Here is a 40,927-nt window from a genome sequence, read left to right on the forward strand (position 1 = left end):
GTTTAGTGAGTTTAACATTCCAGCTGTTATTTACGGACCAGGTACATTAGAAGAAGCTCATTCAATAAATGAGAAAGTTGAAGTTGAGCAGTTAATTGAATTTACAAAAGTAATAACAGCGTTCATATATGAATKGTGTCATACAAAAAAATAGATTAGTATRTTGAAATTGTRCAGGTATGTACTTGTACGCTTTTTTAGTGAACTATTTCAGAGTTGAACATAAACAACTGAAATAGTTCTTTATTTTTCTATGTTTTTCGTTTTATTTCAATTAATTTCTCTTTAGCTAATTCAACGGCAATCGCATCATCTAAATAGCCGATTGGAAAAAGATAATCGGGGATAATGTCTGTTGATAAAATGAAATATAGTAAGGCACCCCCAATAATTGCACGCTCTTCGGTTGAAATGGTTTCTGTACAAAATTGTTGGTACATATTTGTTAATTGCTCAATGAAAGGACCAGCACTATCAATTTGTTCTATTTTACTTTTGAAACTCTCGTGAATACGTTTTTCGCCTTCAGTAGTTTGAGCATAGCGCTCGTAATTTTCAAGTTCTTGTTTTACACGAGTTGTTGTGTATTCGAAGTCGAATAGGTTAGAGGATTGTAATGTTTGTTGAATTGTATCGAGAGATGTGTACATATCTGCTTTTTCCTTATTTATGTGTGGAGAGTTAGGGTACATTTCATCAAGTAATAATTGCGGTGGAACTTGTAGACAGTTTGCGAATTTTTGTAAATGGTTTTGCTTCGGTTGTTGTTTGCCATTAATTATTCTTGAAATTGTTGCAGGATCAATATTTGTAAGTGTTCCTAGTTGACGCATAGATAGAGCGCGCTCCTTTAACAGTTTCTTTATTAATTTACCGAGCCGCTCATTTGGATTTTCATTGGGCATAATGTAGGCACTCCTTTTCTATTGTCTATCGTTGAAAAAATGTTGAGCATTTATTACAAGTATATGAAACAGACAGGCACAGTTGCTCAACATTTTCATAATATGCAACGAAAAGTGAGAAAAGGGGTGACTGTACGATGAGTACGGCAGGTTTATTTTCAATTTTTTTAATCGGGATTGCGTCTAATTTAGATAATGCAGGTGTTGGGATTGCATATGGCATTCGTAAAATTCGAATTTCGTGGCTTAACAATTTTATCATCGCATTTTTTGGATTTTTATTTACTTTACTAGCTGGATTTTTTGGGAATTGGATCGCATTATTTATTTCAGAGTTCACAGCAAACATTATTGGAGCARTCGTTTTAGGAATAATCGGGGTGTTTATTTTATGTCAGCCTTTCTTGAGTCAAAAAGATACCGTAGAATCTAAAGATAGTAGTGTACTTATGGGGGTTTTACGTAATCCAGAAAAAGCAGATTTTGATGGTTCTAAAACAATTAGTTTTTCTGAAGCAATTGTTTTAGGAGTTGCATTGTCCATAAACAATATTGCAGGTGGATTTGATGCTGGAGTAACAAATTTAAATCTTTGGCTTACGGCATGTATTTCTGGAGTTTTTAGTTTTATTTGTATTAGTGGTTTTACGTATGTTGGTAAAAGATTTTTAGCTGAATACTTAGGGAAATGGGCAACTATAATTGCAGGTGTGTTATTAATTCTTATTGGAATTGATCAATTGTTGTAAGAAGAATAGAATACAATGTTCGAGTATTTCCTTGGAAATTTGGTAAGGGATTGCATATATCGACATACTTTTCTTCATACTAATACTGATTTCTTTTAAAGAAAGGGGGATCCGTATGGGACGTGGGAAAGCATTTGATCATAAGAAAAAAGGGCATGATCATCAACCGCCTAAAGGTGCTCATATTCATAAAGATGTAAATGAGCATACATTAGAAGAGGAAGAATTACCTGTTAATATTGAAACGTATAAAAATAGTTTAAAAAAACATTAAAAGCACCTACATAGGTGCTTTTTTAACGTATATCTTCAATTAATTGTTCCGATTCTTCATGCATACTGTACTCACTTAAAACTTGAATACAAAGCCATTTCAGTTCTTCAATACTATGCTCAAGTTCTTCGGGAAGTACATGGTAAATGTCTTCAAGTCCCATTCCGAAATGAATAAGTTCTAATACTTGATCATCGATGTTCCGATCCATTAATAGTTCAAGCACTTCTAAATTGAATATGTATCGGTGAGATTCATCGAGTGAAACAACTTTTAGTTTCAAACTTTCTACAATACTCAATATAAAAAGAAGAATTGTTTTTTCGAGAACAGGTTGTTTCTCCATTTGAAATATGAGTTTCATCTTTTACACCTCCACATACAGCGCTAGGTTGTACTATATTATTCAGGAGGGGGGAGCAAATATGCATAATAAAGAGAACTTTTATTACTGTTTTTTTGAATTGTGTTGATGCCTAGTAGAACGGATTTTTTGTGAAATAAAAAATCCTGCCAATATAGCAGGATAACTTCTAAATTAAAACATACTCCAACCTTCTTGGGCAGAAAGTAATTCAAGAATTTTAAAACCAGCGATACTATTTCCGTTTGCATCTAAAGCTGGTCCGAAAATACCGATTCCCATTTCGCCTTTTACGCAGCCGAAAATGCCGCCCGCTACACCACTTTTTGCAGGGATTCCAACACGAATTGCAAATTCACCAGATTCATTATACATCCCGCAAGTAACCATAAATGTTTTACAAATTTTCGTAATATGTTTAGGGATGATCTGTTTCTTTTTATAAGGATCATATCCATCCATTGCAAAGATTAAACCAATACGTGCTAGGTCGATACAGTTAACCTCAATTGCACATTGACGCGTATATAAATCCATAAGTTCTTCAATATCGTTATCGATGATGCCATTTTGTTTCATATAGTAACAAAGWGAACGGTTTAAGTAAGCTGTTTCTAATTCAGAAGTGGCAACTTTAGAAGAATAACTAATAGTAGGATTGTCTGTTATATCACGCACAAATTGAAGAATGCGTTCCATCTTCTCCTCGTTATCATTACCAGCTAGCATACTTGTAATAGCTAATGCACCCGCATTAATCATTGGATTAAGAGGCTTGGAAGAACTTGTTGTTTCAAGCTTAATAATAGAATTAAATGGGTCACCAGTTGGTTCCATTCCAACTTTAGAAAATACATATTCTTCACCACGGTCTAAAAGGGCAAGAGCAAGTGTAATTACTTTAGAAATACTTTGAAGAGTAAATAGTGTTTGTGAGTTACCAGCATGGATATATTCTGTTTCTTTATGGAAAATGGCAATCCCTAGATCATTTGGATTTGCATTTCCTAGTTCGGGGATATAAGTAGCAAGTTTTCCTTTTTTCGTATATGGTTTTACTTGTTCTAACAACTGCTGTAAGTTGTTTGTTTCAATGCACTGCATAGTACCAACGCTCCTATTTCGAATTAACTAAGTTTACTTTTCCCGATATGCTCGGAAATAAATAATAACATGAAAAAGTGGAATGATAAAACGAAAGTTGAATGTCCTATAGTGAGTCTTCAGTTTCGATTATTCCATGTTATAAAAGGAAAATTTTCCTTTTATATAACAGTTTGGAAATAGGAGATTTATCCATAAAAAGTTCGGAAATAAAAACTACACATCTATACAACTATATGTTATTATGGTTATGTAAATAGAAAGCGTTTTCTAAGGCGTACTTATAATGATAACGATTTCATAAATTTGATAGGGGGAATTAAAATGTTGCAGTTTTTACAACGTATTGGTAAAGCGTTAATGCTTCCAATCGCAGTGCTACCAGCAGCAGGATTATTGCTTCGTTTAGGACAAGAAGATGTATTTAATATTCCTGTTATGGCACAGGCCGGTGCAGCAATTTTTGATAATTTAGCACTTATTTTTGCAATTGGTGTTGCAATAGGTTTGTCTATTGATGGTAGTGGAGCAGCAGGACTTGCTGGGGCAATTGGATATCTTGTTTTACAAAATACAACGAACGCTCTAAGTAAGGCATATTCAGCAGCAGAGCTGAATGATAAATTRAAAAGTGTYCARGATTTAGTCGGTTCAGCAGATCCAACTAAATTAGCAGATACAATGACAAAAGTTTCAAAAGCAGCGGCGTTAACGCCAAAAATAAATATGGCCATACTCGGTGGTATTATTGCTGGGGTTGTTGCTGGATTACTATACAACAAATTCCATAAGATTAAACTACCAGAATGGTTAGGATTCTTTGCTGGAAAACGTTTCGTACCAATCATTACTTCAATTGTAATGCTTCTTTTAGGATTAGTATTCGGTCAAATTTGGCCAACAATTCAAAGTGGTATTGATTCAGTAGCACACGGTATCGTAAACTTAGGTTCAGTTGGTGCTGGTTTATTCGGATTATTAAACCGTTTATTAATTCCAATCGGTTTACACCACGTAATGAATACATACTTCTGGTTTGTACTTGGTGACTTTACAAACGCAGCTGGTGATATCGTTCATGGTGATATTGCACGCTTCTTCGCAAAAGATCCATCAGCAGGTATGTTTATGACTGGTTTCTTCCCAATCATGATGTTCGGTTTACCGGCAGCATGTTTCGCAATGATTGCGGCTGCGAAACCAGAAAAACGTAAAATGGTTACAGGTATGTTAGGTGGCCTAGCATTAACTTCATTCTTAACTGGTATTACAGAACCAATTGAATTCTCATTCATGTTCTTATCTCCAGTACTATATGGTATTCATGCAGTATTAACAGGTCTTTCTTTATTCATTACAACAACACTTGGCATTCATGATGGTTTCTCATTTAGTGCCGGTGCAATCGATTACGTTTTAAACTTCGGTATTGCAACAAAACCAGTGTTACTAGCAGGAATCGGTTTAATTTACGCAGCAATTTACTTCGTAGTATTCTACTTCTTAATTAAGAAGTTCGACTTAAAAACTCCTGGTCGTGAAGATGAAGATGAGTTAGCTGAAGAGGGTGATGCACCAGTTGCAGGTTCAATTGGTGAAACTTACGTAGCAGCTTTAGGCGGAAAAGAAAACTTARCAGTTATTGATAACTGTGCAACGCGTTTACGCTTACAAGTGAAAGATGCAGGTTTAGTAAATGAACCAGCATTAAAACGCGCAGGTGCAAAAGGCGTTATGAAATTAAGTAACACAAGTGTACAAGTTATCGTAGGTACAAATGTTGAATCTGTTGCCGATGATATGAAAAAACACGTGTAAATAGTTAGATAAGAGGATATCCAAAAAGATTGATAACAACAGTCTTTTACAGGATATCCTCTTTTTTTGTTAATTTTTTAAAGGGAATCTTACTTTTATAAATTTTCTTTTTCTTTTTTGAACATATAGGTTGGTAATATGTTCGGTGYGTGATACAGTAGTGATGACATAAAATGGAGTGTCCATAATCTGCGGAAATGATTTGAAATAAGTCTTGTGTAGATGAATTAAATTATCGGTAAATAAGGGGAAAAAGGTAATCATGGATCAGGAAAAAAATACTGTTAATGGGAAAGCAAATCGGTCGATTGTATACATAAAAAGAACAATCATTCTAGCCCTACTACTGTCACTTGTATATTTCATGTATACAAAAATTGTTGCGCATAATAAAAAAGAGGAAACTTTAAAAGCAGCAGCAGAAATGAAGAAGCAAGAAGAGCTAAAAAAGATAGAAGAAGTGAAAAGGCAAGAAGCTGAAAAACAAAGAAAACAAAAAGAACAGGAAGAACAGATAAAACAGGCGCAAGTTATAGAGAAACCTGCTGAGGGACCGCCTCAAGAAATTAATGAAAACGCTCAATTGGATCAATATTTACAGAGCATGGGATTTAGTGGGACAGCTGTTATTGTGAAGAATGGGAAAGTTCTTGTGAATAAAGGATACGGCATGGCTAATAAAGAGAAGCAAGTGCCGAATAATTCAGAGACGACCTTTTATATTGGTTCTATTTCAAAAGCATTTGTGGCGACTGCTATTATGCAACTCAAAGATCAAAATAAGTTACAAGTAGAGGATACAGTTGCAAAGTATATTCCAGACTTTCCTCAAGGTAATAGCATTCAGTTAAAACATCTATTAACACATACATCAGGCATTCCGGAATATGAGCAGGGAAAAGAGGATATTTCTCGTGAAGAACTGATAAAGCGGATAGGAAATCAAAAGCGTATCGGGATTCCAGGAGAGAAATGGAAGTATTCCGATTCGAACTACTCYATACTTGCTTACATTGCTGAGAAGGTAAGTGGACAGTCGCTCGAAGAATATATAAAACAACATATTTTTGCGACTGCGGGTATGAAACAATCTGGTTTCGGTACAGCGTTGGAACAAACAAGATTCCCATCAACGGGTTATAAAATAGTGAATAACAATATGACAACACCTAATATTCCAAGCATGTCACAACTATATGGTTGTGGTGATATATATACGAGCGCGCATGATTTATATTTATTTAATGAAGCACTCTTTTCTGGAAAATTAATTTCAAAAGAGAGTTATAATCAAATGTTTACAGCCGTGAAAAAGGATTATGGATTTGGCTGGTATGTAGATCCAGGAAGCTATTCAAATCACGGTGTAATGCCAGGTTGGAATTGCTTAAATGGTTTTAGTAAAAATGGTAGTGTATATGTGGTTTTATTATCTAACATTCAAAATAACATTGAATCATTTGGTAAAGTGAATAACGACATTTATACGATGTTGCGGAATATTGAAGTGTAAGAGGCTTTTCACAAAACTTTGCGAGATTTATTCAAAGAAATTCTAAGCAAGCTACGGAAGAGTTTATAGAATCAAGTCAATTTCAATCTATTATTTGTAACATTTTAAAAGAATGCAATACATCACCTTTTAAGGAAATTGCAAAGCAATATTTAGGTAAAAACGTAGAAATTACTGTGACAGTTGGACAATTAACAGGTGTTATTGTAGCAGTTGGTGACGATTTCTTAACGCTGCAAGAAGGAATAGGAACTGAAGTTTTATTACCATTTACAAGTATTATATCAATGAAAGAAGTGTAAGAAAGGAGACTTATATATGTTATTTACTGATGAATTGCGTAACCATGTTGGTGAATTAGTGCAAGTTGTGACAGCTGTTGAAATTGTTGCAGGTATTCTTTTATCTGTTACGGACGGGGCAGTAAGTGTTCGTACATCTCCTTCTTATGGACCACCTGAAGATGTACTTGTGCGTATTCCTATTATTGCTTATGTTCGCTTGGAAGGATAAGAGTGATACAAGTATGAGAATATCAGTTGTTATTCCAGCGCATAATGAAGCAAGTACTTTATCACAAGTTTTAGTAGAAGTGGAGAAGCTGAAGCCGTATGAAATTATTGTAGTAGATAATGGATCGACAGATGGAACGAATGAAGTCGCATTACAGCATAGTTGCCATGTAATTTATTATAAACATTCTCTTGGTAATGATGTAGGAAGGGCAATTGGAGCTAGAGAAGCAAAAGGTGAAATTGTATTGTTTTTAGATGGTGACATCGTTATTGAGAGTAAAGAGCTACAACGTTTCGTGAAAGGAGTTCAGCAAGGGCATCAAATTGTTGTGAATAATTTAACATGGTCTGTTTATTTAAAGATGAGACCACACTATACGACAGTTGGAAAATTCATGTTGAATCGTTATTTGAATAAAAAAGAGCTTGTTGTTGGTTCTTTAATCGCAATTCCACATGCGATGAATCGGGATGTTATTGAGAATCTTGGGTGGTGGAATTTAGCAGATCCAGCACTATTTCAAGCGATGGCGATGTCTAGAGGAGTAGATATTGCCGATATGGCTTCGGTCGATGTAATTCACACGAATAAGGTTCGTCCTGTGCATACGGGTACATCACCTGGTTCTCCTTATCCGAAGGCGACTAGTCGTATTATGGGTGATCATTTGTGTGCTTTGCAATACGTAATCGAAACATATGGTAAACGTGGCGGTTTTTCGGAGGGAAACAGGGATAGAGAGTTTATAGGGAAGTATAAACCAGTTTTATTACAAAAGGAAAAAGCGAAATACAGTGCTATTATACCCGTATCAGAAGAAAAAATGACTATAAGATCTGTCATACAGGAAGTGAAAAAGGCAGGTGTAGATGAAATTATAGTTGTTGCGAATGGAGCAGATGCCGAGACAATTAAACAAGCAAAGCTAGAGAATGTTATTGTAGTTGAATTCGCGAAGGCACTTGGACATAATGTAGCACGAGCGATAGGGGCTATGCATGCTACGGCAGATATTTGTTTATTTGTTGATGGTGATTTTGCTATTCCGGCAAAAAAGCTAATTCCATTTTTGCATGCTATTGAAGACGGAAATGATGTGGCGTTAAATGATTTGCAATGTTTGTTAGATATGTTTCACCCGGCAGATCCAATTAGTATGGGGAAATATTTCGTGAATTTGGTAGCGAAACGACCAGATTTATGGAACAACTCATTAACGGCAGTGCCACATGCTATGCATAAAAAGGTAATAGAGAAAATTGGATATGATTCCCTTATCATTCCACCACTAGCTCAAATGAAAGCTATTTTAGAAGAATGCTCTATTACAGCAGTGGAATTTGTAGATGTTATAAAAACAAATCGAGTACGTCCAGAGCAACATGGGTTTGTAAATGGAAGAATTCCTGCATTTGATCGTATTTTCGGAGATCAGCTTGAGGCGATTGCTTATTTATTACAACATACGAATGGGCGCGGGAGTTTTACAGACGGAGAAAGGGATAGAGATATAATACTACAATTGAGAAGGGAAGAAGAGAATATAGATGRATGCYAGTAGTAAARTAACYATTATTGGATTAGGRTATGTYGGCCTTCCTTTRGCGGTCCTTTTTGCAGAAAGAGGACATGCTGTACTTGGATTAGATAAAGATACTAGRAARATAGAATCAATAATAAAAGGAGAAAGTTATATTCCTGATGTTTCTTCTAACGTATTACAAAATTTATTGAACGAGAGAAAATTAATAGTAAATACACCAGATAAAGGTGTTGTGGAGTTSCAAAATAGTGAGTATGTTATTGTGACTGTGCCAACGCCAATTAATGAGAATAAAGAACCCGATTTAAGTGCACTCGTTTCAGCCTCCCATTATATACAACAACACCTTCAAGAAGGACAAACCTTCATTTTTGAAAGCTCCACATATCCAGGTACACTGGAGGAAGTTATCATTCCTATTATTTCTCAAACAGGTAAAAAGGTAGGAGAAGATTATTATATTGGGTATTCTCCAGAGCGAATTGATCCAGCGAATAGCCAGTATTCAGTTGAAACAATTCCAAAAGTTATTAGTGGACAAACCGAGCAGTGTAAACAAAAAGTACAGGATTTGTATAGCACTATATTTGATGTAGTCGTTCCAGTTAGCTCTCCGAAAGTGGCCGAGATGTGTAAGTTATTTGAAAATATTCAGCGCTTAGTTAATATTTCATTAGTAAATGAGTTAAATATACTTTGTGAAAGTTTGAATATTAATTTTTATGAGGTGCTTGAAGCGGCATCTACAAAACCGTTTGGATTTACTCCGTATTGGCCAGGACCAGGAATAGGAGGACACTGTATTCCGGTAGATCCTTTATATTTTCAATGGAGAATAAGAAAGGCTGGAGCAATTAGTCAATTAATTGAGGCAGCACATGTAATTAATGAAGAAATGCCAGCGAAAATAATCGGGAAAGTAAAAGGTGTGGTGCAATCACCCGCAACGGTTTTAATAGTAGGGATTGCATATAAGAAAGATGTAAATGATTTGAGAGAATCACCGGCGTTGCCAATTATTCAATTATTAATAAAAGAAGGATACAAGATAGAATATCATGATCCGTATATTTCTACAGCGAAAATTGGAGATACACTATATCACTCTGTTCCATTAGATGAACAAAGAATTAAACAAGCAGATTGTATTTTAATTGTAACGGATCACTCTAGTATCGATTGGAATCTTTTTAAAGGGATTGAGCGATTAATAGATACACGTGGAATCGTAAAGAAGGTGAGTGTATGAGTGAAAAATGTTTAATTACAGGTGGAGCAGGATTTATTGGTTCGCATTTAGCTGAAGAGTTGGTGAAAAGAGGTTATGAAGTTACTATTGTGGATAACTTCTATAAAGGAAAAAATAAATATCATAATGAGTTAATGAAAGAGCTCCGGGTTATTCCAATAAGCGTTTTAGATAAAAATTCAATTTATGAATTAGTGAATCAACATGATGTGGTGTTTCATTTAGCTGCAATTTTGGGAGTCAAAACTACAATGGAAAAAAGTGTAGAGCTTATTGAAACAAATTTCGATGGAACGAGAAATATTTTACAAGCAGCGTTAAAAGGGAAGAAGAAAGTAGTATTTGCATCTACTTCTGAAGTATATGGAAAGGGAGAGCCGCCATTCTCTGAAGAAGGAGATCGTTTATACGGTGCAACTTCCAAAATACGTTGGAGTTATGCAATTTGTAAAACGTTAGAGGAAACATTATGTTTAGGGTACGCATTAGAAGGTTTACCTGTAACGATTGTTCGTTATTTTAATATTTATGGTCCAAGAGCGAAAGATGGTCCGTACGCAGGAGTAATTCCACGATTTATTCGTGCGGCTTTGCAAGGTGACGATATTCTCGTGTATGGAGATGGAAAGCAGACACGCTGCTTTACGTATGTAAGTGATGTATTCCCGTATGTAATGAAGTGGATACGATTTCAGATGTGGTTCAATCGGTAAAACCATTGAATCCAGTAGAGATTATTGTAGTAGCAAATGGTTGTAATGATGGTACAGAAGCGATTGCTGAGAGCTTAGGATGTACAGTAATCCAGCATAAAGAGTCACTTGGTAACGACGTTGGACGCGCAGTTGGTGCAAAACATGCGATAGGTGATGTATTACTGTTTGTAGATGGAGATTTTGCTATTCAAACTTCAAAATTACAATTATTCCTTAATCCGATTTTACATGATCAGGCGGACATCGTTTTAAATAATTTGGACGCATTATTTTTAAAGAAACAAAAACCGCACTCCGTGACAGTATGGCGCCAAATATTAAATGCAATGTTAGAGCGTGAAGAATTAAAAATTGATTCTTTATTATCTGTACCTCATGCGCTGACGAAGGAAGTTGTGCAAAGTATTGGAGACGAATGTTTTGTTAATCCTATTGTGGCTCATCTACGCCTAGCACAAAGTAAATGGAGAATTAGTCGTCATTGTGCAATTGACGTTATTACGCCAAATAAATTTCGTCCATTCGAGCATGCTGCATATGGCACGGATCTTTCTCAATCTGAAAAACGAATGATAGGTGATCATATAGAAGCTGTAGCAGAGCGGATATTAGGCAGCGATGGGCGCGGAGGATATTATGATGGAAATAGGAAAAGAGAGTGTGTCTATCATACTCTAAATTTTGAAGATTTTTATCAAGGATGGGGCATTACATCTAATTTGTATAAAGGAGAGCAATTATCGGTAATTATTCCTGTGCAAAATGAAGAGAAAACAATTGGAAACGTTATAGAAGAGCTTCGCAAAATTGAACCTTTTGAAATCATCGTTGTTGTAAATGGTTCGTCCGATAAAACGGCAACAATTGCAAAAGACAAGGGAGCAACAACAATTGTGTATAAAGAAGCACTTGGAAACGATGTGGGGCGTTCGCTTGGAACTTATTTTGCAAAAGGAGAAATTGTTTTATTTATAGACGGTGATTTTGTTATTCCAGCTAGTGAGCTATATCCCTTTGCAAAAGCTATTGCAGATGGAACGGATGTCGCATTAAATGATTTAAATCATTATTTAGATTTGAGAGTACCACTTCATCTTGTAACAGCATTTAAATATGCATTAAATTTAGCTTGTGATAGAAAAGATTTAGGAGTAGGCTCTCTTATTGCTGTACCTAATGCGTTTAGTCGTACTTGTTTGAAGGAAATAGGGTATAAATCATTATTGTCACCTTGTGTAGCACAAGTGAAAGCTRTWCTTTCAGGWTTYGAAATCGCWTGTGTAAGTCGTGTYGAKGTTGATAAGATGAACCGTATTCGTCCCAGTGAACATTTYGCAAAAATAGGTCATCCTCCAGCTGTCCTTCGAATTATWGGTGATCATATAGAAGGRTTAGAGCAATTAATTGCATTAACAAACAGTCGTGGTGGATTTTACGATGGAAATAGAAAAAGAGATGTTTTATAGTGGTAACAAAAAAAGTGTACAACGTATGTACACTTTTTTGCTCTGTTATAAAAACTATAACAGATTAGGAGATAAGAGTATTACAGCTCTACAATGGGTATCGTTCTTATATTGCAAAATAGGACTCGTATATAAGAATACTAAAAAAATACAATTAAAGAAAGGGTTAATTMTAAAGAGTTTTATATGARGTTAACACTATGTATRYAGTRGTTTGCTCAAYRTTTCACAAACATGTCACAACTATTTCGTYCACTTTCGAAAAAAAGTAGTATTCTAAGTGTGTAAGCTGTTATATAAAAAATCTTAGTCCTGTACTAATCAAAAATGGAGGAGATTAGGATGACTCAAGTATTAGAAAATGTAAAAAACGCGTGGGAAAACTTTAAAGGTGAAAAATGGAAAGCAGAGATTGATGTTCGCGATTTCATTTTAAATAATGTAAACGTTTACGAGGGAGAAGACTCTTTCTTAGTGGAAGCAACTGAAGAAACGAAAAAACTTTGGGATCAAGTAATGGATTTAACAACAAAGGAACGTGAAAACGGTGGCGTTCTTGATATGGATACAAAAATTGTTTCTTCTATTACATCACATGAACCGGGATATTTAAATAAAGATATTGAAAAAGTGGTCGGTTTCCAAACTGATAAACCATTTAAACGTTCTTTACAACCATATGGTGGTATTCGTATGGCGGAACAAGCTTGTGAAGCGTATGGATATGAAATGGATAAAGAACTTAGCAAGATTTTCAGAGACTGGCGTAAAACTCATAATCAAGGTGTATTTGATGCATACACACCAGAAATGAAAGCGGCTCGTAAATCAGGTGTTATTACTGGCCTTCCAGATGCATATGGACGTGGACGTATTATCGGTGACTATCGCCGCGTAGCACTATATGGTATAGATCATTTAATTGAAGCGAAAAAAGCTGATTATAATTTAACTGGCGGTGTAATGAGCGAAGATACAATGCGTTTACGCGAAGAATTATCTGAGCAAATGCGTGCACTTCAAGAGTTAAAACAGATGGCTGCTTCTCATGGATTCGATATTTCTAAGCCAGCTACAAATGCACAAGAGGCTTTCCAATGGTTATACTTTGCTTATCTTGCAGCAATTAAAGAGCAAAACGGGGCAGCAATGAGCCTTGGACGTACCTCTACATTCTTAGATGTTTACATTGAAAGAGATTTAGCAAATGGTACTTTAACAGAAGAAGAAGCACAAGAAATTGTTGACCATTTCATTATGAAATTACGTCTTGTGAAATTTGCAAGAACACCTGATTATAATGAACTATTCTCTGGAGATCCAACTTGGGTAACTGAATCTATCGGTGGTATGGCGTTAGACGGTCGTCCGTTAGTAACAAAAAACTCATTCCGTTTCTTGCATACATTAGATAATTTAGGACCAGCACCAGAACCAAACTTAACAGTTCTTTGGTCTAAACAATTACCAGAGAACTTTAAAAACTACTGTGCGAAAATGTCTATTAAAACATCAGCAATTCAATACGAAAATGATGACATTATGCGTCCTGACTACGGTGATGACTACGGTATTGCTTGTTGTGTATCAGCAATGAGAATCGGTAAACAAATGCAGTTCTTCGGAGCACGTGCAAACTTAGCGAAAGCATTACTATATGCGGTTAACGGTGGTAAAGATGAAAAGTCAAAAGCACAAGTTGGTCCTGAATACGCACCAATTACTTCTGAAGTATTAGATTATGAAGAAGTTATGCGTAAATTCGATATGACAATGGAATGGTTAGCTGGTCTATACTTAAATACATTAAATGTAATTCACTATATGCACGATAAATATAGCTATGAACGTATTGAAATGGCACTTCATGATACAAATGTTCTTCGTACAATGGCAACAGGTATCGCTGGATTATCTGTAGTAGCAGATTCTTTAAGTGCAATTAAATATGCACAAGTAAAACCAATTCRTGATGAAAATGGTATTGCAGTTGATTTCGAAATTGAGGGAGATTTCCCTAAATACGGTAACAATGATGATCGTGTAGATGAAATTGCAGTAAATCTTGTGAAAACATTTATGAACAAGCTTCGCAAGCATAAAACATACCGTAATTCTGTTCATACAATGTCAATCTTAACAATCACATCTAACGTTGTATACGGTAAGAAAACTGGTAACACTCCAGATGGACGTCGTACTGGAGAACCATTTGCACCGGGCGCAAACCCAATGCATGGCCGTGATACAAAAGGTGCATTAGCATCATTATTATCTGTAGCTAAATTACCATATGAAGATGCACAAGATGGTATTTCAAATACATTCTCTATTATTCCAAAAGCACTTGGTAAAGAAGATGATGTACAAGTACGCAACTTAGTATCTATGCTTGATGGATATGCAATAAAAGAAGGACACCACTTAAATATTAACGTATTTAACCGTGAAACATTAATGGATGCAATGGAGCATCCTGAAAAATATCCACAATTAACAATTCGTGTATCTGGTTACGCTGTTAACTTTATTAAATTAACTCGTGAACAACAAATTGATGTAATAAACCGTACAATGCATGAAAGCATGTAAGGGAAAAAAGTATCCCTCCGCTTTTAATATATAGCGGAGGGAGGCTGTTTCAATAAAGGAGGAAGAGTAACATGGTAAAAGGAAGAATACATTCTGTAGAGTCTTGTGGTACTGTTGATGGCCCAGGGATTCGTTATGTCATATTTACACAAGGGTGTTTATTACGTTGTCAATATTGTCATAATGCTGATACATGGGAAATCGGTAAAGGTAAAGAAATAACAGTTGAAGAAGTGATGCAGGATGTGACATGTTACCTTCCATTTATTGAAGCTTCTGGAGGCGGTATAACAGTTAGCGGTGGAGAGCCACTATTACAGCTAGACTTCTTAATTGAGTTGTTTAAAAAGTGCAAAGAAGCTGGTATCCATACAACAATCGATTCTTCTGGCGGTTGTTATTCTGAAGAACCAGAATTCCAAAATAAGCTAGATATTTTAATGGAGTATACAGATTTAGTTTTATTGGATTTGAAGCATATTGATTCAAAGAAACATCGTAAATTAACAGGGAAACCAAATGAACACATTTTACAATTTGCTCGTTATTTATCGGATAGAAAGAAACCAATTTGGGTAAGACATGTATTGGTTCCCGGTGTTACCGATGGTGAAGAAGATTTGCAAAAATTATCAAACTTAATTCAAAGTCTATCTAATGTTAAGAAAGTGGAAGTGCTGCCATATCATAAGCTCGGTGTTTATAAATGGGAGGCACTTGGACACAAGTATCCACTTGCGGATGTGAATCCACCGACAGAAGAAAATGTTGAACATGCAAAACATATTTTACAAGCAGTCTAACCTAAACATTTGGTTAGGCTTTTTGTTTCTTCATAATAAAATCTAGAGTATATATTTAGAAAAGAGTATACTGAAAAGGGAATATCCATATTTTTGTAAAGAATAAGCGGAGAAATTTACATAATTGTAAAGGGAAATCAAAATAGTAAAAAGAATTAAGAAGTAAAAGAGTGAGTATTATGGAATATAGAACATTTGTAAGTTATTGCGAAAGCTCTTATAGGAAAGTATAATGTAAAGATATGAGCACAGATAGGATTAAGGGGTCAATCTTATATGCTTTGCATATCCACGACAGATACATAGCTAACAGGAAAGTATTAGAATCCGAGTATGTAGTTTTTAAGGAAAATGTTTTTCCTATTGTCGTATATGCAATATGGAGAAACAAAAAGCTAGGAGTGGATTTGTTTGATAAAAAACCCCAAGGTTTTAATATTAACTGCACATTACGGTAACGGTCATGTGCAAGTGGCAAAAACATTAGAACAAACATTTCGCCAAAAAGGAATCGAAGATGTAATTGTATGCGACTTGTTTGGAGAATCACATCCAGTTATAACCGATATTACAAAATATTTATATTTAAAAAGCTATACGGTAGGAAAAGAATTATATCGTTTGTTTTATTATGGTGTAGAGAAAATTTAYGATAAAAAAATAGCATCTTGGTATGCGAATTTTGGGAGAAAGCGTTTGAAGACGCTATTACAGGTGGAGAAACCGGATATTGTTATTAATACCTTTCCAATCATCGCTGTACCAGAATTGAAAAAGCAAATAGGTATTTCTATTCCTGTTTATAACGTATTAACGGATTTTTGCGTGCATAAAATATGGATCCATCGAGAAGTAGATCGTTATTTTGTAGCAACCGATCATGTGAAAAAAGTGATGGTTGATATCGGTGTACCTGCAGAACAAATTGTTGAAACAGGGATTCCGATTCGTAGCAGTTTTGAGCTAAAGATAAATCCAGCAATTATATATAATAAATATCAGTTATGTAAGGATAAAAAGATGTTACTAATTGTAGCAGGTGCTCATGGTGTGCTAGGGAGTGTAAAAGAGCTATGCCAGTCATTTATGTCAGTACCAAACTTACAAGTAGTTGTCGTTTGTGGGAAAAACGAAGCTTTAAAGCAGGATTTAATGGAACTACAGGAACAAAGTTCTGATGCTTTAAAAGTATTTGGTTATGTTGAAAACATTGATGAATTGTTCCGTGTTACTTCTTGTATGATTACGAAGCCAGGTGGTATTACATTAAGCGAAGCAGCAGCATTACAAGTACCTGTCATTTTATATAAACCTGTCCCAGGACAAGAGAATGAAAATGCGTTGTATTTTGAAAAAAAAGGRGCTGCAGTTGTAATTCGTGATGATAGTGAAGTTTTTGCAAAAACAGAGGCGTTATTACAAGATGATATGAAGCTTCTTCAGATGAAAGAAGCAATGAAAAGTATTTATCGTCCTGAGCCAGCTGGTCATATTGTGGATACAATTTTGGCAGAAAATCATGCAGAGCCGAATCATATACCTATTAAATCACCAGTTCTTGCCGAATCTTTTACTTAATATGAAACCCTCTTTTAAGCATTTAAAGAGGGTTTTTTTATTGTTGTAAAAAAAATAAACGTGAATTATTAACTTATCCCGCAAAAGCCCGATTGGTGAGGGCTAATAATCAGGGGGGATAAACAAAACTCCCACTGATTAAAGTTTCACTTTATCCACAAGGGATTACGCTTTCATTAGACAGTAAAATCGGAATATTAACAGCTATATCCACATAATCCACAATTTTTAGAAAATTATCCACAATTCTCACGTTTAGAATTCATTTAAATAAATGAATTCGTAAAATACTTTTGTAATTTATGCACAATTCTACGGTTTTTGTGGATAAGGTTGTCCACAAAAAAGRTTCCTTATAAATAAGGAACCTTTTTTGCTAATTCATTGGAAAATCTTATGTAATGAAACTGAATAATTAGGGGGGAAACCTTCTAATTATTCAGTTTCACTTTAAATACTTTTTGAGCGATAGCCCGCTGCACGATCTGCTTTTCGAAATTCTCGCTGATAGAGAACTTCTTGTGTACTAGATAATGTGTTTTTTGCTTTATCACGTTTCTTTTTATCCATTACAAATCACCTCGTGTCCTAAAGTCATTATCTATCGTTTCCAAAGACATGGGGTGATATACATATATGTCAAACTAGTAATGATTAATTATTATTTCTGAATTTTTAGATTACGCTTCTTTTAATTGGTGTGCTTCTTGGAATGTTGTATCTCGCATTGTTGCAAGTGTATACTGATCTTTTGGAATTTCATATAAATTATATACTTCTTCATGCGCGTTAATTTCATCATAAACGGCTTTTCTTGTTTCGTTTGCTAGATTTACATATTGTAGTTTTTCGGCAGCTTTAATAGACCGAATATTTATTTTACGAATACGCATAAAAATCGTTTCAATATCTAATTCATAGAAAAGTTCGCTAAAAAATGAATCTTTCGCCAATTTATTATATCCTTTACCATGATATGGTTTGCCAAGCCAAGTTCCGAGGAATCCAGCTTTTTCTTGCACATCAAATAAAGTAATTGTGCCGATGGGGTTACCCCATTCATCTAAAATTGTGCGTGAGATTAATTCTCCACGCTCTTCGGCTTCGATTGTTTGTTTCGTTAAAAATAAATATTCTTCATAAGAATAGGCCTTTTGACGCACAAAAGGGAAGACAGCAGGATCCACCATTAATTCGTATAGAACGTGGCTGTCGTGTAAGTCGCGTTTTTTCAACACACTAACTCCTCCTCACACGAGGGTAGCATGACGAAAAAGCACCCACCCTCGAAATTTTTATATCAATCTTTAAAAAATTTCGGGGTGGGAATCGAACCCACTAGAACCAGTTTCTAACGCTGGTGGCGCACCATTTGCCTTCCCCATTCATCAATTTGAAAATGATAATCACGACACAAATTGATTATGGTTTCATTCAGTTTATAATCGTATAATACTGTATCTAGTCAAAAAAATAAACTAGTTTTTTTTATTTTTTTTGTAAATTATTTTTCCGTCAATCATAGTGAGTACAGGCTTGGCTAAATAATGGAAAGGATGATGTGTCCATAACACGAGGTCAGCATCTTTTCCAACATCAATGCTTCCAATTCTATCCTCCAAACGTAAATTTCGAGCTGGGAAAATAGTGATTCCTTCCAACGCTGTTTTCTCATCTAATCCTTCTCTTACTGCAATGGCAGCGCAAACATTTAAATATTGAATTGGTGTATAAGGGTGGTCGGTTGTAATAGAAACTTCTACTCCATTTTTCGATAAAATATGATAAGTATCCCACGTTTTGTTTTTTAATTCAATTTTCGAACGTCGCGTAAGAGTAGGTCCAACTGAAACTTTTAAATTGTGTTTCGAAAGCTCTTCAACAATAAAGTGTCCTTCTGTACAATGTTCAATACGTAAATCAAGATTGAATTCTGTCGCAAAGCGTAAAGCTGAAGTGATATCATCTGCGCGGTGAGCGTGGATACGTACCGGTATTTCTCGGCGAAGTGCTTTTAAAATAGGTAGCATTCGAAAATCAGCTTCATGCCCGTAGTGTTGTGCGTCATAGAATGATTCACGAAGTAACCCCATAATTCCCATACGTGTTATTGATTCTTTTGTGCCGTTGCTATGGAACTTTTTAGGGTTTTCTCCAAAGGCAATTTTTAAACCAGCAGGTTCCTGAATAATCATATGATCAATACAAGTTCCAGCAGTTTTTATTACGCAAGTAGTACCGCCGATAATGTTTTGGCTTCCGGGCATCACGTGAACAGTCGTAACACCATTTTGTACAGCGTCTTGAAATGCAATATCAAAAGGATGAATCCCGTCTAAAGAACGGATATGTGGTGTTGAAACTTCGGATGTTTCATTTGCATCATTACCAGCCCAACCAGTACCTTCATCGTAGAGGCCAAGGTGAGTATGAACATCAATAAATCCAGGCAAGAGATGAAGAGCTCGTGCATCTATAACGGTCATATCCTGAGTAGTATCAATATGAGGTTTGACCGCGGCAATGCGTTCTCCTATAACGAGTACATCTCCTTGAAACTTTTGGGATGTAATAGGATATACAATGGCTTGTTTGAGCAATATTTTCATAGAGACCTCATTTCCGTCACCTTGTAATGTGTAGAATAGGTTTAGACAAAGTAACTGAAAGGTTTTTCGTGTAGTAATGCTCCGGTGTTTAAAAAGTAAGAAGTCTTGGAGGAGATAGACTACCCGTAAAACTGTATTTTAAAAGTACTACATTGTATGCAAGAGGATATTTTGTAATGCATGGTTAACTGTTGGAAATGTGTATTGATATCCATGTTTAATAGCTTTATTGGGTAATACATGTTGCCCTTCTAATACAAGTATACTCATCTCACCGAGTAAAGCGCGAAGTACAAATGAAGGAACAGGTAGCAAATGAGGTCGCCTAGTTATAGTGGCAATAATTTCACCGAACTCTTTCATCCGTATTGGCGTTGGCGCTGTAATATTAAAAGGTCCGTCAATTTCTTTTTTGTGAATGATGAAATCAATCATGCGAACGACATCGTCTATATGAATCCATGATAACCATTGGTTTCCAGATCCAAGTGTACCGCCGATATATAATTGATAGGGAAGTAGCATTTTTGGAAGAGCTCCTCCATCTGCGCCCAATACGACTCCAAATCTTGTGTAGACAGTTCTTATTCCAATGGAGCGGGCTTTAGATGCTTCTTGCTCCCACAAATATACTGTGTTTGCTAAAAAGTCATCTCCTGGAGTCTCTTGCTGTTCTGTAAAAGATTCGGTTTCAGATGTCCCATAGTATCCAATGGCACTTGCATTAATAAATGTGTGTGGCTTTGTTTCAAGTGTTTGTAATTGTTTAATGAGTCCTTTTGTTGTTTGAATTCTACTGTTTAAAATTGATTCTTTTTGTTTTTTTGTCCATCTACTATTAATAGATTCTCCAGCTAGATTAATAATTACATCGATAGAGGAGAGAGGGAAGGTCTGTAAATCGGGTGCCCACTGTACGTATTGAAGGTTAGTGTGTGAAGTTTCAGTAATTTTTTTTCGAGTAAGAATGTAAACAGTAAATCCCTTTTGAATAAAAAAACTAGAAAGGGATTTGCCTATAAAGCCAGAGCCACCAGAAATTGCGATTTTCACAATTATTTCCTCCTCATTATATATATTCTTGAAAAGCAAAAACGTTCCTTGACTATGTTAAAATAATAGAGAGGTGAGAGTATGACTGTCATTACAAAAATAGAAGTGCAAAAACGATCGAAAGAACGATTTAATATTTATATTGATAAAGGTCAAGGTGAAGAGTACGGGTTTAGTGTGAATCAATCAATCTTAATGAAACATGGGTTACAAAAAGGTTTAGAAATTGATGAAGTAGCGTTAGGGAATATTTTGTACAATGAAGAGGTACAAAAAGCATATTTACAAGCGATTTCCTATTTATCCTATCAAATGAGAACAAAACAAGAAATAGAAGATTTCTTACGAAAAAAAGAAGTGGGACAGGCCATCATCTCTGAAGTCATTTCGAAATTATTACATGATCGATATATTAATGATAAAGAGTACGCTATTTCATACGTGCGAACGCAAAGTAATGTGAATCAAAAAGGTCCAACTGTTATTAGGAGAGGGCTATTAAGTAAAGGTGTTCAGGATTTAATCATTACACATAGTTTACAAGAGTATCCAAAGGAGAAGCAAATGGAGAATGCTTTGTTTCTTATAGAAAAGAAGAAAAAATCTTATCAAAAGCATTCATTTTTACAAATGAAGCTAAAGTTAGATGAAATGCTTGTTCGTAAAGGATATTCTAGAGATGTGATTCAAATTTGCTTGGAAGAATTGAAAGACGAAAAAGATGACGAACAGCAAGAAGAAGCGTTACACTATCATGGGAATAAATATTATGAGAAATATAAGAAGTATGATGGTTGGACATTCGAAAATAAGGTGAAGCAAGCGTTATATCGAAAAGGATTCTCTATTGATGAGATAGATATATTTTTACAAATGAAACGTGAAGAGGGATGAGGAAATAAGATGGGTACGCCAAAACGCTACAGTGAAATGACACCACATGAGCTAAGGGAAGAAATTGGGGTTTTGAAGGAGCAAGCAGTAAAGGCTGAGCAACTTGGAATTGTAAATGAATTCGATGTATTAATGAGAAAAATGGCTATGGCTCGTGCTTATATGATAGATATAAATAAATTCCATATTTGTTGCGTCTGTCCGTTAACTTGCGCCTTCGCATGTTTTGGACGAGTCCACGTATGGTTAAATAATTCAGAACGACGATCTAAATGGTCACGGTAGCTCATCTTTATCACCTCGTGTAGGAATTTAATTTGTACTACTCTTCCTGCTGATTTGCAGCACGCATACGCTCTTGTGGGTGCGTGTTAATTGTGCCGTTAGGTCGTTTCGAAGCGAAGCGTGATTTCGCTTTCGGTTGACCGTCGATTTTGCTGTTGTTTTTTGACTCAGACCAAAATTCGGCTTGTCTACCCATTAAGAACGCCCCCTCATTATCAGTCGATACCCCTTTAAGAAGTATCACTTATAGAATGTGCAAAATAGAAGAAACTATCCTTTAGAAATTAAGGGAATAAATAGGTAAAAGGAGAATAGAACATGAATGATATTTATGAAACATTAACGAAAGAATTATTAGATAAAAATGACAACCTTTCTTACGCACAAGCTCGTGCATGGGTTGAATTACTGTGGGAAGACTTCCGAACAACTTATGCTAAATCAGGTCGTTACCAAGGTGAGGAAATGACTGAACAAGTGGTACGAACATGGGTTAATAATCATGGAGGGCGCCTTCATGAAATGCGTACAAATAATCCGAAGTATAGTCATTTAATCAATCAAGAAGATCATTTGAAACATTAAAAAAAGCGACGTAGGTCGCTTTTTTTAATGTGGAAGCAATTCCAGTTTCTTTCGAAGTTTCTCTTCGCTGAAAATCCATCCTGTATATGAACTAATAATATTTAAATTTTGATCGAGCTGAACGATTGCGACGAATGGATAATAATCTTTACTTCGATACCGCAAATCAATAAATCGAACTTCATAATAGTTATCATAATTGAAAATATCCCAGCGATATACAGGCGAGAAAGATAAGAAAGCAGATATATTTTCATCTCGCACARCRGCTTGCATAATGGCGGTATTCGGGAACGGTACGCGATYRAATTTRTCRTATACAAGGATGTTACCGCGGTGCCATCTTGCTACGTAGTAATGTTCAGTTGTAACGACGGCTAAATGATAATGGTAAAATTTGTAAGAAGGAGAAATAATTACTTTCTCTACATTTTTGAAACGTTTGTATACTACACTTTTAATATTTCGATGCATCATAATGCGGCCGATATAGTAAACAAACATTAATATATACGCTGCTAAAGCAGTATAGCCTTTATGTGCTCCGACAAGCATACAGGCGATAGCAAGTATATGGATAAAGAAAATGACAGTATCAAACGTATTAATTATGCCGAGCGCTACCCATTTTTTTGTGAAGGGCCTTAATGCCTGTGTACCATAGGCATTGAAAATATCCACAAAGACATGAAGAAAGACGGCAATAAATGACCAAAGTAGYAGATGCAGATAGGGAGCGTCTGAAAAGAAGGCGAAAGAGATGCCACTTATAAGGAGTGACCAAAGGATCACTGCAGGGATGGAATGAGTAATCCCGCGATGATTTCTTATATATTTAGCGTTATTACGCAATTTTAAAACTGTATCGATGTCAGGAATATTGGAACCGGCAATTGTTGCAAGCATYACTGCTTGTGGCCCAATATCACTTTGTGCTATAGCTGGATCTAATGTTGCCAAACTGCCTAGAGTAACGCCCATAACAAGGTGAGTGGCTGTGTCCATAGAAATCCACCTCCGTTTTTTATTAATGTAACTCTTTTTATTCGATACCTCAAGTCCTTTGCCTTCTATTTCCTATGTCATCTTACTTAAATTTTTTCCTAAAATCTTTATAATAGTACGTATATGCAAAAAAATGAGGGGGATCAAGTTTGACACTTGAAATATTAAATGAGTTTAACATAGAACAGTTTCAAAATGATTTAATTGGTTGGTTTGAAAAAGAACAACGTGATTTACCGTGGCGAAAAAATAAAGATCCATACCGTGTTTGGGTTTCAGAAATTATGTTACAGCAAACAAGGGTAGAGGCTGTAAAACCATATTACGCAAATTTTATGGGGAAGTTTCCTACGCTTGAAGCGCTAGCAACTGCCGATGATGAAGAAGTATTAAAAGCATGGGAAGGCTTAGGTTATTATTCTAGAGCACGAAATTTACATGCTGCAGTAAAAGAGGTAAAAGAAGTATACGGCGGGACAGTACCGAGCGATGTAAAGAAAATTGAAAAATTAAAAGGAGTGGGACCATATACAAAAGGTGCCATTTTAAGTATTGCATATGGCATACCAGAGCCAGCGGTTGATGGAAATGTTATGCGCGTATTATCTCGTATTTTATCAGTGTGGGATGATATTGCAAAACCGAAAACGAGAAAAGTTTTTGAAGAGATTGTGCGTGAAATTATTTCTATAGAAAATCCATCTTATTTTAACCAAGGTTTGATGGAATTAGGGGCATTAATTTGTATACCGAAAAATCCATCTTGTTTACTTTGTCCTGTACGTGAACATTGCAGAGGGTATGCTGAAGGTGTTCAAAAAGAACTACCAGTGAAGAGTAAAGCGAAAGCACCTACAATGGTACCGCTCGTTGCGGGAGTACTTCAAACTGAAGATGGCCGTTACGTAATTAATAAACGCCCAAGTACGKGATTACTGGCTAATATGTGGGAGTTCCCGAATATTGAACTAAGTGAAGGTATTCGTAATCAAAAACAACAGCTTACGGATTATATGAAGGAGAGCTTTGATCTCTCTGTTTCTATTGATGAATACGCGATGAATGTACAACATACTTTTACACATCGTACTTGGGATATCTTCATATTTTACGGAAAAGTAACAGGTAATATTGTCGAAACGGATACATTAAAGTTTGTATCGAAAGAAGCGTTTGAACAGTTACCTTTCTCGAAATCACATCGTACAATTTACGAAAAGTGTGTTGAGAAAATTACAATGCAGTAAAGTGAAACTTTAATCAGTGGGGGTTTTCTTCATCCCTCACTGATTATTAGCCCTCACCAATCGGGCTTTTATGGGCAGCCCGACCCCAACCTAACTTCTTTGCTTTCGCTGCATTTTGAGGTGGGGTCTTACTGCCCGGCAAATAGCGGGATAAATAATAAAAACGTGTTCCAGAACTTTGGAACACGTTTTTTATATTGAAAATAAATTTGTATTTTGAGGTTGAAAATYCACGCGTTTATAATCCGCCCCGTGACTCGATTTCTTTCACAACTTCTTTATAAATCGTTTGTCCCTCTACATTTAGATAAGGCATAATTTGCTGAAATGAATGATGAAAATAAGCTAATTCATCCTCTTTCCATTCATTTTTGGAAATCATAGTTAGCTCAGTCATATCACGTCCAGTATACATATTCCCACCTCCATCATATGTAGTTTGAATGAGTGATAAGAGATATATACGTGAATTTTTAAAAGAAAATTAGGGATAACTTCTAAGTGAATTGGTTACATTATTGATTGTGGAGGTGAGAAAGATGAGTAAAAAACAACAAGGTTATAATAAGGCAACTTCTGGTGCTAGCATTCAAAGTACAAATGCTAGCTATGGTACAGAGTTTGCAACTGAAACGAATGTACAAGCAGTAAAACAAGCGAACGCACAATCAGAGGCACAGAAAGCACAAGCTTCTGCTGCTCAAAGTGCAAATGCTAGTTATGGTACAGAGTTTGCAACTGAAACAGATGTGCATGCAGTGAAAAAACAAAATGCACAATCAGCTGCAAAACAATCACAATCTTCTAGTTCAAACGAGTAATGAAAGAAAAACACTTCTCCAATTCGAGAGAAGTGTTTTCTTTGTGTGCGTGTCACTGTAATGAAAATAAAGGGAACGACATAACTTCTAATAAGTCAACAAATATAGTCAAAGGAGAAAGAAGTTCACGATTAGAAAATATGTAATAGGAATTATAACTGGCGAATGAATCAAAAAGGGGGTAAGTGATGAACGATTTTGATAAGTTGGTAGGAGAGCAGTTGGAAACGATGGATGAGCTTTTAAAGTTACAATCACATTTAGAGAAGTATCAGCAAATTGAAATGAGTGGAAGGGATACGTGCGATAAAAAAGAATTGCATTTTATCCGTCAAGAAATATACAGAACAGAAATAGCATTAAAACTTTTGCATGAAAAATTTGAGCAGCAAACGAATAATGTGATTCAATCTTTTGAAACCGAAAAAATAATTTCAAATTAAGGGTGAGATATGTTGTTGATTTTAGGTGAAAAGTCCTTTCTTAAACAGAGGTGAGGGGGCTTTTCTTTTTGTTATATCTTCGTTTAATCTTCTAAAATACGTATTGCTAATTCATAGGAAATGTTCCTTCGTTAAAAGGGTTAGTGATGTGGTATTCAATAATACAAACTTCATTATATTCCTCATGATAACAAGTGTCCTATCGCTTTAGTTTTAAAATTTTGACAAAAAAGTTATAATAGAAAAAAAGTGAATGCAGTTCAAGGGGTAGTTAAGACAACTTAAGAAAAGCATTTGCGGTTGAAAGAAGGGAGCATATATGGGATTTCCCAAAGAAGGAGAAAAGGTACAAATACATAGTTATAAACATAATGGCTCCATTCATAGAATGTGGGAAGAGACAACAATTTTAAAAGGGACGCAGAGCCTTGTGATCGGAGCAAATGATCGTACAGTAGTTACGGAATCAGATGGTCGAACATGGGTTACTCGCGAACCTGCGATTTGTTACTTCCATGCTAATTATTGGTTTAATGTAATTGGAATGCTGAGAGAAGAAGGAGTATATTATTATTGTAATTTAAGTTCTCCTTTTGCATATGACTCTGAAGCATTAAAGTATATTGATTACGACTTAGACATTAAAGTGTACCCAGATATGACATATACACTTTTGGATGAAGATGAGTATGAAAAGCATAGTCAAATCATGCAGTATCCACCTGTTATTGATACAATTTTAAAACGAAATGTAGCACATTTAACACAGTGGATTCATCAAAGAAAAGGTCCATTCGCACCGGATTTCGTAGATATGTGGTACGAAAGATATTTAATGTACAGAAATTAAAACAAACCTGCAGGGAATTTCCCGGCAGGTTTGTCCTATTAGAGGGGGGATTATGTGCAAGGTATAAAAAGATATTTACAATTTGTTAAACCATATCGATGGCTTATTGCTATTACAATTATTATTGGTCTTGTGAAGTTCGGTATCCCGCTTATTATGCCATGGTTATTAAAGTATATTATTGATGATGTTATTCAAGGCACGGGATCGCTTCAAGAAAAAACGTCTCAATTAATAACCGCAATTGGGATTGCTTTTTTTATTTTTGCAGTAGTAAGACCGCCGATAGAATATTATCGTCAATATTTCGCGCAGCGCATTGCCAATACAATACTATACGATTTACGAAAATACATTTTTGGGCACTTGCAAAAATTAAGCTTACGTTATTATTCGAACACAAAAACAGGGGAGCTTATTTCACGTGTAATCCATGATGTAGAACAAACGAAGGACTTTGTAATTACTGGTCTTATGAATGTCTGGTTAGATACTGCAACAATTGTTATTGCCATTATCGTTATGTTTTCTATGAATATAAAATTAACCTTTGTTGCTTTATTAATCTTACCTATTTATGTAGATGCGATGGATCGAGTGTTTGAATTGTTGGATGAAAAATACGATATTGTTAATGTGCCAAATGCGGTGCAAACGAAAAGGCTAGATGGGGAAGTTATATTTGATAATGTTTCTTTTCGTTATAATGCGGATGAAAAAGAAATATTGCATAATCTGTCATTAACTATGCGCCCGGGAGAGAAGGTTGCGCTTGTAGGGGCAAGTGGAGGAGGAAAGTCATCTCTTGCTAGTTTAATTCCGCGTTTTTACGATGTTTCTGAAGGTGCAGTTTATATAGACGGGATAGATGTAAGAAAGTATAATATGAGAAATTTACGTAGTCATATTGGAATTGTGCTACAAGATAATTTATTATTTAGCGATACAATCGGGGCTAATATTTTATATGGTAATCCGAAAGCTACAGAGGCGGAAGTGATTTCAGCTGCCAAAGCTGCACAAATTCATAATTTTATTACAGAGTTGCCAGAGGGCTATGATACTGTCGTTGGGGAACGTGGTGTGAAATTATCTGGTGGACAAAGACAGCGTGTAGCAATCGCACGGGTTTTTCTAAAGAATCCGTCTTTACTTATATTAGATGAAGCAACTTCCGCTTTAGATTTAGAAAATGAACGATATATTCAAGAGGCACTGCAAACGTTAGCTGCAGATCGGACAACAATTATTATTGCACATCGATTAGCGACGATTACGCATGTTGATACAATTATTTATGTTGAAGATGGTGAAATAAAAGAAAAGGGTTCTCATGAAGAGTTAATGAAAAAGAGGGGRTTTTATTACAATCTATATCAACTTCAGCATATAACAGAAACAGCTCCTTTAGCGTAAAAGGAGCTGTTTTTTTATTCGTCTTCTTTTTTATCTTCGATTTGGAGTTCGCTTTCTGGTTTATGGTATGTGTAGAAGCTATCCACAAGTAAATCTAAATGCTCTACTTCCTCACTGTAGTTAATAATTGAAGAAATAAGAGGGAAGAGGTGTAACCATATTTTATATGCTTCCTCATCGTCTTTATTTTGATAATCCATAAAGATATCAATCAATTCTTGTTTACCGGTTTCAACTTCATCAAGCATCTCAACGGATTGTTGTTTCTTTGCTTTACCAATAAATTTTAATAACACTTGTTCGTGATAATGCGTTAATGAATCAAGTTCGTTTTGAATAGATTCCTGAAACTCTTCTGGCATATAGCGCAGTTCATTTTCGGTGCGATGTAATGATTTTAACGTGCTTAAAGCGCGGCTTGTTGTCGCTAACATTTGTCTGAATAAAACGAGCTTACGAATTTTCGCGAATTGTATTTTTTTCGTATAGCTTCTTTCTTCTTTATACAGCAAATAGTAATGATTTAGTTTAATCATTTTTTCTTTCATGCGATCAATATCGGTTTTTAGCGTTGTAAAATCAGAAGCTTGCCTACTGTTCATACGAATCCATTTAACAATTTCCTCTGTATTATCAACGATGCGATGGTAAAGTTTTGTTTCATATTTTGGCGGCATAAATACTAAATTTACAAGCGAAGCCGCAATAATTCCAATCATAATCGTCGCGAATCGAAGTAAGGCAAAATTAAAGAAATCTTCGCCTTGATACTCCATAATGGCGATAACTGTTACTAAAGCGAGTGATATTGTTTTTTCTAAGCGTAATTGTAAAGTAAGAGCAATTACTAATATACACGTTAATCCAATAATAAAAGGATTATGTCCAAAAGCAGTAGCAAATACGATAGCGAATACAGCACCAATTACGTTTGCTTGAATTTGCTCAAGAGCAGTTAAATACGAGCGGTATACAGACGGTTGAACAGCAAAGATAGCTGAGATTCCCGCAAATACAGGACTCGGTAATTGAAGTAAAATACAAGCAAATAAAGCTAATGTAATGGCAATACCCGTTTTTAAAATGCGAGCACCAAGTTTCATACCCTTATTGATATCCTTTCTCTTGTCATAATGAATGTACAACATGATACTATACATTCATTACAATATGTTAGCAAGTGATATTTTAGTGACGTTAAAAAGTTTAATAAATAAATTACAATCAATTTATAATTTCTCMAAATTCTCTTTAAACATCTATTCTTTAATAAAAAAACCTGCTGAATTTCAGCAGGTTTCAAATTGTTATTCTAGATTACTATGCGATGCTCGCTTCGTCAATTTTTTATGAAAATAAATATTGTACATGTCATTCAGTTGAAATAGATGGATCCGCCTGTTCTTTTTTCGGGATAATTTCATAGAAGTGAAGCTGGATATCATCTAATAATGGTGTTAACAAAGCGACTTCTTCATATTGTTCGTGCTCATTTAATACACGAATGTAGTCTAATAATAATTCATTCACATCTTGCAAACCATTTTTACTAATTGGCTGCAATGTTACATTTGCACCTTTAGCAATTCTTCTTTTTAAAGCGTGTTCTGTTAAACCTAAGTTTGGCTCATGATGTAAATAAACAACACCACCAGTCATGCCGGCACAAATCCATGGACCAGGATCTCCTAAAACAAGAGCGCGACCATTTGTCATATATTCAAAAGCAAATCCTTTTATATTAGAATATACTCCGATATTTCCTTGTTCTTTTTCGCGGAGTGGTTTTGTAATTCTGCCTCCAATTATCATATCTGCTCCAGAAAGGCGAATGCCAGCACGAGCATCAGCGTTACCTTGCACGTATAATGCACCTTTTTGAGCACCGTATCCAAATCCTTTTCCGACAGAACCGTTATAATATGTTCCATCTGTTCCTTTTGCTTTCGTTATATAAATGCCACCGCCAAATGAAGTTTTTCCAATTCCATCTTGCGCGCCACCATTTACGTGTATAAATAAGTTCTCGCTATTGTACGCGCCTAATCCGTTTCCAGGAACAGATCCGTTTGTATACTTTAATGTAAGTGGTTCAAGATGAGTGTTTTCATATAATTTGCTACGAATACGATAACAGGATTCTAGACCGCCCATTACGCGTTGCTCTACGCCGACGCTTACTAATTCTTTTGACTGGAGAGAATTTGTTGTTTCAAATTGTTTTTCTTGTACAGATGCCGTTATTTTCACAGATGAATCTTCTATCGTTTGTATTAAATTACGTAAGTCTAATAAGTCCTTGCCTCGAGTTTGTTCTAATAAATCCGATCGTCCGATAATATCTTGTAAGTTTGTGTAACCGAGCTGCCCTGTTAAACGTTTCAATTCTGTACCGAAAGTAGTGAATAGGCTTAATAGCCCTGTAACTGCGCTTTCTAATTCACGTGGAACGAAACGGCGCAGTCCATGTTCTTTCGCTTGAGCTTCAGATTCAATTTGTGTTGCAATTCCGACGTGGCACGTATCAAGATGACAACCACGGCAAGTTGTACAGCCAATTGCAATCATTGATAATGTGCCAAATCCGATCCGGTTTGCTCCGAGGAGCATGATTTTTAAGGCGTCATTTACACTTCGAATACCGCCATCTGCCCAAATCTCTACTTTATGTCTCATATTTGCTTCTAGTAACGCATTGTGAGCAGCCTTAACACCAATCTCTACAGGAAGACCAACATGTTGCAATGCGTGAATACGCGCAGCACCTGTTCCGCCATCAAATCCACTAATGTTAATAAAGTCAGCGCCAGCTTTTGCGATACCGACAGCAATTGTTCCGATGTTAGGAACGACAGGAACTTTTACAGCTACTTTAGCAAGATGATTAGCCGTTTTAATTTCTGTAATCATTTGAGCCAAGTCTTCAATTGAATAAATATCATGGTTGTTAGAAGGTGAAATTAAATCCGAACCAATTRTAGCATTACGTGCTTCCGCAATTTTGGCAGTCACTTTTGARCCAGGCAAATGTCCACCTTCACCAGGCTTTGCTCCTTGGCCGATTTTTATTTCAATTAAATTTGATGAATTTAGTAGTTCAGCGTTTACTCCAAATCGGCCAGATGCAACTTGTTGTCCGCGTGTATGTGGGTATTTACCAATCATATCTTTAATTTCGCCGCCTTCACCGTTCAAACTAATCATATTTAGTTGATTAGCAGCTTCTGCATATGCACGGAAGGCAATTTCATTTTGAGAACCAAATGACATGGAACTAATAATAAATGGTAAATCATGATTGTGAATGCCGATGGACACTTCTTCAGTCGGAACTATATGCTGTGCTTGTTTTGTTTGAACAAGGTGCCGAATTGCGATGGGAGTACTTTCTTCTAATTCGCTTAACTTRTCGCGGTAATCATCATAAGRGTTTCCTTTTGCAACATCACCAATTGCTTTCCAAATCCGCGGGAATATATGAAATGATTTTCKCATTCTAACTTTTGGATTGTTAAAATCCTCAGCTCGAATTTTTGCATCTTCAGCAAGTGATTCAAGTGAAAAAGCTAAATTATTTGAACCGCAGAAGTTTGTAATTTGTAATATATTTGCGATTTCCTCATGTAATCCAATAGAGGAGAAGAGGCGACCGTAACCGCGTAATTCATGAATTCCAATCGTTGAAATTACTTTCTCTAGTCCTTTATTAAGTGCGGTATACAAATTAGTAATTGGTACTTTTGTTTCATCATTTACCGTTGCGAACAATAAATATGGATTAATACCATCTGCCCCTAATCCGTATAGCGTGACGATATCGTGTAAGGAGCGAAGGGCACCGGAACGTATAACGAGAGAGCATTTCCGGCGTAATTTATTTTCAGTTAATGCTTGATGTACTTTAGCAGTAACTAGATGTGGATCAATCCATAATTGTTCATTTTGATGAGCTTTGGCGTCATCTAATAATAGTAGGGAAGCACCATTTTCAACGGYCGCTATCGCTTCAGAACTAATCCGATTTAATGCGCATTGTAAAGTTTCTGATGGACTAAACGTAATAGAAATTGTAGAGACAGAACTATGAGTAATGAATAGCTGTATAAGTTGTTCGTACGTAATCGTGTGTAAGTCTGCCGCGATAGATTGAGCTAAATTCCCTTCTAAAATAATGGGTGAAAGCATCTCGATTACAAATGGTTGTTTAGAGTTATCTAATAAACCCGGACGCTCTCCGAGTACAGTACGTGTGGAGAAGTGTTCAACTTCTCGATCGCGATCGATTGCTGGATTTGTAACAACGGCTACACTTTCCTTAATGAAATCAGCAATATTTCGTCTATCTGTATCAAGTGCGGCAAGTGGTGAGTCATGCCCAAGTGACCGAATTGGTTCGACGCCTTTTGTCGCCATTTGTTCAAGGAGCTGAATATGTTCTCGATCCCAGCCAAAAGCGACGTATTGATTCGTTTCAACTTGAACCGAAGCACATAATCCCTCAGTTTCTTTCGTTTCAGGGATAGATAAGTTTACATGATAATTGGTAACATCGATTCGTTTCTTAAAACGGTTATATACTTCAATTTGATAATTGTCGTATTCGTAGAGAACGAGCTCATCTTGTTGATTCCATTTTAATCCAACTTTTTCTCCAGGAGCGAGTGGTTTCGGATCTGCTACATATTCAGTTGGTGATACAACTCCAGGTTCAGAAGAGAAAATATAGGAGCTCTCCGTCTCTACTTTCCAAACTGGGCGTAATCCAAGGGAATCGACACTGAAAACAGCTTCATCTTTATAACGTGAAATAATACCAGCTGGACCTTGTGCGAAATGCCCCCAAGCCTCACGTATATAAGTGTATAAGTTTTGTAAGTTTGTTTCGTAAAGTTTTATTTCATTAATAATTGGTGGAAATAATATATCCATTGCTTCAAATAAACTGTAGTTATACTGAACGAGAAGGGTTTCTAAGGTGCGGTTTAAATCTTGGGAATCACTGCCCCCGGCAGTAAGTGGTACATTAATCATTTCAGCTTGATCGCGTAATTTTGCAATCGTGTTAATTTCGCCATTATGTCCGAGAATGCTAAATGGTTGTACACGAAAAAAATTAGATAACGTATTAGTAGAATAGCGATTATGTCCTAGTGTCATAGTTGAAGCGATAAGTGGGTGTTGTAAATCATTGTAATAAGCAACGAGTGTATCGCCAGCACCGAGAACTTTATATACAACATGTTCATGACTTAATGAGGCAACATGAATTGCTTCATTTTCTTCGATTTTTATTGTTACAGAAAATAATGTTTGTTCAATATTTTTAACTTCACTTTCGGCGATARGGGCAATTTGCCAAAATAAAGGTTCTTCTTGTTTACCAAGAGGACCGAGTGCATCTGAGTTTATTACATCATCATTTTCGAGAACAATTATAAAGCTTTCATTGTTTAGTTGCGTACGAATGTAATCTTTTAACTCAGCAATGTTTTCTTTTTTGTTTAGAAAAAAATGTCCAACGATAAAGTGGGGATGATCCACAATCGTTGGATTATATCCGCTACTTTTCAGTTTTTCATTCCAAAGTGCTTTTGGCATGTCGATATGAATTCCGATACCATCTCCTTCGCCATTAATGAAACCAGCTCTATGATTCATTTTGACTAGCGATTGTATACAAAGATCGATGTTTTCTTTTGTAGGAATTTTTCGTTTTTCCATAACGGAAACGATTCCACACGCATCGTGTTCTGCATTTTTATAATTCCGAAATAAAGACGGTGTCCATTTATTTTTTTTGTTGAGCATCCGTCAATCCCCCCTCTGGAAAATGAATTTTGAATAATCTTACTATTTAAGGCGTGAACTGCCTTGTATACATGGATAGTAAGGATATAAAAGAATATAAAACAGATAATTATGAATAATTATACTATTAATGAGGGATTTATGAAATAGAAAAAAGGAAAAAAGAAAGATGGGCTTTCTTTTTTCCTTTTGTAATGAAGAGATTATTTATTGTTCGCTAGGGTACAAAATGCTCTGCCAACAGCTTCAATTGTATATTCAATATCTTCTTTTGTATGTTCTGTCGTTAAGAACCATGCTTCATATTTAGAAGGTGCTAAATTAATACCTTCTTGAAGCATCAGCTTGAAGAATCTACCGAACATTTCACCATCTGTATTTTTGGCTGCATCGTAATCTTCAATTGTATTTGTTGCGCCAAGTGCATCTAATTTCTCGTATACGCCTTCTTGTTGAAGTACTTCTAGGCAGGCAATCCCTGATGCCATAGAAGCAGGGTTCCCAGCCATTGTACCAGCTTGGTATGCGGGGCCGAGCGGTGCAACTTGTTCCATAATTTCTTTCTTACCACCGTAAGCACCAATTGGAAGTCCACCGCCGATAACTTTACCAAGTGCTGTTAAATCTGGGGTTACGCCAAGTAAGTCTTGAGCGCCGCCATACATAAAGCGGAAAGCAGTAATAACTTCATCATAAATTACTAGTGCACCAGCTTCGTGAACAAGTTCATYAACTTTTTCAAGGAAGCCAGGTTTTGGCTCAACAATACCGAAGTTTCCAACGATTGGCTCTACAAGGATAGCTGCTACTTCATGTCCCCATTTATCTAACGCTTCTTTTAAAGTTTCTACATTATTAAATGGAACAGTAATAACTTCTTGAGCGATACTTTGTGGCACACCTGCTGAATCAGGAATTCCAAGAGTAGAAGGACCAGAGCCAGCTGCTACAAGTACTAAATCGGAATGACCGTGGTAACAACCAGCGAATTTCATAATTTTTGTGCGGCCAGTGTAAGCACGAGCAACACGAATGGTTGTCATAACGGATTCTGTACCAGAGTTCACGAAGCGGACTTTATCTAAAGCGGGCATTGCTTCTTTTAACATTTTTGCGAATTTTACTTCTAATGCTGTTGGAGTACCGTATAGTACGCCGTTTTCAGCCGCTGTTTTAATTGCTTCTGTCACGTGTGGGTGAGCATGTCCAGTAATAATAGGGCCGTACGCTGCTAAATAGTCGATATATTTATTTCCATCTACATCCCAGAAATAAGCACCYTTTCCRCGTTCCATTGCAACGGGAGAACCGCCTCCAACTGCTTTAAAAGAACGGGAAGGACTATTAACACCACCAACGATATGTTCTAAAGCTTCTTTATGTAACGCTTCTGATTTTGTGAAATTCACTACAATTCATCTCCTTACAAAAATCTATGTATTATTCTAACATGTTTTTTGAAAAGACGTATTGTTTGTGATAGAAGGAGCAGTTGGGTAAACTATTCGTTGTGACATTTAGGAAGGGGGTCCGATTATGAAATCGGTAATTGAGGTACAAGGGTTACGTAAAGAGTTTACAGCTTATTCAAGTCGTCCGGGATTAAAGGGTGCATTTCGCGATTTATTAAATCGTAATTATAAAATAGTACCAGCAGTAAATGATGTTTCTTTTACTGTAAAGCAAGGTGAAATGGTTGGTTATATTGGTGAGAATGGTGCTGGTAAATCAACGACGATTAAAATGCTTACAGGGATTTTGACTCCGACATCAGGACAAATTACAGTGAATGGAATGAATCCACACAAACAGAGAGAAGAATTTGTAAGAACAATCGGCGTTGTGTTTGGTCAGCGTTCCCAGCTTTGGTGGGATATTGCTGTACAAGAATCATTTCGTTTATTGAAGAAAGTGTACGGTGTATCAGACGCTCAGTATAAGGAACATATGGAACATGTTATTGAAACGTTAGATATCGGTCCTTTGTTAGATAAACCGGTACGGAAATTATCTCTTGGTCAAAGAATGCGTTGTGAATTGGCAGCGGCGTTAATTCATAATCCGCCGTTATTATTTTTAGATGAGCCAACAATTGGACTAGATGTTCTTGTGAAATTGAAAATACGAGAATTCTTAAAAGAGATGAATGAACGTTATAAAACAACAATTTTATTAACAACACATGATATTACTGATATTGAAGCTTTATGTGAACGCGTCATCATGCTTGATGAAGGGAATATTATGTATGACGGATCTTTAGATAATCTTCGTACGCAGTGGGGAGTAGAGAAGGAAATACATTTTCAGTTTGTTGCCCCAGTTTCATACCAGGAGTTATCAATGGTTATGCCAGATAGCCATGTTGTTTGGTTAAAAGCGAAAGAAGAAAACGCATGGGTTGCAAAAATACCGAATGAAGAAGTTATCATTTCTATGTTGATTTCTAAAGTAGTACAAGCCTTTCAAATTAAAGATTTGAAAATTAACGAAGTGTCTACAGAGGAAATTATTCGTAACATTTATGAAGAAGGTATTATGCATGGGTAAGTATATTGAAATGATTCGGATTCGCTTTTTAATGATGCTTGCTTATCGTACAAATTATTACAGCGGGATTTTAATTTATACGATTAACATTGGTGCGTATTATTTTTTATGGCAAGCAATTTATAGCGGGAAAGAGAATATTGAAAGTTTATCTATTTCACAAATGACTACGTATATTGCGATCGCATGGATGGCACGCGCTTTTTATTTCAATAATATAGATAGAGAAATTGCGATGGAAATTCAAGAAGGACGTGTGGCGGTAGAGCTAATTCGTCCGTACAACTATTTAGGTATGAAAGTTATGCAAGGGCTTGGAGAAGGGATATTTCGTTTTGCTTTCTTTTCGATTCCGGGCATGGTTATTGTTACGTTATTATTTTCATTACAAATTACAACGAATTTTCAAACGTGGTTATATTTCTTCTTATCTTTAATATTTAGTTTTATCATTAATACACAAATAAATTTAATGACAGGAATGCTTACATTCTTCTTATTTAATAATAGTGGAATTATGTATGCGAAACGTGTTGTTATCGATTTATTTTCTGGTTTATTATTACCGATTAGTTTTTATCCGTTATGGGCCCAAAAAGCAATGGTGTTTTTACCGTTTCAAGCAATTAGTTATATTCCAAGTATGATTTTCTCTGAAGGTATACAAGGAAGTAAGTTATATGAAGCTTTATTATTTCAAGTGATTTGGGCAATTATACTTATTATTCCAATTGTACTGATGTGGAAAACGGCGAGAAAACGTCTAATCGTACAAGGGGGATGATGAGATGATATATATAAAATTATTTTTGCAATATGCAAGTCAATATATAAAAACAAAATTGGAGTATCGTGGCGATTTTATCGTCGGATTACTTTCAGATTTATCACTACAAGCTGTTAATTTAATCTTCATTCTCGTTGTGTTTGGACATACCCAAGCACTAAAAGGGTGGAGCCGAGAAGAAGTAATCTTTATTTATGGTTTCTTTTTAGTACCGTTTGCCATTTTTTCAGCTTTCTTTAATATATGGGACTTTAATGATCGTTACATTATTAAAGGAGAAATGGACCGTATATTAACGAGACCGATTCATAGCTTATTTCAAATTATATTAGAAAGAATGGAACTTGAATCTTTAATTGGAGCTATTACGGGGATTATTGTGATGGGTTATGCAGCAATGGAGCTGCAATTATCTTTTTACTGGTATGATTTCTTCTTATTCCTACTTATGGTAGGGGGAGGGGCACTTGTGTACGGCGGGATATTTGTTACGCTTGCAAGTCTTGGTTTTTGGTCGGATGCGAAAAGTTCCATTATGCCGCTTATGTATAACATAGGGAATTATGGACGCTACCCTGTTGATATTTATAACCGTGTTATTCGCTTTGTTTTAACGTTTGTTTTACCGTTTGCCTTTGTTGGGGTATATCCAGCAGCATACTTTTTAAGAAAAACAGAGTGGAATAGCTATGCATTTGCAACACCATTCGTTGGTGTTATCTGTTTTACGATTGCAATTACCCTCTGGAATCAAGGGGTTAAACGATATCGTGGTGCAGGGAATTAATTATAGAAGCTTGTTCGTTTCTAAGGGATAAATCAGCTATAGTCCTCATACATATAAAATGAGGTGGAGGACATGTTATGGGGATTTATTCTATTAATTGCAGCAATCGCTATTTTGAGAAGTGTCCAATTATTATGGAGTTCATATTCAAATTCCAATCGTTTCTTTTCGCTGTACAATTTAGCTACGTTGTTTTTAATTTATACAACGGTACTGATCGCGTTTGGATTAAGTTATGTTGTGCTAGAGGAAATGGGTTTTGCRGTTTTRAAAGAAGATGGGGATAGGCTAAGTGCTCATTCCTTTCAACTCGTTGAAATATGTTTATATTTTAGCGCGGTTACTTTATTGTCCGTTGGATATGGTGATATAGCTCCGATTGGAATTGGAAGATGGATTGCAATTGGAGAAGCGCTAATTGGATATACATTACCGTTTGCCTTTGTGATGAGATCTGTAATAGACAATGAAAAATAAGGTCGCATTTGATATAGTAAAAGAAAAGAGAAGGAGTGATAACAATGATTACAGTAGGAGAAATGGCACCAGAATTTACATTAGAAGGAAGTAACGGAGAACAAATTCGCTTAGCTGACTTTCGCGGTAAAAATGTAGTCCTATATTTTTATCCGAAAGATATGACTCCGGGATGTACAACTGAAGCATGTGATTTTCGTGATGCATATGGATTATTTCAAGAGAAGGATACGGTTATACTTGGTGTAAGTCCAGATTCAGCAAATAGACATATGAAATTCATYGAGAAGCATGAGCTTCCATTTGTACTTTTAGTAGAYGAAGATCATAAAGTAGCAGAATTGTACGATGTTTGGAAGCTGAAAAAGAACTTCGGAAAAGAGTACATGGGAATTGAGCGTTCTACATTCCTTATTAATAAAGACGGTGAGCTTGTAAATGAGTGGCGTAAAGTGAAAGTGAAAGGGCATATTGAGGATGTTCTTTCTTATATAAAATAAATCTATATTAATGAGGAGAAAAAATACATATGTAAGGCATGCGTCTATACATATTTTCTTGCGATACATAAAGTGAAAGTGTAGGGCATACCTCCTCAGATGATAGTATTCCAAGTGCGATTATGTCGCACTTTTTTCTATGTAAATGTATAGGGAATGGGGGAAGATACATAAGAATAAGGCTATATACGAAAATAAACCACATACTTATAGTAGAAATATTGACGATTTATAAGAAAAAGAGTACACTCTTTATAAGAATTATAAAATAATAATCCGTATAGAATCGGGGTGCATGACGGTGGTCAAAGAAGAATTAAAAGAAGCGCTAGAAATGCTGAAAAATACGGGTGTACGCATTACTCCACAGCGTCATGCTATTTTAGAGTACCTTGTGGAATCTATGACGCACCCAACAGCGGATGACATTTATAAAGCATTAGAAGGTAAGTTTCCAAATATGAGTGTTGCAACTGTCTATAATAACTTACGTGTGTTTAAAGAAGTTGGACTTGTAAAGGAATTAACTTATGGGGATGCTTCAAGTAGATTTGATTATGTTACAAGTCAACATTATCATGTGATTTGCGAAAAATGTGGTAAGATTGTTGATTTTCCTTATGGAGGTTTGGAACAGCTTGAAGAGGAAGCTGCAAAAACGACAGGCTTCGTTATTAATAGTCATCGCTTAGAAATTTATGGCGTTTGTCCAGAGTGTCATAAGGCGTAATATATAATAAAGAAAGAGGCTGACGGCTATACGTCGACCTCTTTCTTTATTATATATGGGAATCGTGTTAGACTCATGAGGATTTAAAATGCTAAGTGAAGAATCAAATTTAATAAGAACAAATACAAGAGGTGATTTCTTAGTTAAGAAATCACCTTTTTAATGAGATGAAACTTCTTTAGTTTTGTAAGCTCCATATACCTATGATTTATAACTCTTCTTATTATATTTCTCATCAAATTCTTTTCCTTCTAGATTTCGATCAAGTGTTAAAGGTTGATTGCAATGCATACATGCGTCGACACGACCGAGCATTTTTGTTGGTTTATCGCAGCTTGGACAAATAATTTGTATCGTTTTTGTAGATAACATACCAATCCAAAAGTAAACAACAGTGCTAGCGATGACAGCTAAAAAACCAACCATCATAAAGGTTGTCATAATAATGATGTTTTCGCGAAAAAAGACACCTAAGTATGCAATGAAGAGGCCGATAAATACTAAACTYAATGCAAAGGTYCGRATTTTATTRATTTTGTTCGAATATTTAATRCYCATTCYCACCACRCTCCTATARWAATAATATAACAYAMAATTTAGAATATTTTATGGAAACGAAGGTGATGATTAAATTTATCACTTATTAAAGAACAGTAGTGTTTTCTTTTAAGATGCAATACAGAAAGAGATTAGGTGGAAGGAGCATGTCTATAAAAGAGGAGTAGTAATTTTTTTCTATAGTTAATTTAGTTTTTTAACGGGATGTGAAATTTTTTCAGAAAAAGTATTGACCCTATATATACTGCGTGATATATTAATAAACGTCGCTGATGCGGAAACGCAGTAAACGACAAAAAAGAAAATTGAAAAACTTAGTTGACATCGAAAAA

The 40,927-nt window shown here is 35.7% G+C and carries 41 protein-coding genes and 3 pseudogenes; 29 read left to right on the top strand and 15 right to left on the bottom strand.

Annotation, left to right across the window (positions count from 1 at the left end; all coding sequences use genetic code 11):
• Positions 1-154, top strand: a pseudogene (locus tag AC1DJR_RS06495) (acetylornithine deacetylase); the annotation flags it as partial.
• A 97-nt stretch (positions 155-251) separates the two neighbouring features.
• On the opposite strand, the gene AC1DJR_RS06500 reads toward AC1DJR_RS06495, so the two are convergent.
• Positions 252-905 (bottom strand): helix-turn-helix domain-containing protein, encoded by a 654-nt coding sequence (locus AC1DJR_RS06500; protein ID WP_002169221.1) that lies wholly within the window; start codon positions 903-905, stop codon positions 252-254.
• A gap of 137 nt (positions 906-1,042) precedes the next feature.
• On the opposite strand from AC1DJR_RS06500, the gene ytaF reads away from it, so the two are divergent.
• Entirely contained in the window at positions 1,043-1,654 is a 612-nt protein-coding gene (ytaF, locus tag AC1DJR_RS06505) for a sporulation membrane protein YtaF (RefSeq protein WP_477002243.1), read from the top strand.
• A 115-nt stretch (positions 1,655-1,769) separates the two neighbouring features.
• The gene (locus tag AC1DJR_RS06510; RefSeq protein WP_080743487.1) at positions 1,770-1,928 is read left to right on the top strand and encodes a hypothetical protein; all 159 of its coding nucleotides are present in this window, start codon (positions 1,770-1,772) and stop codon (positions 1,926-1,928) included.
• Positions 1,929-1,950: 22 nt separating this feature from the next.
• On the opposite strand, the gene AC1DJR_RS06515 is transcribed toward AC1DJR_RS06510, so the two are convergent.
• On the bottom strand, positions 1,951-2,292 hold the full coding sequence (locus tag AC1DJR_RS06515) for a DUF3969 family protein (protein ID WP_477002244.1): 342 nt from the start codon (positions 2,290-2,292) through the stop codon (positions 1,951-1,953).
• Positions 2,293-2,466: 174 nt separating this feature from the next.
• On the bottom strand, positions 2,467-3,396 hold the full coding sequence (gene glsA, locus AC1DJR_RS06520; RefSeq protein ID WP_002029606.1) for a glutaminase A: 930 nt from the start codon (positions 3,394-3,396) through the stop codon (positions 2,467-2,469).
• A 324-nt stretch (positions 3,397-3,720) separates the two neighbouring features.
• Here glsA and nagE point away from each other — a divergent pair, with 324 nt between their 5' ends.
• From nagE to AC1DJR_RS06580, 12 genes and pseudogenes are all read left to right on the top strand, one after another.
• On the top strand, positions 3,721-5,214 hold the full coding sequence (gene nagE / locus AC1DJR_RS06525; RefSeq protein ID WP_477002245.1) for an N-acetylglucosamine-specific PTS transporter subunit IIBC: 1,494 nt from the start codon (positions 3,721-3,723) through the stop codon (positions 5,212-5,214).
• A gap of 262 nt (positions 5,215-5,476) precedes the next feature.
• Positions 5,477-6,727, top strand: coding sequence for a serine hydrolase domain-containing protein (locus tag AC1DJR_RS06530; protein ID WP_477002246.1), 1,251 nt, complete (start codon positions 5,477-5,479; stop codon positions 6,725-6,727).
• Between the two features lie 29 nt (positions 6,728-6,756).
• Positions 6,757-7,029, top strand: a complete 273-nt coding sequence (locus AC1DJR_RS06535) for an LSm family protein (protein WP_477002260.1) — start codon at positions 6,757-6,759, stop codon at positions 7,027-7,029.
• A gap of 16 nt (positions 7,030-7,045) precedes the next feature.
• Positions 7,046-7,240: an LSm family protein gene (locus tag AC1DJR_RS06540; RefSeq protein WP_002029614.1), complete on the top strand. Its 195-nt coding sequence runs from the start codon at positions 7,046-7,048 to the stop codon at positions 7,238-7,240.
• A 13-nt stretch (positions 7,241-7,253) separates the two neighbouring features.
• A complete protein-coding gene (locus tag AC1DJR_RS06545; RefSeq protein ID WP_477002261.1) occupies positions 7,254-8,804 on the top strand; it encodes a glycosyltransferase family 2 protein in 1,551 nt (516 codons plus the stop codon).
• Positions 8,791-10,035 (top strand): nucleotide sugar dehydrogenase, encoded by a 1,245-nt coding sequence (locus AC1DJR_RS06550; RefSeq protein ID WP_477002247.1) that lies wholly within the window; start codon positions 8,791-8,793, stop codon positions 10,033-10,035. The genes AC1DJR_RS06545 and AC1DJR_RS06550 overlap by 14 nt, the downstream gene beginning before the upstream one ends.
• Positions 10,032-10,694, top strand: a pseudogene (locus AC1DJR_RS06555) (NAD-dependent epimerase/dehydratase family protein); the annotation flags it as partial. The gene AC1DJR_RS06550 and the pseudogene AC1DJR_RS06555, both read left to right, overlap by 4 nt.
• Before the next feature lie 20 nt (positions 10,695-10,714).
• Positions 10,715-12,217 (top strand): glycosyltransferase family 2 protein, encoded by a 1,503-nt coding sequence (locus AC1DJR_RS06560; RefSeq protein WP_477002248.1) that lies wholly within the window; start codon positions 10,715-10,717, stop codon positions 12,215-12,217.
• Positions 12,189-12,407 carry a hypothetical protein gene (locus tag AC1DJR_RS06565; RefSeq protein ID WP_477002249.1) on the top strand — a complete coding sequence of 73 codons (219 nt, stop codon included), beginning with the start codon at positions 12,189-12,191 and terminating at the stop codon, positions 12,405-12,407. The genes AC1DJR_RS06560 and AC1DJR_RS06565 overlap by 29 nt, the downstream gene beginning before the upstream one ends.
• 152 nt (positions 12,408-12,559) lie before the next feature.
• The gene (gene pflB, locus AC1DJR_RS06570; protein WP_477002250.1) at positions 12,560-14,809 is read left to right on the top strand and encodes a formate C-acetyltransferase; all 2,250 of its coding nucleotides are present in this window, start codon (positions 12,560-12,562) and stop codon (positions 14,807-14,809) included.
• Between the two features lie 71 nt (positions 14,810-14,880).
• Positions 14,881-15,612 carry a pyruvate formate-lyase-activating protein gene (gene pflA / locus AC1DJR_RS06575; RefSeq protein ID WP_477002251.1) on the top strand — a complete coding sequence of 244 codons (732 nt, stop codon included), beginning with the start codon at positions 14,881-14,883 and terminating at the stop codon, positions 15,610-15,612.
• 411 nt (positions 15,613-16,023) lie between these two features.
• Positions 16,024-17,190 carry a diglucosyl diacylglycerol synthase gene (locus AC1DJR_RS06580; protein ID WP_002139554.1) on the top strand — a complete coding sequence of 389 codons (1,167 nt, stop codon included), beginning with the start codon at positions 16,024-16,026 and terminating at the stop codon, positions 17,188-17,190.
• A 450-nt stretch (positions 17,191-17,640) separates the two neighbouring features.
• Here the strand turns inward: AC1DJR_RS06580 and AC1DJR_RS06585 are convergent, their stop codons facing one another.
• From AC1DJR_RS06585 to AC1DJR_RS06600, 4 genes are all read right to left on the bottom strand, one after another.
• Positions 17,641-17,760, bottom strand: a complete 120-nt coding sequence (locus AC1DJR_RS06585; RefSeq protein WP_000358484.1) for a YfhE family protein — start codon at positions 17,758-17,760, stop codon at positions 17,641-17,643.
• Positions 17,761-17,870: 110 nt separating this feature from the next.
• The gene (locus AC1DJR_RS06590) at positions 17,871-18,428 is read right to left on the bottom strand and encodes a GNAT family N-acetyltransferase (RefSeq protein ID WP_002091129.1); all 558 of its coding nucleotides are present in this window, start codon (positions 18,426-18,428) and stop codon (positions 17,871-17,873) included.
• 240 nt (positions 18,429-18,668) lie between these two features.
• A complete protein-coding gene (locus tag AC1DJR_RS06595) occupies positions 18,669-19,799 on the bottom strand; it encodes an amidohydrolase (RefSeq protein ID WP_002010318.1) in 1,131 nt (376 codons plus the stop codon).
• Between the two features lie 147 nt (positions 19,800-19,946).
• On the bottom strand, positions 19,947-20,852 hold the full coding sequence (locus AC1DJR_RS06600) for a TIGR01777 family oxidoreductase (RefSeq protein ID WP_477002252.1): 906 nt from the start codon (positions 20,850-20,852) through the stop codon (positions 19,947-19,949).
• An 81-nt stretch (positions 20,853-20,933) separates the two neighbouring features.
• Here AC1DJR_RS06600 and recX point away from each other — a divergent pair, with 81 nt between their 5' ends.
• Together recX and AC1DJR_RS06610 are read left to right on the top strand one after the other, a co-directional pair.
• A complete protein-coding gene (recX, locus tag AC1DJR_RS06605) occupies positions 20,934-21,746 on the top strand; it encodes a recombination regulator RecX (protein ID WP_429686965.1) in 813 nt (270 codons plus the stop codon).
• A gap of 9 nt (positions 21,747-21,755) precedes the next feature.
• Positions 21,756-21,935 (top strand): annotated as a pseudogene (locus AC1DJR_RS06610) (DUF1811 family protein); the annotation flags it as partial.
• Here the strand turns inward: AC1DJR_RS06610 and AC1DJR_RS06615 are convergent.
• Together AC1DJR_RS06615 and AC1DJR_RS06620 are read right to left on the bottom strand one after the other, a co-directional pair.
• Positions 21,905-22,036 carry a YpzG family protein gene (locus AC1DJR_RS06615; protein ID WP_477002253.1) on the bottom strand — a complete coding sequence of 44 codons (132 nt, stop codon included), beginning with the start codon at positions 22,034-22,036 and terminating at the stop codon, positions 21,905-21,907. The pseudogene AC1DJR_RS06610 and the gene AC1DJR_RS06615 sit on opposite strands and share 31 nt — an antisense overlap.
• Positions 22,037-22,068: 32 nt before the next feature.
• Complete coding sequence (locus AC1DJR_RS06620) at positions 22,069-22,227, bottom strand: small, acid-soluble spore protein K (protein ID WP_002010326.1); 159 nt, start codon at positions 22,225-22,227, stop codon at positions 22,069-22,071.
• Positions 22,228-22,349: 122 nt separating this feature from the next.
• Between AC1DJR_RS06620 and AC1DJR_RS06625 the strand changes: the two genes are divergently transcribed.
• Positions 22,350-22,616, top strand: a complete 267-nt coding sequence (locus AC1DJR_RS06625; protein WP_002010328.1) for a YfhJ family protein — start codon at positions 22,350-22,352, stop codon at positions 22,614-22,616.
• Positions 22,617-22,640: 24 nt separating this feature from the next.
• Here AC1DJR_RS06625 and AC1DJR_RS06630 read toward each other — a convergent pair whose 3' ends face one another.
• Positions 22,641-23,621 (bottom strand): metal-dependent hydrolase, encoded by a 981-nt coding sequence (locus AC1DJR_RS06630; RefSeq protein ID WP_477002254.1) that lies wholly within the window; start codon positions 23,619-23,621, stop codon positions 22,641-22,643.
• Positions 23,622-23,770: 149 nt separating this feature from the next.
• Here AC1DJR_RS06630 and mutY point away from each other — a divergent pair, with 149 nt between their 5' ends.
• Positions 23,771-24,868, top strand: a complete 1,098-nt coding sequence (gene mutY / locus AC1DJR_RS06635) for an A/G-specific adenine glycosylase (protein ID WP_477002255.1) — start codon at positions 23,771-23,773, stop codon at positions 24,866-24,868.
• A 238-nt stretch (positions 24,869-25,106) separates the two neighbouring features.
• On the opposite strand, the gene AC1DJR_RS06640 is transcribed toward mutY, so the two are convergent.
• Positions 25,107-25,283, bottom strand: coding sequence for a hypothetical protein (locus AC1DJR_RS06640; protein WP_002091123.1), 177 nt, complete (start codon positions 25,281-25,283; stop codon positions 25,107-25,109).
• 124 nt (positions 25,284-25,407) lie between these two features.
• Here AC1DJR_RS06640 and AC1DJR_RS06645 point away from each other — a divergent pair, with 124 nt between their 5' ends.
• The 4 genes from AC1DJR_RS06645 (at position 25,408) to AC1DJR_RS06660 (ending at position 28,398) form a co-directional block, all read left to right on the top strand.
• Positions 25,408-25,689, top strand: a complete 282-nt coding sequence (locus tag AC1DJR_RS06645; RefSeq protein WP_002125062.1) for a gamma-type small acid-soluble spore protein — start codon at positions 25,408-25,410, stop codon at positions 25,687-25,689.
• Between the two features lie 188 nt (positions 25,690-25,877).
• Positions 25,878-26,132: a YgaB family protein gene (locus tag AC1DJR_RS06650; RefSeq protein WP_002010338.1), complete on the top strand. Its 255-nt coding sequence runs from the start codon at positions 25,878-25,880 to the stop codon at positions 26,130-26,132.
• A gap of 319 nt (positions 26,133-26,451) precedes the next feature.
• Positions 26,452-26,982, top strand: a complete 531-nt coding sequence (gene ntdP, locus AC1DJR_RS06655) for a nucleoside tri-diphosphate phosphatase (protein WP_000506630.1) — start codon at positions 26,452-26,454, stop codon at positions 26,980-26,982.
• Positions 26,983-27,036: 54 nt separating this feature from the next.
• Complete coding sequence (locus AC1DJR_RS06660; protein ID WP_477002256.1) at positions 27,037-28,398, top strand: ABC transporter ATP-binding protein; 1,362 nt, start codon at positions 27,037-27,039, stop codon at positions 28,396-28,398.
• Between the two features lie 14 nt (positions 28,399-28,412).
• On the opposite strand, the gene AC1DJR_RS06665 is transcribed toward AC1DJR_RS06660, so the two are convergent.
• From AC1DJR_RS06665 to AC1DJR_RS06675, 3 genes are all read right to left on the bottom strand, one after another.
• Positions 28,413-29,501 (bottom strand): aromatic acid exporter family protein, encoded by a 1,089-nt coding sequence (locus AC1DJR_RS06665; protein ID WP_002063696.1) that lies wholly within the window; start codon positions 29,499-29,501, stop codon positions 28,413-28,415.
• Between the two features lie 268 nt (positions 29,502-29,769).
• Positions 29,770-34,206 carry a glutamate synthase-related protein gene (locus AC1DJR_RS06670; protein WP_477002257.1) on the bottom strand — a complete coding sequence of 1,479 codons (4,437 nt, stop codon included), beginning with the start codon at positions 34,204-34,206 and terminating at the stop codon, positions 29,770-29,772.
• 203 nt (positions 34,207-34,409) lie between these two features.
• On the bottom strand, positions 34,410-35,615 hold the full coding sequence (locus tag AC1DJR_RS06675) for a glutamate-1-semialdehyde 2,1-aminomutase (protein ID WP_477002258.1): 1,206 nt from the start codon (positions 35,613-35,615) through the stop codon (positions 34,410-34,412).
• A gap of 127 nt (positions 35,616-35,742) precedes the next feature.
• On the opposite strand from AC1DJR_RS06675, the gene AC1DJR_RS06680 reads away from it, so the two are divergent.
• From AC1DJR_RS06680 to perR, 6 genes are all read left to right on the top strand, one after another.
• Positions 35,743-36,756, top strand: a complete 1,014-nt coding sequence (locus tag AC1DJR_RS06680; protein WP_002010347.1) for an ABC transporter ATP-binding protein — start codon at positions 35,743-35,745, stop codon at positions 36,754-36,756.
• Positions 36,749-37,540, top strand: a complete 792-nt coding sequence (locus AC1DJR_RS06685) for an ABC transporter permease (protein ID WP_000521522.1) — start codon at positions 36,749-36,751, stop codon at positions 37,538-37,540. Before AC1DJR_RS06680 ends, AC1DJR_RS06685 begins: the two co-directional genes overlap by 8 nt.
• 4 nt (positions 37,541-37,544) lie before the next feature.
• A complete protein-coding gene (locus tag AC1DJR_RS06690) occupies positions 37,545-38,330 on the top strand; it encodes an ABC transporter permease (RefSeq protein ID WP_429686962.1) in 786 nt (261 codons plus the stop codon).
• 72 nt (positions 38,331-38,402) lie between these two features.
• Complete coding sequence (locus AC1DJR_RS06695) at positions 38,403-38,807, top strand: potassium channel family protein (RefSeq protein WP_002125072.1); 405 nt, start codon at positions 38,403-38,405, stop codon at positions 38,805-38,807.
• A gap of 44 nt (positions 38,808-38,851) precedes the next feature.
• Positions 38,852-39,307, top strand: coding sequence for a thioredoxin-dependent thiol peroxidase (gene bcp / locus AC1DJR_RS06700; RefSeq protein WP_002029647.1), 456 nt, complete (start codon positions 38,852-38,854; stop codon positions 39,305-39,307).
• 301 nt (positions 39,308-39,608) lie between these two features.
• A complete protein-coding gene (gene perR, locus AC1DJR_RS06705; protein ID WP_000237831.1) occupies positions 39,609-40,037 on the top strand; it encodes a peroxide-responsive transcriptional repressor PerR in 429 nt (142 codons plus the stop codon).
• Positions 40,038-40,238: 201 nt separating this feature from the next.
• Here perR and AC1DJR_RS06710 read toward each other — a convergent pair whose 3' ends face one another.
• A complete protein-coding gene (locus AC1DJR_RS06710; RefSeq protein ID WP_477002259.1) occupies positions 40,239-40,595 on the bottom strand; it encodes a YgzB family protein in 357 nt (118 codons plus the stop codon).
• Between the last annotated feature and the right edge of the window lie 332 nt (positions 40,596-40,927).

Source organism: Bacillus sp. 05T31, from assembly GCF_056396725.1.

Bases quoted from the DNA above. Each gene is read 5' to 3' on its own strand.
- AC1DJR_RS06500 (WP_002169221.1), bottom strand. From the start codon at position 905: ATGCCCAATGAAAATCCAAATGAGCGGCTCGGTAAATTAATAAAGAAA.
- AC1DJR_RS06510 (WP_080743487.1), top strand. From the start codon at position 1,770: ATGGGACGTGGGAAAGCATTTGATCATAAGAAAAAAGGGCATGATCAT.
- AC1DJR_RS06515 (WP_477002244.1), bottom strand. From the start codon at position 2,292: ATGAAACTCATATTTCAAATGGAGAAACAACCTGTTCTCGAAAAAACA.
- AC1DJR_RS06540 (WP_002029614.1), top strand. From the start codon at position 7,046: ATGTTATTTACTGATGAATTGCGTAACCATGTTGGTGAATTAGTGCAA.
- pflA (WP_477002251.1), top strand. From the start codon at position 14,881: ATGGTAAAAGGAAGAATACATTCTGTAGAGTCTTGTGGTACTGTTGAT.
- AC1DJR_RS06585 (WP_000358484.1), bottom strand. From the start codon at position 17,760: ATGGATAAAAAGAAACGTGATAAAGCAAAAAACACATTATCTAGTACA.
- AC1DJR_RS06595 (WP_002010318.1), bottom strand. From the start codon at position 19,799: ATGAAAATATTGCTCAAACAAGCCATTGTATATCCTATTACATCCCAA.
- recX (WP_429686965.1), top strand. From the start codon at position 20,934: ATGACTGTCATTACAAAAATAGAAGTGCAAAAACGATCGAAAGAACGA.
- AC1DJR_RS06615 (WP_477002253.1), bottom strand. From the start codon at position 22,036: ATGAGCTACCGTGACCATTTAGATCGTCGTTCTGAATTATTTAACCAT.
- AC1DJR_RS06620 (WP_002010326.1), bottom strand. From the start codon at position 22,227: ATGGGTAGACAAGCCGAATTTTGGTCTGAGTCAAAAAACAACAGCAAA.
- AC1DJR_RS06625 (WP_002010328.1), top strand. From the start codon at position 22,350: ATGAATGATATTTATGAAACATTAACGAAAGAATTATTAGATAAAAAT.
- AC1DJR_RS06640 (WP_002091123.1), bottom strand. From the start codon at position 25,283: ATGTATACTGGACGTGATATGACTGAGCTAACTATGATTTCCAAAAAT.
- AC1DJR_RS06645 (WP_002125062.1), top strand. From the start codon at position 25,408: ATGAGTAAAAAACAACAAGGTTATAATAAGGCAACTTCTGGTGCTAGC.
- AC1DJR_RS06650 (WP_002010338.1), top strand. From the start codon at position 25,878: ATGAACGATTTTGATAAGTTGGTAGGAGAGCAGTTGGAAACGATGGAT.
- ntdP (WP_000506630.1), top strand. From the start codon at position 26,452: ATGGGATTTCCCAAAGAAGGAGAAAAGGTACAAATACATAGTTATAAA.
- AC1DJR_RS06665 (WP_002063696.1), bottom strand. From the start codon at position 29,501: ATGAAACTTGGTGCTCGCATTTTAAAAACGGGTATTGCCATTACATTA.
- AC1DJR_RS06680 (WP_002010347.1), top strand. From the start codon at position 35,743: ATGAAATCGGTAATTGAGGTACAAGGGTTACGTAAAGAGTTTACAGCT.
- AC1DJR_RS06685 (WP_000521522.1), top strand. From the start codon at position 36,749: ATGGGTAAGTATATTGAAATGATTCGGATTCGCTTTTTAATGATGCTT.
- AC1DJR_RS06690 (WP_429686962.1), top strand. From the start codon at position 37,545: ATGATATATATAAAATTATTTTTGCAATATGCAAGTCAATATATAAAA.